The sequence below is a fragment of the Nonomuraea sp. KM90 genome (assembly GCF_052246675.1).
Classification (GTDB): domain Bacteria; phylum Actinomycetota; class Actinomycetes; order Streptosporangiales; family Streptosporangiaceae; genus Nonomuraea.
This window is the reverse complement of sequence record NZ_JBQQCB010000066.1, coordinates 1-57,258: the sequence shown is the minus strand read 5'-3', so window position 1 is coordinate 57,258 and position 57,258 is coordinate 1. Positions and strand designations below refer to the sequence as shown.

Sequence of the window (57,258 nt, the reverse complement as noted above, 5' to 3'; positions counted from 1 at the left end):
GCCATGACGATGACCTGCGGCCGATTGCGCCGGTCGAGGTTCTGCGCCATGGCGTACGCGAACGCGGGCAAGGTCACCAGCGCGGTCTCCTTGGTCAGCGCCGCGAGCGCGAAGGCCGCGGCGGCGCCCATGGCGGCGCCGATGGTCCGGCGCGGTGAGTAGGCCAGCACGAACGCCAGCAGCAGCCAGGGGGTGACCAGGTTGTCGAGAAAGGTCCAGCGCGTGTAGGTGACCGCGACCGGGCTGAGCGCGAGGAGCAGGACGGCCGCCGCCGATCCGGCGCGGGTCAGGCCGATCCGCCGGCCGAGGGCGAACAGCAGCGCGCAGGAGAAGAGCTTGGCGATCAGCATGCACTCGTTGCCGAAGTCGATGGCGCTGTCGTAGCGGTTGAAGCCGTTGGTCAAGATCGACCACAGCGCCATCTGGAGCCAGCCCGCCGGGGTGTGGTCGTAGAAGTAGGAGTAGGGGGACAGCGCGCCCTCGTACTGCACGGACCAGGCCTGGGAGAGGTAGGTGCCGGGATCGTCCACCCAACGGGGATAGGTGGACATTCCCCAGACGTGCACCACACCGGCGACGGCCAGCATCGGGGTCAGGAGCAGCAGGCTGAGCCGGTGCAATCCCAGCCAGGTCCGGGCGAGGTACCGGAGGCGATGGCGGGCCGAGACCCGCTTGCGGATCTCGCCCGTGGTGTCGAGCGCGATCGTCATGTCGGCACCAGCATGTGATCGCCGGAATCCTCGTCGATGTGCCGCCGGTCGAGGTGACTGCCTTGATGCGTCGTCTTGACCCAGTCAGTCCTGCCGCGCACGTGCCTGAGGATCGCCCATAGCGCGGCGTACGACAGCGCCAACTGGTACGGGTAGGCGCCGAGGACCAGGCCGGCGTAGTCGCGCAGCCTGACCCGCTCCTCGAAGGTCCGGCCGAACTGCGCCAGCAGCTGGACGTCGAGCAGCGAGTTGAGCAGTGTGATCGCCAGGGGGAGGGTCGCCACCAGGGTGATGGCCACCGGCGCCTTGTGCGACAGCGCCAGCAGCAGCGCGACCGGTGCCAGTACGGCGACGAACGCCTGGAAGAACTGGAAGCCGAGGACGTACACGGCGAGCACGCGCTGCGTCCGGGTCGGCAGCTGGAGCCATTCGCCCGTCAGGAAGACCTGGATGAAGCCCTGCATCCAGCGCACGCGCTGGCGTACCAGTGCGGGCAGGCTCTCGGGCGTCTCCTCCCTGGTCACCATCTCGTCGATGTAGACCACGTCGACGGGGTAGCGCAGCACCGACGCGGCGATACCGATCTTGCAGTCCTCGGTGAGACAGTTCTCGTCCCAGTAACGCCCGTAGCGTACCTTGAGCTCCTCCAGGAGCTGGCGGCGGAAGAAGACCGTGTTACCCCCGAGCGGCATCACGCCGATCCGGGCCTGCATCTTGAGCCGGGACTGGAACCACTTGAAGTACTCCAGGCAGTTGGCCGCCCGCCACCAGGCGCTGGTGTGGGCGTGCCACCAGCCGCGACCGGCTCCGGCCTGCAGCCGGCAGCCGAAGTTCATCAGCTGCACTCCGCACTGCACGATGCCCGCCCGGGTCCGGCGGAAGCGGTGGTCGACCACCCGCAAGAGGCCGGGGTGGAACAGATCTTCGGCGTCGGCCACGCCCACCCACTCGAACGCGATGCCCTCGCGCTCGAGCGTGCGCATGGCGGCGTTGAGCGCGATGGGCTTGTTGTGGAGGTCGGTGTCCGGCGGATATTCGCAGACCATGATCCGGTCCGGGTGCTCGCGGGCCTTGGCGGCGGCGATCGCCGCGGTGCCGGGATCGTCGGGAGGGTCGACGATCGCGATCACCCTGTAGTCGGGGTGGTCCAAGGTCGCCAGGCGCTCCAGAGTGTGGCCCGCCACGGCCTCCTCGAACCGCATCGGGACCAGGATCACTCCGGGCAGGCGCGGTTCGTCCGGGTCGCCGTACCGGTGCGGGTCGTTGTGCTCCGGCCACCACCACTTGTACAGCTGGAAGATCAGCGTGGTCCCTGCGACCAGCAGCATGAACAGGGAGACGCCGAGCAGGAAGTAGTCCACGAAGACGGCCGCGGCCAGCACCAGCAGGACGCTGGCCAGGGCGCCGAGAAGGACCCGGGGGTGCGCCAGGCCGCTGCTTCGAAGCGGCGAGAACGACCAGTACTTGTCGGAGGAGAAGTTCACGACGGCGCCGGCCACCACGAGCCCCCAGTAGGCGGCGGCGGTGCCGGTCACCGGCGCCAGGAACGGGAAGGCCACCATGTTGAGGACCGCGCTGGCCCCGCGGGCGATCTGGAAGCGCCGCCATCGTGTCCCCAGGCTCAATGCCGAACCCGAGATGCGGGGATGCCAGGTCAGCAGGTAGTTGGCGGCGAAGCTGGCCTGCAGGGTGATCGCGAACTGCAGGACGTTGGCGACGGCCGGTGTCAGGCCCAGCCGCATGAAGGTCGCCAGGAGGACGTGGCCCAGTATCGCCACGGAAACACCGACGAGGACGAACAGCCAATGCTCGCGACGTAAGGGGAAACGCACGTTGAGGGCTCTCTCTGGGCCGCTGGCTTCCGGAACCGTCCCCGGCTACCCCTTCCCGTATCGCTCTAGGCCTTTACCGCGGAAATGACCAGAAGTCAGGCATGACAACCGCCGCGATCCGTGGGGGCAGCCGGGCGAGGCTCGTCCATCGGGCCGGAGCCGCCGTGCCGCGCCGGCCCCGGGACGCAGCTCGCGGAGCGGGTGGTAGGGCGATCGGCGTTGTCCCTGCTGGGGCTCGTACGGCACGCGGCCGAGTCCGAGCGCTTCTGGTTCCGCCGGGTGATGGCGGGGCAGGAGCCCTCGCCCCTGTTCTCGTCTCCGACCGCTCCCGGCGGCGCGTTCGAGGTGGCGGGTGCGGACGCGCGGATGGTCGCCCGGGCGTGGCAGGCGTGGCGGGCACGCGACATAACGGCCATGCGGACATGCTGCGGGAGCAGATCGATGGAGCGTAGGACTCTGACCGACCTGATCGCAGGTAGGTTCCCCGCCGCGCGACCCGCGCGGCGGGAAACCGCTAGCCGGAGCCGAGCGAGCCGACCGTCACCCGCCACTCGCGCAGCCGGCGATCCTTGGTGACCTGCAGCTGCGTGTAGGGGTCCTGGTCGACGAGTGCCTGCGCCGCGGTCTCGTCCTCCGCCTGGAGGACGATCATGCCGGCCGTCAGGTCCGTGTAGGGGCCGGCCGCGACGAGGCTGCCCTGCTCGTGGAGCTTGTTCAGGTGGGCGAGATGGTCCTCGCGGTGCTCCGCTCTCAGCGGGGTGTCGTTGTAGCCGTAGGTCACGACGAACAGTGCCATGTGGGGATACTCCCTTTCGTTTCTAGCGTCGGGTGATCGGTCCCAGCCCGTAAACCCGGCGCGCGTTGGCGGCGAAGACGGCGTGCTGGTCGGCGGGCGGGAGGTGGGCGAGCGCGTCCTTCCACGCGCCGACCAGCCGCGGCATGGTGGTCCAGAGCTTCTCGACCGGGAAGTTGGTGCCGAACATGGCCCGGCCGGCGCCGAACCAGCCGATCACCTGGTCGGCGACCAAGGAGATGACCTCGGGATCCACCCGGTGGACGAAGGTGCCCTGCCCGGTGAGCTTGACCACGATGTTCGGCCGCTCGGCCAGCGCGGCCATCCCCGCCCGCCACGGCTCCAGGTACTCCTGGCCGATGAGCATGCCCGCGTGCACGAGGACGAAGGTGACGTCCGGGAAGGCCGCCGCCAGGTCGACCGCATCCGGCATCTGCTCGGGAAAGACCTGCAGCTCGAACAGCCAGCCGCGGTCGGCGAGCGCGCCGATGTTCTTACGGAAGACCGGGTCCCTCATGCGGTCGGGGGCGGTGGCGAACCGGAACTCCGGGCGCTCGTGCCAGTGCAGTTGCTGCCGGATCCCCCGGATCAGCGGTGTGAGCGCGGCCTGCCGTCGCATGGTCTCCGGAGCGTCCTCGTCGAACATGTCGGCCGCTCCGATGACGGCCATCGGCCACCCCGACTCCTGATGAACCTCGTGGAGCCAGCGCACCTCGTCCACCACCCGGTCGAGCGGCCAGTTCGTCTGCACGTAGACCGACTCACGGATGTCCGAGGCCGTGGCTTCGGCGATGTACTCGCCGATCAGGTAGTCCCGCCTGATCGCCTCGTAGGGCCCGAAGATCCGCGGCACCATCGGGCCGGACAGCCACGGCAGGTCCCCGGTCCGCCAGACGTGATGGTGCGAGTCGACGATGTCGCCGGTGTAGCGGCTCGCCTCCGACATGACGATCACTCCCTGCCCAAGGTCTGTACCTGCTCGTACGCCGTCCGCAGGTCACGTACGCCCGCGAGCGCGTCCACACTGCCGAGCACGGCCGCCATGCCGCGGGTGACCGGCCGGTACGCCGGGTCGCAGGCGAGCGGCGTCCACCACAGCAACCGGTGGCCCAGCAGCGACAACCGCCGTACGGCCGCCTGCATGGGCCGGCAGTCGCCCCGTTCCAGGCCGTCCGAGAGCACGATCACCAGGGCGCCGCGCGCCACGGTGACATGGCGGGCGTTGCCGAGGAACTCCTGGAGCGAGGCGCCGATCCGCGTCCCGCCCTCCGCGTCCAGGACGACCTCGCTCAGCGAGCCGACGGCCGTGTCGACATCGCGGGCCCGCAGCGGCCCGGTGACACGGGTCAGCCGGGTGCCGAAGGTGAACACCTCCACGCGGTCGAGGCGGCCGACCACGGCGTGGGCGAAACGCAGGTAGTGGGCGCTGTGCCGCTTCATCGACCCGGACACGTCGATGAGCAGCAGCACCCGGCGCTGCCGCCGCGGACGGTTCCGCCGCCGCAACGTCACGATCTCGCCCTGGCTGCGCCAGGACTCGCGGCAGATCCTGGCGACGTCGATCCACGGACCTCGCCGGGCGGGCCGGCGGCGGCGCGACCGGACCGTCGGCACCGCGCCGCGCAGTTCCCGCCGCAGCAGTGAGAGCACTGCCCGGTCGTCGTCGCTCGCCGGGCCGAACACCGGGCGCCTGTCGCGCTCCGAGGAGCCGGCCTCGAGGCCCGCCTCCCCGCCGAACGCCGCCGTGAAGGGAGCCTCGTCCCCCTTCCCGCGCGGCACGGGGGTCTCCTCGTCGGGGGATTCCTGATCGCGGGCGGGCCGTGTCGCGACCTCCCCGAACCAGCGCTCGAACGTGGGGGAGTACACCTCCAGGTCCTCGCGGGAGACGGTGAGCGTGCTCGCCCCGATCCAGTAGAGGTGCGTGGCGTCGCGCGGGCCGACGGCCTCGATCGCCTGGAGGAAGACCCGCTGCTTGGCCACCGGCACGCGCAGGCCCTGATCGTTCAGGTCCCGCAGGAACCCGTGCACGTGATCGCCGATGCGCGCGACGAGGGACCGCTCAGTCACGGAACACCTCCGCGGCATGACGGCTGAGGAGGGCCAGGTCCTCCTCGTGCTTGACGAGCAGCCCCGCGGACCGGCGCATCGCCTCCGGCCAGCTCGAACCCTCGCGGGTCAGCGCCTGCACGCCGCGGGCCCAGGAGGTCGACTCCGCGATGCCCGGCCGCTTCAGCAGGGCCAGTCCGCGGATCCGGTGCACGGCGGCCACGAGGCGGGCCGCGCTCCTCTCGTCCAGGCCGGGCGCCTGCGCCTGGATGATCGCCCGCTCGCGTTCGGCGTCGGGGAAGGGGATCCAGTGGTACAGGCACCGCCGCTTGAGCGCGTCGTGCAGTTCGCGGGTCCGGTTCGAGGTGAGGATGACGAACGGGACGCTCGCCGCCCTGATGGTGCCGATCTCCGGGATGGTGATCTGGAACTCGCCTAGGAACTCCAGCAGGAACGCCTCGAACTCGCTGTCCGCACGATCGATCTCGTCGATCAGCAGCACCGCGCCGGATGCCGCCCGCAACGACCGCAGCAGCGGGCGCTGCAGCAGGAACTCCTCGCGGTACAGGTCGCCGACGCCGCGCCCCTCCACCTCGGCGGCCCGCAGGGACAGCAGCTGCTTCGGGTAGTCCCACTCGTACAGGGCCTGGGAGGCGTCCAGCCCCTCGTAGCACTGCAGCCGGATCAGCTCGCGGTCGAGGACCCGGGCCAGGACATTCGCGATCTCCGTCTTGCCGACCCCCGGCTCACCCTCCAGCAGCAGCGGAAGCCCGAGCACGTCCGCCAGGCCGACGGCGGTGAGCAGGCCCTCGTCGGCCAGGTAACCCTCCGCGCCCAGCCGGCTGCCCAGCGCGCCCCGATCAACCGGCACGGCCGGCCCGCAGCTCGTCGAGTCCGCGCAGCACCTTCTCCGGAGTGAACGGCATGCTCGTCAGCCGTACGCCGACCGCGTCGTACACCGCGTTGGCGATCGCGGGGATCGGCGCGTTCGCCGTCATCTCGCCGATCCCCTTGGCCCCGAACGGCCCGTTGGCGGCGGGCCGTTCGAGGAACACGCTGGTCTGCTCCGGGATGTCGGCCGGCCCGGGCATCAGGTACTCGACGAAATCGACAGGGCCGTGCTCGCGCGACCGCGGATAGTACGGCTCGGTCGACTCGAACAGCGCATGCGACAGGCCCATCCAGGCGCCGCCCTCGACCTGCTGCGTCGCGAGGGCCGGGTTGAGCGCCCGGCCGATCTCGTACGTGTTGTAGAGCCGTAGCACCTCGATGACACCGGTCTCGTCGTCGACCTCGACCTCGGCCACCGTGCACGCGTGCGCCTGGCAGGAGTCCGGGTCCATCTCGCCGGTCTCCGGCACCGGTGTGCTCGGCTCCTTGAGGAAGATGCCCCGGCCGGAGATGGTCCGGCCCTGCCGGAAGTGCGCGGCGAGCGCGACGTCGCTGATGTGGATCTTCATCTCCGACGATCCCTTGAGACGGACGAAGCCCGTGCCGTCGGTCTCCAGATCGTCCGCGTCGACCTCCAGTTCGTCGGCGGCGACCTGGAGCATGACATCCCTCGCCTCGCGCGCCGCCATGATCACGGCGTTGCCGATGCGGTGGGTGCCGCGGCTGGCGAACGTTCCCATGCAGTGCGGGCCGGTGTCCGTGTCGGCGGTGTCGACGATGATGTTCTCGATCGGGATGCCGAGCGTCTCCGCCGCGCACTGGGCGATGACCGTCCGCAGCCCCTGGCCGAGATCCACCGAGGAGAGCGTGACGACGAACCCGCCCATGGTGGTGGCGTGGACGAGTGCCTGAGAGGGGTCGCCGCCGAGGTTCATCCCGGTCGGGTAGTTGACCGCCGCGTACCCGCGCCCGTGCCGTGACGCCATCGCTCAGCCCTCCGTTCGCTCGGTCGACGACATCGCCCGGTACTCCGGCGGGAGGTCGTGCCCCACCAGGTCGGCGGCGCTCTGGATCACCTCGACCAGCGCCGTGCCGGTCGCGATCTTGCGATGCGCCTTCATGTCGCCGTCCCGGTAGGCGTTCTTGAGCCGCAACCGCAGCGGGTCCATGGCCAGCTCCCGGGCGACGTGGTCCATGTGCGACTCCAGCGCGAAGTCGCCGATCGTGACGCCGAACCCGCGCATGGCGCTGGAGGGGGTCCGGTTCGTGTAGACGCAGTAGGCGTCGACGTGGACGTTCGGGATCGTGTACGGGCCGGGCATGTGCGCCGCCGCCTTGGTGGTGCCGTACGGGCTGTGCCGGGAGTACGCGCCCGCGTCCACGTAGAGCGTGATCTTGCGGGCGACGATCCGGCCGTCGTCCATGACGCCGTCCTTGATGGAGATGCGCTCGGCCGCGCGCGTGGACGACACCTGCATCTCCTCGGCGCGGCTGTAGACGTATTTGGCGGGCCGGCCGGTGAGCATGGCGGCTATGCAGGCGAGGGGCTCGACGATGACGTCCACCTTGCCGCCGAAGCCGCCCCCGACGGTGCCCCCGACGACGCGCAGGCCGGTGGGCGGGACGCCGAGGATGAGCGCGGTGTTGTCGAGGGTGAAGTAGGCGGCCTGGGTGTTGGTGTGGATCCGCAGCCGGCCGTCGCCCTGGGGGACGACGATGCAGCCGGTCGGCTCGATCGGCGCGTGTTCGATCGGCGAGGAGCTGTAACTGCCCTCGATGATGCGGTCCGCCTCCGCGAAGCCCCGCTCGACGTCGCCGAAGCGGACCCGGCGGCAATGGTGGCCCTCGTACACGAAGTGGTTGGTGCCCGCCTGCTTGATGATCGGCGCGCCGTCGGCCAGCGCCTCCTCGACGTCGAGAACGGTGGGCAGGTCGGTGTAATCGACCACGACCCGGGCGGCGCCCTCGCGGGCGGCGTCCTCGGTCTCGGCGACCACGGCGACGATCGGCTCGCCGCGATAGAGGACCCGGTCCTCGGCCAGCACCGGCTCGTCGTCGGGCCCCACACCGATCAGGCGCAGCACGACGTACCAGTTGCTCGGCACGTCCTCGTGGGTGATCACGCGGAGCACGCCGGGCACGTCGAGGGCGCCGGAGACGTCGACCCGGTTGATGAGGGCGTGGTGCCGCGTGGACCGGTGGATCTTGACGTGCGTCATTTCCGGCGGAGCCATGTCCTCGAAGAAGACCGTGCGGCCGGTGACGTGACCGCGGGCGTCGGAGCGCTGGACCGCCGAACCGATGACGGAGAAGTCGCCCGCCCGCTCGCCCTTGAAGTACGCGCTGTCGATCGGCGTGATGCGCGCCATCAGACGTCGGCCTTCGCGGGAGCCGGCGCGGGTTCCGGCGCGGCGCCGCGCCGGCGCTCCGCGGCGGTGAGGACGGCGGCGATGATCGGCTCGTATCCGGTGCAGCGGCAGACGTTGCCGCAGATCGCCTCGGTGACATCCTGGCGGCTAGGATCCGGGTTCCGGTCGAGTAATGCCGTGGCGGACATGATCATCCCGGGGGTGCAGAACCCGCACTGCGTCGCGAAGAGGTCGACGAACGCCTGCTGCACGTCACTGAGCCGCTCGCCGTCGGCCAGGCCCTCGATCGTCTCCACGGTGGAGCCGTCGACCGTCACGACGGGGACCAGGCACGAGACCACGGGCCGGCCGTCCAGCAGCACCGTGCAGCTGCCGCAGCCCCCTTGCGCGCAGCCGCGCTTGGCCCCCATCAGCCCGAACGTCTCGCGCAGGGCGTTCAGCAACGTCGTCGACGGCCGGGCGATCAGCTCCCGCTCGGTGCCGTTCAGCTTGAGGGTGACGATGGTCGAGGGCATACGATCCCCTTTCAGGCCCCGAGCAGGGCACGACGCAGGTGGACGGGGTAGACCCGAGCGCGGTACCAGGCGGAGGCGTAGGCGTCGTCGAACGGCTCGATGGCGTCCGCTCGGGCCGCCTGGGCGACGACCTCGGCGGTCAGCGGCGCGCCCAGCAGCACGCGCTCGGCGCCGACCGCCCGCACCAGGCGGCGCGCGAGACCGCCGAGCACGAGACGGACGTCGCCGACCAGGCCATCCTCGATCGTGATCCGGGCCGCCACCGTGACGATGGATCCCGAGTTGAGCCGCCGGCGGCTCGCCTTGTGGAACCGGAACGTGTCCTTCGCCGGAGCGGTGAACCGGACACAGGTCACCAGCTCACCCGCGGGCAGGCCGTCCGTGACGATCCGCTCCAGCGGTTCGCGGCGCGCGCCGTCGGCGCCGAGCACGTCCAGCTCCGCGTCCAGGGCGAGCAGCGCCGCCGCCAGGTCGCCGTACGGCTGCGGCACGAAGAGGTTGCCGGCCACGGTGGCGAGGCTGCGGACCGGCGGGGAGGCGATCGAGCGCACGCAGCGGGACAGGTAGCTCAACCGGGCGTCGTCCTCGATGTCCGCGAGCGTGGTGGCCGCCCCGAGGGCCACGGTGGCGCCGTCGACGTCGATGCCGCGCAGTCCGGCCCTGCGCAGGCTGACCAGCCGCACGTCGCCGCCGGCTGCGTCGTTCAGCCGGGCCATCAGATGGGTGCCGCCGCCCAGGGGGATGGCCCCTGTCTGAAGGTCCGTACGAGCCGCCTCAGGACTGTCCGGCATCTGAACCGATATCAGCATCTAGGCTCCAATTATCGATATCGATAATTGGAGCCTAGATGGCATGATCTAAGAGTCAAGGGGCACTTTGGCCCTCGAAGCCGCAGGAGGCCTGTTGCCGGAACCCACGGGGAGCCCGTCCACCGTCCCGCGCTCCGCACGACCGACCCTGAGCCGGCAGATCCGCGACGGTCTGCTGCGACGGATCGTCGCCGGCGAGCTCGGTGAGGGCGACCGGCTGATCGAGACGAAGATCGCCGCCGAGTTCGGCACCAGCCAGGCCCCGGTCCGGGAGGCGCTGCGGCAGCTCGAGGGCCTCGGCCTCATCGAGGGCCAGCCCCGTCACGGCAGCCGGGTGCTTCCCTTCGCCGAGCAGACGATCCGCGAGGCGTACATCCTGCGGGCGGCGCTCGAGGAGACCGCGACGCGGCTCGCGATGCTGGCCGGGACCCTGCCCTTCGACCGCCTGGGGGAGGCGGTCGAGGAGATGTACCGCCGCGCCCGGGACAACGACGTGCCCGGCATCGGCCTGGCCAGCGCCCGGTTCCACCGGCACGTCGTACAGGCCGGCGGCAACGGGCTGCTGACCCGCGCCTGGGAGGCGCTGCAGATCGAGGCGCGCACGGCCATCGCCCTGATGGTCACCAGGCCGGAGCTCGAGCGGGTCGCCGACGAGCACCGCGAGCTGCTGGACGTGATGCGCGCCGGGGACGTCGAGACGGCCTGCCGGCACGCCCGCGACCACCAGTGGGCCTACGCCGACACACCGCACGACCCGTACGGGACGCCGAGGACGCCTCCACCGGCTTGACCTCCCTGCTACGGCCGGGGGCCATCGCCAAGTTCCTCCCCGCCGCCCCCTGAACGCCCTCGGCGGCCCGGAGCTGGACGGGCTGCGAGAGCCGGGCGCGGAGCTGCCGCACCGGGTGGGCAACCAGAGATCTTGGTTCCGTATAGGCTGCCCGGAAGCCGACAGCCACCGCATCCACGCCAGCCGGGACCATCGCCATGAACGCCGACAAGCACGGCCTCGCGCAGACTCCGGAACGCGCAGCCGCGCTCATGCGCGCCTCCCTGGCGGGGTTGTCGGTCGGAGACGCGTTCGGCGACCAGTTCTTCCTGCATGCCAATCGCCATCTCACCGCCGCGGACCTTCCCGCACCGCCGTGGGAGTGGAGCGACGACACCGAGATGGCCTGCTCGGTCGTCAGCTGCCTGCATCGTCACGGACGCATCGACCAGGACACTCTCGCGACCTCCTTCGCCACCCGCATGGACACCGGCCGTCGCTACGGCGCCGGAGCCTTCGGACTCCTCGAACGCATCCGCGACGGACACCCGTGGCGGGTCGCCTCGGTCGAGTCCTTCGGCGGCAACGGCTCCTTCGGCAACGGCGCCGCCATGCGCGTCGCCCCCCTGGGCGCCTACTACAGCGGCGACCCGGCCCGCGCCGCCGCCGAGGCCACCCGCCAAGCCGAGATCACCCACACCCACACCGAAGGGATCGCCGGCGCGATCGCCGTAGCAGTCGCAGCCTCCCTCGCCGCCACCGGCACCGCGGAGAACATGATCGAGGCAGCGCTCGATCACGTTCCCGGAACCTACGTCCGACGAGGACTCCTACGCGCTCGCCGCCTCAGGAAGGCGACACCGGAGCAAGCGGCGCAGGTCCTGGGCAACGGATCGCGAGTCACCGCCCAGGACACCGTGCCGTTCGCGCTCTGGGCAGCCACCCGCCACCTGGACGACTATCCGGCCGGAGTCCGGGCCTGCGTCACGGTCGGCGGCGACATGGACACCACCGCCGCGATCGTCGGCGGCGTCATCGCCGCCAGCACCGGGATCGGCGGCATCCCGCCAGAGTGGCTCGACTCCCGCGAACCGCTTCCGGGATGGCTGGAGGACGGCCCGGCAGCCTGACGTCGGCGGGTTGTCGAGCGTCGTGGCGGCAAGGCTCCGTGAGCGGCTGCCACCCCCTGCGGATCACCTGAGCGCGGGCCATCAACCGATCGGTGGATGCCGGAGATCGCGCAGGCAGGGGAATCTCGGAACATGACAGACATCATCGAGATCAACGACCTGAGCAAGACCTATGGTGGACCGCGTTTCAGCGGTCCACCGCAGGTAGCGGACGAAGTCCGCACCTCCGGAGCCGGCAAGGCGGTGGACGGCGTCTCCCTGAGGGTGGCGCGTGGCGAGATCTTCGGGATCGCCGGTCCGAACGGGGCGGGCAAGACCACGCTCGTGGAGTGCATGTCAGGGCTGCGGCGGCCGGACGGCGGCACGCTGCGGGTGCTGGGGCTGGACCCGCAGAAAGACCGGCGGGAGCTCCTCCAGCGCATCGGCGCGCAGCTGCAGGAGGCGGCCCTGCCCGACGCGATCAAGGTGGGAGAGGCGTTACGGATGTACGCCTCCTTCTACGACAAGCCGGCCGACTGGCGGGCGCTCATGAGCGAATGGGGGCTGGCGGACCGGAAGGGGGAGCGGTTCGCGAACCTGTCCGGCGGGTGGAAGCAGCGGTTGTTCATCGCGCTGGCCCTGGTCGGCAACCCGGAGGTGGTGTTCCTCGACGAGCTGACCACCGGGCTGGACCCGGCCGCCCGCCGTACCACGTGGGGGCAGATCCGCGAAATGCGCGATCGCGGGGTCACCGTCGTGCTGGTCACCCACTTCATGGACGAGGCCGAGGCGCTGTGCGACCGTCTCGCGGTCATCTGCCGCGGCCGCGTCGTCGCCGAGGGCAGCCCGCGCGAGCTGATCGCGCAGGCGGGTTCCGACTCGCTGGAGAACGCGTACTTCGCTCTGACCGAAGGAGAACTGGCATGAAGGGCAGCACGCAGGTCATCGGGGTCGAACTCAAGCTGATCATGCGCGACCCCATGTCGGCCTTCTTCGCGCTCGCATTCCCGGTGATCATGCTCTGGGTCAAGCTGCGCAGCGGCAACAAGCCCCTGCCGGGCGGGGTGCTCGCCATCGACGCCACGGTGCCGATGCTGACCGCCTTCGTCATCGGCCTGGCCGCGCTGGTCGTCCTGCCGGCCACGCTGGCCCACTACCGGGATCGCCGCGTGCTCAAGCGGCTGCGCGTCACGCCCGCCTCGCCGGTGATGCTGTTCGGAGCGCAGTGGGCGGCGCACATGCTGCTGGCCGTGCTCGGATCGGTGCTGGTGATCCTCATCGGCCTGGTCGCGTACGGGCTGACGGGACCGGCCAGCGTTCCCGTCGTCCTGCTGGCGTGGCTGCTCGGCGCGCTCAGCCTCGGCTCCATCGGGCTCCTGCTCGGCGCGATCGCCCCGAGCGGCCGCGCGGCGACCGTGATCGGGCTGGGCGTGTTCTTCCCGATGGTGTTCATGTCCGGCGCCGTGATCCCCCGCGAGAGCATGTCGGGCTCGATGCGCGCGATCGGCGACCTGACCCCGATGGCGCCGGTGGTCCAGGCGATCCGCGAGGGCTGGTCCGCCGGCACGACGTCCCCGCTTACGCTGGGCATCATGGTCGCGATTTCGGTCATCGCCGGGGGCATCGCGCTGAGGGCGTTCCGGTGGTAGCCGTCTCGCGCTGGGACCGGGCCCAGGCCGCGCTGCCGTACGCGCTGGTCCTGCTCCCCGCGCTCTTCTCCCTGGTGCGGGAGTGGCGGGTGGAGGTGCTGGCCCTGGCGTTGTTCGCGGCGGCCTGGCACTGGCTGGTGGTGGCCTCGGGCCGGATCGCGCGGCCCGTGGTGCTCGTCGTCTACTTCGCCGTGCTGCTCGCCGTCGTCGGGGTGCTGGTCAGGTTCGACTCGGTCTTCACAGTCACGGGGATCGGGGCGTTCATCCAGTGCTTCGTGCTGCTGCCCGGGTGGTGGGCGTACGGGGGCGTGGCCGTGACGGTCGGCGTGCTGATCTCGTCCCGGCCCCGGCCGCCGGTCGAGATGATCTCCTCTTTCCTCGTCGGGGTGCTGGTCGCCTCCACGGTGGGGCTGATCGTCAAGACCATCTCCGACCAGAACGACGAGCGCAAGAAGATGATCGTGGAGCTGAGGGAGACCGGCGCCAAGCTGGCCGCGCTCGCCGAGGAGAACGCGAACCTGCAGGCCCAGCTGCTGACCCAGGCCCGGGAGGCCGGGGTCCTGGAGGAACGACAGCGGATGGCCAGAGAGATCCACGACACGATCGCGCAGGGCCTGACCGGCATCGTCACCCAGCTCGAAGCCGTCGACACGGAGACCGGCTCACCCGCCGTACGCTCCCGCCTGGACCAGGTACGCACCCTGGCCAGGGACAGCCTGACGGAGGCCCGCCGCTCGGTGCAGGCGTTGCGCCCCTCGCCGCTGCAGCACGAAGCCCAACTGGCCACCGCGCTGGAGGAGGTCGCGGCGAAATGGTCGCTGAGCACCGGCGTGCCCGCCTCCGTGTCGGTCACCGGCGATCCGCGGCCGCTGCACGTGGAGGTGGAGACCGCCCTGTTACGGGTGGCGCAGGAGGCGCTGGCCAACGTCGCCAAGCACGCCTCCGCCGGGCGTGTCGGGCTGACGCTCTCGTACATGGAGGATGTGGTGGCGCTGGACGTACGCGACGACGGCCGCGGCTTCACCCCCGGGCCGGGTGAGGGAGGCTTCGGCCTCATCGCGATGCGCCAGCGGATCATCCGCCTGGCCGGCGACTTCGCCGTCGAGTCCGCCCCCGGCCAGGGCACGGGAATCTCGGCCACCGTCCCCGCCATCCCCACCGACCCCAGCCCCGACCGCAGCCCCGACCGCATCTCCGACCGCAGCCCCGATCGCAGCCCCGATCCCAGCCCCGATCGCAGCCCCGCCCCTGACTCTGGACCGTGAGCCGATGCCGCCGATTCGTTTGATCATCGTGGACGATCACCCGGTCGTCCGGGACGGCCTGCGCGGGATCTTCGCCGCCGACGACGCCTTCGAAGTCGTCGGCGAGGCGGCCGACGGCCCCGAGGCGCTCGTCGTGGCCCTCCGCACGGGCCCGGACGTCGTCCTCCTGGACCTCCGGATGCCGAAGATGAGCGGTGCCGAGGTGATCCGCAGGCTGCGTGCGCAGACCCCCGGCATCCATGTGCTGGTCCTGACCACGTTCGGCGACGACGCCGACGTCCTGCCCGCGATCGAGCAAGGAGCCACCGGCTACCTGCTCAAGGACACCCCGGGCGCTGACCTGCGCCGCGCGGTGCGGGCGGCGGCCCGCGGCGAGACGGTCCTGTCCCCTGCGGTGGCCGGCGTGCTACGGCAGGGAGCACGGGCGCCGGAGGCCGGGCCCACGCTGACGCTGAGCCCGCGCGAGCTCGAAGTGCTCAGGCTCATCGCGCGCGGCGCCACCAACCGGGAGGTCGCCGGGAAACTGTTCATCACCGAGGCGACGGTGAAGACGCACCTCCTGCACGTCTTCGCCAAGCTCGAGGTGAACGACCGGGCCGCGGCGGTGTCGGCGGCGTACGAGGCCGGCCTGCTCAAACCGGCCACCGAGAGCTCTTGATGCGGCTGCGCGCCGGTCTGCTCCACGGCCGGGCGGTGGCCGTGTCCGCCGCCCGTGACCACAGGGGCCGCGGAACGACGGGACGGCCGTTCGCCGCGCTATCCGGCGGGGCGCAGGTAGACGGGGAACTGCTGGTGACCGTTGCTGATGAGGGTGGGCACCGGCCGCAACGAGTCTGCCGGCGCCGCCAGCGCCATCTCGGGGAAGCGCCCGAAGAGCTGACGCAGGGCCTCGGCGACTTCGAGCCGGGCGAGCGGGGCTCCGAGGCAGTAGTGCACGCCGTAGCCGAACGCCAGATGATCCTTGACCTTGCGGGTGACGTCGAAGGTGTCCGCGTCGGGCCCGTGCCAGTCCGGGTGACGGTTCGCGGCCCCGTACGCGGCGAGGATGGGATCTCCCGACGGGATGACCTGCCCGTCCGGGAGCTTGATGTCGGTCACGGCGAAGCGCAGCGGCAGGTATTTGATGGCGGGCTCGTGGCGAAGGGTCTCCTCCACCACGTCCTCCCAGGTCGCCTGGCCGGTCCGGACGAGGTCGAGCTGGCCGGGGGACGTCAGCATCGCGAAGACGGCCTGGTCGATGACGTTGACGGTCGTCTCGTACCCGGCGTTGATCATCAGGATCATCGTGTCGCGCAGCTCGTCGTCGGTGAAGCCGCCGCCGTCCGACTCCTCGTCGCGGGCCGCGATGAGCAGGGAGGTCATGTCGTCGCCGGGGTCGGCGCGCTTGGTGGCGATCAACTGGTCGGTGCGCTCGAAGAGCCGCGCGGCGTTGGCCTGGGCCTCCTCGGGCGTGAGCGTGCTGTCGAAGACGCGGTCGACGATCTGCCGGAAATCGTGGCGCTGGTCCTCCGGCACGCCCATCAGGTGGCCGATCACGGCGATGGGCAGCGGGTAGGCCAGCCGCTCGCGCAGGTCCACCGCCTGACCTGCGGGCACCGCGGCAAGGTCGTCGATCAAGCCGGTGACCAGGGATTCGACGATCGGCTTCAGCTTGGCGATGCGGCGCGCGCCGAAGACGGGGGCCACCATCCGCCGTAATCTGCGGTGGTCGGCGCCGTACGCGGTGAGCATGCTCCGCACCTCGATCCACAGGGCGAGCGGCCAGGTGCCGGTCGTCCGCTGGAAGTCCGGATAGTGAGCGCGGCCGTCCTTGGACACATCGGGGCTGGTGAGCATGGTCTTGAGGAGTGCCGGGTCGGAGACCGCCCAGGCACACAGCCCGAGGACGTCCACGGGGGTGGCCGAGCCACGGGCCCGCAGGGCCCGGTACTCGGCGTGCCGGTCGGCACCGGTCGGATCGATCACGAACGGCAGGGGCTGGGACATGTGTCTTCTCCTTCAGGTCGCAGCAGCGAAGCGGAGGGAACCGAGGGCTCACGGGCACGCTGGAACGGTCCGGCCCGACACGGCGGCCGGAGGCGAAATGGCGGGTCTGTCTTGGGCGACCGAACTCATCGGTGGCCCCATCGGCTGCCCGGTCGCCGGTGTCGGCCGTACCGGTGCAGGCGTGATCGCGCGTCAGGCTGCGATCACGTTGAGGCGCTGCGCGCTTTCTCCCGCCCGGGTGGCGTCTTCAGCGTGCCGGAATGGTTGAGCCGCGATTCCAACGGTGCTCCTCGCCGTGTTACGGATACACCCACTTGACCGGACAGCCCGGCCGATGCGTGACAGAAAGCCCGATGTGAAGTACGTCTCACCTGAGCCGCCCATTGAACGGGACGGCCCAAGTGACCGCTTTCAGTGATGGCCTGGAGGGCCCGAGCCGGGTGGCCGTTGGCCTTCGTCAGGGGCGGCGGCCGGTGAAGCAGAGGAACGCCGTCTGGGGGTCGGCGCCTGCCGGAGGCGTGATCTCCGGCTGGAAGGCGTTGGTCGCCTGGAGGCCGGCGTAGTGGTGGCGCAGGGCGTCGTGGGTGCGTACGACGGCCTCCGGGTCCAGGGCCTCGTCGCCGCCGACGGCGCGGGCCAGGTCCCAGGTGTGGACGAGCAGTTCCAGCGCCCCCACCACGTCGACCGCCCGCTCCACGGGCACGGGGCCGAGCGGGCTGAACGGGAGCGGGGTGGCGGCCAGGCCGGGGTCGGTGAGGAGGGCCCGCAGCCCGGCTCTGGCCTCGGCGTACGCGGCCGCGAGGTCGGCGCCGGGCTCGACCTTCGGGGCGTCGCCCATGCCGGACACGCCCACCCCGTGCGAGGGCTGCGGCGGGGTCCGGCGAACGACCGCGATGATGCCGCGGTGCCCGTTGACGACATGGGCGACGACGTCCCGGGCCGTCCATCCCGCGCAAGGGCTGACGCGATCCCAGCGGTCGGCGGGGGTGGCCTCGATCCGGGCCTGGAAGGCGCCCGCGAGCAGGTCGAACCGGTCGGCGATCTCAGACATGGGTGGTCCAATCTTGGCTGTCGCCAGGGTGATGGCGGGCGGCGTGGTGCCGCGTCCGGGGGGACCACTATATGTAGGAAAATTCCTACATGTCATGTCGATCTAGAGGTGGTCGGCCGTCACCCCACGTGACAGCGTGAGATGTGCCGCGAGTGCCTGCCGCAGGGCGAGCAGACCGGCGGAGGCGGGGGAGGCGCCCCATGACAGGGGGGCGCGGGCGTGCCGCGCCAGCATCCGGGCCCACGACCGATGCGGGAACAGCTCCACATCGGGTTCGCACGGGGTGAAGGCCACCGGCCGACCGCCGTCGGCACGTCCCACGGCGGGTGGGGTGAAGGCGACGGGCCGCTGCCCGCCGGCGCTCTCGCCTGCCGGATGACGAGCCGCTGACGCCACGGATGCCCGTCGTGCCGGTCGGCGGCGCGGATCGGGGCTCCTCCCGCTCCCGGCCCGGTCGTTCGCGCCCAGGCCGGCGAGCTGGAGGCTGACGTAGGTGCCGGACCCGGCCCGGCGCTCGACGAAGCCCTCGGCCGCGAGCCGGTCGAACGCTTCCACCACGGTCGAGCGGGAGACGCCGAGAGAGCCGGCCAGCGTACGGGTGGACGGCAGGCGGCTGCCCGGCTCGAACTGCCCGTTCATGATGGCCGCCCGGAACCCTTGGTGCAGCCGCCAGCGCAGGGGCCTGCCGCTCTCCTGGGCGAGCGGAATGATCGCGGGCGGGAGGTTCACAGAGGGGCGCGGCACGATACTGGACTGCTCCACTTCGCATAGGCGGACCTGTCGGGACAACCACTTTGAGCGTACGGTCTCGCCCATGAGGTTCGCTCTGGACGATCAGATCGCCGCACAACCGGACATGGTCGCGAACGCGCTCACCGCCGACCCGCCCCGCCTGGACGGAGGCAGGCCGATCATCTTCACGGGCATCGGCACCTCGCTGCACGCGGCGCGCATCGCCGCCGCGTGGGCGTGGCACGTCTCCGGCGGCCGTAGCCGAGCGGTGGCGGTCGATGCGCACGACCTGGCCCTGCGCTTCCCGATCGCCGCCGAGGACCAGGTCGTGGTGATCAGCCACCGCGGCTACAAGCGGTATCCGCGCGCCGTGCTCGGCAAGGCGCGCGCGGCGGGCGCCACCACGATCGCGGTCGTGGGGACGGACGCGCCCGATCAGCAGGCCGACGTCGTCGCGCGTACGTGCCCCGACGAGACGGCCGGCACCTTCACCGTTTCCTACCTGTCGTCGCTGGCCGTCCTGGGCGGGATGGTCGCCGGTCTGGAGGGGCCGTACCGGGAGCGGTTCGCGGCCGCGCTGCGGACCGTGCCGCAGGCGCTGAAGGCGACTCTGGCGGAGCCCGCCCCGGTTCGGGCCGCCGAGGGCTGCGCCGCCGGCGAGCCGCTGCTGCTGGTCGGCTTCGATCTCGACGCGATCACCGCGGCCGAGGCCGCGCTCAAGATCAAGGAGGGGGCTCGCCTGTGGGCGGAGGCGATGTCCACGGAATTCTCCTTGCACGGCACCCCCGCCGCCTTCCGCGCTGGAATGAACGTCATCAGCATCACCCCGGGCACTGACGACCAAGGACGGACGAACACGCTGCGGGCGCTGCTGGCCGAGCTGGGGGCGACCGTGTGGACCAGCGGCGAGGACGACGAAGAGCTGAGGTTCGCACCGGTTGACCCGTTGATGCGGCCTTTCACGTCGATCGTGCCGTTGCAGCGGCTCACCGCGGAGCTCGCCCGGCTACGTGGCACCGATCCCGACACGCTCCACGGCGGGGTGGAGCCGTGGCTGTCGGCCATGACCGGACTGGAGTTGTGACATGCCTCCCGCACCGCCTGTCCCGGAACCCTTCGCGCTGCCCGGGGAGCCGTACCGGCCGCGCAGGACCGAGTGGCTCGGCGTCACCGAGCACGCGGGCTGGCGGCTGAAGCTCATCGCCATCACGGCCGTCGGCGCGCTTCCTGACGATGCCGAGATCAAGGCCGCGCTCGGGGCGGCCGAGCGAGAGGTGCCACAGCCCGCGCGGGCCGGCGCGCGGCCGGGCGTCGGATTCCTGATCGTGCACCGTGGCGCCGAGGCGCTGTGGGTGCTCGTGTGCTGGTGGGAGGGCGACATCCTGTACGAGAGGCTGTGGCGGGCCGATCCCGGCACGACGGAGCTGCGGCCCGTACCCCCGGAGGGGCCTACGGCCTGCGTCTGGGAGCTGCAGGCCATCGACCACGAACGGCGAGCCTGGATCAGGTACGTGCTGGAGCACCCTGCCGCTCCGGACCTCGCCGGGTATCTCACATCGGGCCCCGCCGGAGGGGAGCCGGCGCCGTGACCACCCGACGCGTCGCCGTCGTGCAGGCCGCGCCCCGCCTGTTCGACCTGCCCGAGACGCTGCGCCGCTCCGAGGACCTCCTGGCGCGGGCGGCCGCAGGGGGAGCGCACCTCGTGGTGTTCCCGGAGGCGTTCATCGGTGGCTACCCCAAGGGCTCCACCTTCGGCGCGACTGTCGGACGGCGCGACGACGAGGGACGCGCGTTGTTCGCCCGGTATCGCAGGTCAGCGATCGAGATCCCGGGCGAGGCGTTCGAGCGGATGAGCGCCGCCGTGGCGGCCCGGCAGGCCCATGTGGTCGTCGGCGTCATCGAACGGTACGGCCGTACGTTGTACTGCTCGGCGCTGTTGTTCGCGCCGGACGGCACGCTGCTGGCTCGTCACCGCAAGCTGGTGCCCACGGGAACCGAGCGCGTGATCTGGGGGCGCGGCGACGCCAGCGACGTCGTCGTCGCGGACACCGACGTCGGACGCATCGGCCTGGCGATCTGCTGGGAGAGCTACATGCCGCTCTACCGGACCGCCCTCTACCAGCGGGACGTGCAGATCTATTGCGCGCCGACAGTGGACGATCGCGACGTGTGGACGTCGACCATGCGGCACATCGCCGTCGAGGGCCGTTGCTTCGTGCTCTCGGCCAACCAGTTCGCCGGCCGGGACGACTATCCGGGCGACTTCCCCGCGGCCGACCCGGCCGCCGCGGCCGCGGCCACCATCCAAGGGGGCAGTTGCGTCGTGGATCCCTTCGGACACGTGCTCGCCGGGCCGTCCTTCGGCAAGCAGGACGTGCTCATCGCCGACATCGACCTCGCCGTGCTCGACGGCGCTTATCTCGACCTGGATGTCGTCGGCCACTACGCGCGCCCCGACATCTTCCGGTTCCGCACCGCTCGGCCCGAGTCGCAGGAGCGGCACGATCACTCGTAGGCAGCGCGCTCAGCGGGACATGGGGTCGGCGGCGATGAGGGCTTCCAGGGGGAGCAGGGCGGAGCCCGTGGCCACGGCGTCGCCGCCGAACCTGGCGACCAGCAGCTCGAACTGGCCGCCGGGGCGCGCCAGGCTGTGCCTCCTGGTCGCCTCGGTGATGCGCTCGCCCAGGGACTCCATCAGCCGGAGCCCGACCCAGCCGCCGATGACGATGCGTTGCGGCCCGGTCAGGTTGACCAGCCCGCCCAGCGCGGCGCCGAGGCAGTCGACGACGTCGCCGACGATCTCGCCCGCGACCGGGTCGCCGGCGTGCGCGTCGGCGATGAGCTTGCCGACGGCGCCCCAGCCGGTGCCCTCGAAGACGCCGCCCCTGGCCCGCCACGCGGACAGGATCGCGTCGGAGCCGAGGTACGCCTCCACGCACCCGCGGTTGCCGCACCGGCACACCCGGCCCCCGCGTTCGATCACCGTGTGCCCCCACTCCCCGGCGCTGGAGTGAGCGCCGGACAGCAGCTGCCCGTCGCTGACGATCCCCAGCCCGACCCCCCGGCCGAGCAGGGCGATCAGGGCGTGCGCGGCCCCGCGGGCGTTGCCGAACCAGTGTTCGGCCCTGGCCTGCATCTTGGCGCCGTTCTCCGCGAGGACGGGGACGTGCCCGACGTCGCACAGCGCCGAGACGGGGACGGGCGGCCAGCCCAGGCTCTGGGCGTAGAGGGTCTGGCCGCCGTCGGGGGCGGTCTCGACGACGCCGGGCAGGCCGAGCCCGACGCCGAGCAGGGTCGGCCAGCGGTTGGCGTTGCGCTCGCGCAGCGCGACGAGGGCCTCCTGGAGGTCCGCGCCGATCCGCTCCGGCTCCTCCTCCTTGGCGCCGCCGCGGAACTCCCGGTCGATCCGGTTCACCGCCAGGTCGAACATCTCCACGGCCACGCCCCGCTCGCCGATGTCGGCGCCGATGGTGATCGCGCTCTCGGCGCGCGGGCCGATGAGCGTGATGGGCCGCCCGCCGCGCGAGGAGATCGAGCCGCGCTCCTCCACGAGCCCCGCGGTGATCAGGTCGGTGACGAGATTGGCCGCGGAGGCCGCGGACAGGCCCGTCTCCTGGGCGATGGCGGCCCGGGTGGTCTCCTGCGCGAGGATCACGTGCTTGAGGGCCAGCGCCCGGTTGCGCTGCCGGAGGGTCGTCACGGTGGACGCCTCGGGCAAGGAGAGATGGGGCCGACCACCACGGGGTTCGACGCTCATGATCCCCCGATCCTAGCAATCAGCCGTCCGCGCCCGGGCCGGGCCGAGGCCGCTGATCAGGTGCGCGTCACCGGGCCACCGCCTGCCGGTAGGTCTCGTCGGTGTGGAGGAGGTTGCGGTGGGTGTCCTCGGCGGTGATGACGCCGCCGTCCAGGACGAGGACCCGGTCGGCGGCGTCCAGGAGGGCGGGGCTGCTGGTGATCACGATCATGGTGCGGTTCCGGCGCAGCCGGGCGAGGTTGCGGGCGATGAGCTGTTCGGTGACCGCGTCCACCGCCGTCGTCGGGTCGTGCAGGACCAGGATGTCGGGGTCGGCGGCCAGGGCGCGGGCCAGGGACAGCCGCTGGCGCTGCCCGCCGGAGAGGTTCCCGCCGCGGTCGCGGACCTCGTGGTCGAGCCCCTCGCGGTGGAGGGCGACGACGTCGGTCAGCATGGACGCCTCGACGGCCTCGGCGATCATGCGGCCGGCGCCCGCCGGGTCGATGTTCGTGCGGAGGGTGCCCGCGAAGATCTCCCCGTCGTACGGGTTCACCAGCAGGTGCTCGCGGACCGCCCCGATCGACAGGTCCTTCAGCTCCCGCCCGCTGACCCGCACCACGCCCTCGTACGCGCCGGGCGGGACGTGCACGGCCAGGATCGACACGAGATCGGCCGCCGCCCCCGGCTGGTAGGCGGCGACCGCCACGAACTCCCCGGCGGGCACGTGGAGCTTCAGCTCGCGCAGCGACCCGTACCGGACGCCGTCGACCTCGAGGTCCCCGCCCGCCGACGGTCGTTCCCGCCCCGGGGTCATCACCGGCGGCGCGGCCAGGACCAGCGCCATCCGCTCGGCCGACGCGCGCGCCATCATCACGTATTTCGGCATCTCCGAGAACAGCCGGAGCGGTTCCATGATGAACTGCGCCAGCCCCACGGCCATGACCAGCTCCCCGACGGTGATCCGGCCGCCCAGTGCCAGCCCGCCCGCCGTCAGGGTCACGGCGATGGCGAGGATCGCATTGAGCGCCAGCGCGGTGCCCGCGTACGCGCCGTTCACCTTGGCGACGGTGATCGCCTGGTTCTTCGCCTCCGTGCTGACCTTCCGGTACGACAGGAACGCCGCGTGCGTGCCGCCGAAGCCGTGCAGCGGGCGCAGGCCGGAGATCAGGTCGGCCACCTTCGCGCCCGCCCGCGCCACCCGGGCCTGCTGCTCGCGGGTCCCGGTGCCGATCCACCTGGACATGACGCTGAGGATCGACAGGATCGCGATGGTGCCCACGATCACCAGCACGCCGAGCCGGACGTCGGCCAGGCCCAGCGCGACCGCCGTGATCAGCACCGCCACCAGCGAGCTGACCAGCAGCGGCACCACCTCGATGATGTCGGCGGTCTGGTCGGCGTCCTCGGTGGCGATGGTCAGGACCTCGCCGGACTTGAGATCGACGTCCCTGGCCACCGGCTGCAGCCCGCAGTCCGCGACCCGCACCCGCCAGCGGTGCGCCTCGGTGGTGTTGGCCTTCTGCAGGATGCGCATCCCGAACCGCCACGACAGCGACACGGTCGTGATGATCACGGCCAGCGCCGCGATCGACAGCCCGAGCGAGCCGAGGCTGCGCTCCCGCAACGTGTGCTCGACGATCAGGCCGAGCGCGATGGGGAAGGCGGTCTCGCCCGCCTGGTACAGGCCCATGAGGACGGTGCCCCCGGCCATGGCGCCCTTGTTGCGGCGCAGCGCGGTCCACAGGATGTCGGACCCCGTGCGGGGCCCGCGCTCGTCAGGAGTGCTCATCGAGGTGCCGGGCAATCGCTTCGGGGGTCCGCAGGGCGAACAGGTCGCGAACGGTGATCAGGGGGCCGTACTCGCGGCGGAGCAGCCCGATCAGCCGCACCGCCAGCATGGAGTGCCCGCCGAGGGACATGAAGTCGCTCACCGCGCTCACCTCGTCGTCGTCCAGGTCCAGCGCCTCGGCGAAGAACTCGCACACCGCGGTCTCGGTCCCGGTCGCCGGGCCGCGGCCGGCCGACGTGGTCAGCGCGCCCAGCGGCTTGGCCGCCGGCAGCGCCTTGGTGTCGGCCTTCCCGTTCACGGTCAGCGGGATGGCGTCGACCTGGGCGTAGTGCGTGGGGCGCAGGAAGTCCGGCAGCCCGGCGCCCACCTCGGCGGCGACCGTCGCCAGGTCGGAGCCGCCCAGCACGAGGTACGCGGCCAGCCGGAACGCGCCGTCGACCTGCGGATCGGGCTGGGCTACCGCGGCGGCGAAGCGCACCGCCGGGTGCGCCGTGAACGCGGCCTCCACCTCGCCCGGCTCGACCCGGTGCCCCCGGATCTTGACCTGCTGGTCGGTGCGGCCCAGGTACGTCAGGTTCCCGTCGGGCCGCCGGAGCACGAGGTCCCCGGTGCGGTACATGCGCTCGCCTGGCTCGCCGAACGGGCACGCGACGAAGCGGTGCGCGGTCTGGCCGGTCTGGCCGAGGTAGCCGCGGGCGATGCCGATGCCCGACACGTACAGCTCGCCGGGCACGCCGTCCGGCACGGGCCGCAGCCACGGGTCGAGCACGTACACGTCGGTGTTGTCGATCGGCACGCCCACGACCGGGTCCCCGCACTCGAAGGTGCCGACGCCGAGGGTGTTGATGGTGTATTCGGTGGGTCCGTACAGGTTGTAGCCGATAGTCCCCTCGGTCGCGGCGAGCCGGTGCCACAACGCCGGGGTGACCGCCTCACCGCCCAGCAGCACCAGCGCGGGCCGCCGCGCGGGGTCGTCGAGCAGCCCCTCGGCCACCAGCTGCTGCGCGTAGGTGGGGGTCACGTTGATGACGTCGATCCCGTGCTCGAGGCAGTACGCGACCAGGCGCGGCGCGTCCCGGCGCAACTCCTCGTCGCAGATGTGCACCTCGTGGCCGTCGGCCAGCCACAGCAGCTCCTCCCACGACATGTCGAACGCGAACGACACGGTGTGCGCGATCCGGAAGACCCGGTGGCCGTGCTCCGCCAGCACCGGCTCGAAGATCCGGCGCTGGTGGTTGATCAGCATGTTGGTGAGCCCGGCGTACTCGGTCACCACGCCCTTGGGCCGGCCGGTCGATCCGGAGGTGTAGATCGTGTACGCGGGGTACCGCAGGCGGTCCGGGTCGTCGGGCGCGAACGTCACGAACGGCTCGGCCGCGGGCAGGGGGCGGTCCAGCTCGATCAGGTCGCCGGTCAGCCGGGGGGAGACGGCGCTCACGGTGAGGATCACGTCCGGGCGGGCGTCCGCCACGATCGCGGCGATCCGCTCGTCGGGGTGGTCCAGCTCCAGCGGCACGTACGCGGCCCCGACCCGCAGCACGGCGAACAGCGCCACGATCGAGTCCAGCGAACGCGGGATCGCCAGCCCCACGGTCGTCTCGGGACCGATGCCGCGCCCGGCGAGCACCCCCGCCACCGCCCGGCTGCGCTCCTGGAGCTCGGCGAACGTCATGGTCCGGCCGTGGGCGACGAGCGCGACCCGCCCCGGGCTGCGGTCCGCCGCCCGGTCGAACCGGTCGACCACGGTGTCGGTGCCGATGTCCGTGCAGCTGCTCGGCGCGGGGTCCGGCCCGAATCCTGGCAGCGCGCCCACCGGCCCCTCCGTCCGGGCCAGGTCGTCGAGCAGGCGCAGGTAGCCGTCCAGGAGACGGCGGGCGCGCTCGGTGTCGCCGTCGCGGTACTCCAGCTTGACCGTGAACCGGTCGCCGGGCGTGACGACCCAGGTGAACGGGTAGTGCGTGGAGTCGTCGGCCCGCACCGAGGTGATGCCGTGCCGGGCGTTCAGCTCGGCGAACGTGTCCTGGTCCAGGAAGTTCTGCAGCACGAACAGGTTGTCGAACAGGGTGTCGTGCCCGCTGCTCCGCTGGATCTCGCCGAGCCCCAGGTGCTCGTGCTCCATCGCCGCGACCCTGGCCGCCTGCACCGCCGACAGGTACTCCCGCACCGTGTCCGCCGGCCGGGCCCGCGTCCACATGGGCACGGTGTTGAGCAGCACGCCGACGATGCCGGACAGGCCCTCGCCCTCCCGGCCCGAGACGGTCACCCCGAACACGGCGTCGCTCCGGCCCGTGTGCGCGCCCAGCAGCAGGCCGAACGCGCCGGTCAGCACCGAGTTCAGCGTGACGCCGTGCGTCCTGGCCGCCTCCCGCAGCAGCTCCGACTGTTCGGCGCTCAGCGTGTGCACGAGCGCGCGCGGCAGCTCGTCCGGCAGCGACGGCGACGGTCCGGCGAGCAGCGTGGGGCCCGGCAGGCCGGTCAGGTGCTCCGCCCAGAAGCGCTCGGACGCGGACGGGTCCGCGGCGTCGAGGGCGCGGGCGTAGTCCTCGAAACTCGGCGTGGCCGGGGCCGGGTCCAGCGGCTCGCCCGCGACGGCGGCCTCGTAGGCGCCGAACAGGTCGCGCAGCACGATCTCGCGTGACCAGCCGTCCCACAGCAGCAGGTGGTAGCTCAGCAGCAGGCCGTCGTGGCCGCCGGGCAGGCGCACCACGGTCAGCCGGAGCAGCGGCGGCTCGTCCGGGTCGAAGCCCGTGTCGCGGTCCCGGGCGAGCAGGGCTTCGACCTCCGCGTCCGTCCCCGGCACGACCGTGCGGACCTCGACCGGCCGGCTCGCCGCGAGCACCTGGACCGGGTTGCCGTCGGCGTCGGTGCTGAAACCGGCGCCCACGACCGGGTGCCGCGCGATCACGTACGCCATCGCCTCGGCCAGGGCGCCGGTGTCGAGCCGCCGGTCGAAGGTGAAGTAGCTCTGGGCGACATAGTGTCCGGCCGGGCCCGTCAGCTGGGCCTGGAAGAACAGGCCCCTCTGGAGCGGGGTCACCGGCGCCGTCCGCTCGGCCGTCGCGGAGGCGTCCGCGATCCGCTCCAGCGCGCGCAGCCAGTGCCCGGTGAGCTCGTCGGGGATGCCGTCGGCGAGCGTGAAGGCCGCGCGCAGGCTTCCGGTGGCCGCGTCGATCCACGCGTTGACCTCGACGGCGTACGGGCTGCTCCGGTCGCCGCCGGTGATGTGCAGGGCTTGGGACTCGCTGCCCTGGCCGAGGTAGTTGAGCAGCACCTGCGGGCGCGCGGTCAGCAGCGGGGCCGTCTGCGGGTCGAGGTATCGGAGCCGGCCGTAGGCGACGTGCCCGCGCTCGTCCGGCTGGCGCGCGGCGACCTCGCGCGCCGCCGCGACGGGGTCGGTGTGCGGGGTGAGCCGTACGGGGGCGATGGAGGTGAACCAGCCGACGGTCCGGGTGTAGTCGTGGTGTCCGAGCACCGGGACCCGGCCGTGCCGCTCCAGCTCGATCGCGAGATCGGCGGGCGACGGCTGGATGTGCGTCAGCGCGGTCCGGAGCGCGCCGCACAGCAACTCGGTGAGACCGACGCCGAGCGCGGCGGGCGCGGTACGCGTCACCTGGGCGGTCACCTCCGGCGCGAGCTCCACGACGGTCTCGCGCAGCCCCTCGACCACCGGCAGCAGGACGGGCGCCGCGAGCGTGGTGAGCCAGTGCCCGAGGTCGTCGATCAGGCCGGCGGAGCGGGCCGCCAGCGCGTCGGCGTACTCGGCGTACGGCGTGGTCGGCGGCGCCGGCACCGCGCCCCGCAGGGCGGTGGCCAGGTCGTCCAGCAGGATCAGCCAGGACACCGAGTCGACCGCGAGGTGGTGCACGGCGATCACCAGGGTCCGGCTCGCCGCCACCCACGAGAACGCGATCACCTGCCCGGCCTCGGGGTCGAGCCGTCCGGCGGCCTCGTTCGCCGCGATCGTGGCGTCGGCCGTGTCCGCCCGGGCGACGGTGACCTCGCGGGCGGGCTCGGTGCTCAGTGCCCACACGCCGTGCTCGACGCGCAGCCGCAGCCGGAGGATCGGGTGGGCGGCCACGACCGCGTTCGCGGCCCGCACGGCGTCGTCGAAGCCGGTGCCGTCAGGCGCCACCAGCGCCCTGGCCTGGGCGAACCGGGCGAGGGAGCCGCCCAGCTCCCGCTGGCGCAGGATGATCGGCGTCGGCGTCAGCGGGCCGTCGCCGGGGCGGGCGGGTGCGGGCGCCGTGGCGCGGGGCGTGCGGGTCCCCAGGTGCTCTGCAAGTGCGTGCGGCGTCCTGAGCAGGAACACGCCCCGCGGGGCGATCGGCAGGCCGAGCGCCCGCGCCCGGTTGACTACGGTGATGGCGACGATGCTGTCGCCCCCGGCCCTGAAGAAGTCGGTGTCGCCGTTCACCTCGGTGCCGGGCAGCGCTCCGGCGAAGACACCGACCAGCGCGGCGAGCGGGGATTCACCCGGAGGCATCGGGGCGCCGTCCGTGGCGTGTGGGGATCGGCCCGGGGGCACCGGCGTGCCGTCCGTGGCGTGTGGGGATCGGCCCGGGGGCACCGGCGTGCCGTCCGTGGCGAGCGGGGGCTCGACCGCGGGTACCGGGGTGTCGCCCCGCGCGGCGCGCTCGATCAGGGCCTTGCGGTCCAGCTTGCCGTTGACCGTCAGCGGCAGGGCGTCGATCGGCAGCACCCGGCCCGGCACCATGTGCACGGGCAGCTTCGCCGACAGCTGGCCGGCGAGGTCGCCGGGCACCCCGCCCACGACGTGCGCGACCAGGTGGTCGCCGCTGTCCGCCACGGTGACGGCCGCGTCGGTCACGCCGTCGAGCTCCCGGATCGCGGCCTCCACCTCGCCGAGCTCGATGCGGAAGCCCTTGAGCTGCACCTGGTCGTCGGACCGGCCGACGAACCGCAGCTCGCCGCCGAGCGTACGGCGGGCGAGGTCGCCCGTGTGGTACATGCGGGAGCCGTCCCCCGCGAACGGGTTCGCCACGAACCGGCTCGCGGTGAGCCCCGGCCTGCCCAGGTAGCCCAGCGCGACCTGGTCGCCGGCGACGTAGATGGCGCCCACCCGGCCCGGCGGCACCGGCCGGAGCCGGTCGTCGAGCAGGTAGGTGACCAGGCCGGGGATCGGGCCGCCGATCGGGCCACCGATCGGGCCGTCGCCGTCGCCGGGGGCGAAGTCCCCGTCGGTCAGCACCCGGTGGGTGACGTGGACGGTGGTCTCGGTGATGCCGTACATGTTGACCAGCTCCGGCGAGCGGGTGCCGTGCCGCTCGACCCAGCCGCGCAGCCGCCCGAGGTCGAGCGCCTCGCCGCCGAAGACGATCCGGCGCAGCGCGGTGACCGGCTCGCCGGCGTGCCGGTCGGCCTCCATGAACTGGTAGAACGCCGACGGGGTCTGGTTGAGCACGGTCACGCCGCGCTCGCGGACCAGCCGGTGGAAGTCGACGGGGGAGCGGGTCAGCCCGTACTCGGGCACCAGCAGCTCACCGCCGTGCGCCAGCGCGCCCCACAGCTCCCACACCGCGAAGTCGAAGGAGGCGGAGTGGAACTGGACCCACACGTCGTCCGGGCCGAAGCCCATGTCGGGCCGGGTGTTCGCGAGCAGCCTCACCACGCTGGAGTGCGGGACGACGACGCCCTTGGGCCGGCCGGTCGATCCGGAGGTGTAGATGACGTACGCCGGGTCGTGCCAGGTGACCTCGGGCGCGGTGGCGTCCACCGGCGACGCGTCCTCCTGCACGAGCACGCGGGCCGACGGGCCCGCCAGCTCCGTGAAGCGGGCCTGCTGCTCCCGGTTCACGAGCACGACCCGCGGGGCGCTGTCGGCGAGGATGTACTCCAGCCGCTCGTCCGGGTACGCCGGGTCCAGCGGCACGTACGCGCCCCCCGCGGTGACGATCGCGACCAGCGCGACGACCTGCTCGAGAGAGCGCGGGACGGCGACCGCCACCCGCTCGCCCGGTCCGACCCCGGCCGCGCGCAACGCCGAGGCCAGCCGGTCCTTCGCCTCCGCCAGCTCACCGTAGGTCAGTGACCGGGTGCCGCCGTCGAGAGCGCACTGGGTGACGGCGGTGGCGGCCGGGTCGCGCTTCGCCGCGGCGTCGAACAGCGCGCCCAGGGTGGTCGGGGCGATCGGCGCGGGCGGCCGGGAGCCGTCGGGCACCAGGTCGCCGACCAGGTCGCCGGGCCGGGTGAGCAGGCCCGTCAGGGCCCGGCCGAACCCGTGCAGGATCGCCCGCGCGTCGCTCTCCCGCAGCAGCTCGCTGTCGTGGATCAGGTTGAAGCGCGGGCGGCCGTCGGGCGCGCGCTCCACCACCAGCGTCAAGGGGTAGTGCGGGGCGCCCTCGTTCACGATTCCGGTGATGACGAGCTCGTCGCCGGGCCCGCGCAGGCTGCTCAGGTCGGTGGCGACGTCGAACACCACCAGGGTGTCGAACAGCGGGCCGCCGCCGGCCTGACGGCCGATCGCGGTCAGCGAGACGTGCTGGTGCGGCAGGACCGCGCTCTGGTGCTCCCGCACCGAGGCGAGCAGCTCGCGCGCCGTGGTGGCGCCGGTCCATCGGGCGCGTACGGGGATCGTGTTGATGAGCAGGCCCACCATGTCCTCGATGCCGGGCACGTCGGCGTCCCGCCCCGACACCGTGGAGCCGAACACCACGTCCGCGCGGTGCAGGATGCCGCCCAGCGTCGCCGCCCACGCGCTGTGCACGGCGGCGCTGAGCGGCACGCCCGCCGCCCGGGCGGCCTCGTCGACGTCGGCGCCCGGCTCCAGCGCGGTCTCGGCGAACCGGCCGGACGGGGTGTGCCCTTCGGCGACCAGCGAGGGGCCGGGCAGACCGGCGAGCTGGTCGCGCCACACCCGCTCGCTCGCCTCGTCGTCGCGTCCGGCGAGCCGGCGCACGTGGTCGGGGAAGCCGCCGCGCGGGTGCACGGTGCCCGGCGCGTGATACTCGGCCAGCAGCGCACGCAGCATCGCGGGCACCGACCAGCCGTCGGCGACGATGTGGTGCACGGTCTGCACCAGCACGCTCCGGCCGGACCCCCGGCGGATGAGGGTGTAGCGCATCAGCGGGCCGGTGGCCAGGTCGAATCCGGCGCGGCGGTCCCGCTCGGCGTGGTCGCGGATCTCGGCGTCGGTGATGCCGGGGCGGTCCAGCGTGGTGAACGGGGCCCGCACGCCGCTCTCCAGCACCGACACCACCCGGCCGTCGGCGAGGGCCACGAACCGCGCGGCCAGGTTCGGGTAGAGGGCGAGCAGCCGGGTGGCCGCCGTGGCCAGCCGGTCGGCGTCCACCTCGCCCTCCAGCGTCAGCAGCTGCTGCTCGACGTAGCTGCCCGCCGAGTCGTCGTCGAAGACCGAGTGGAAGTACAGGCCCTCCTGCAGCGGGGTCAGCGGCAGGATGTCGCGCAGCGCGGGGCCGTCCAGGGCGTCCACGTCGGCCTGCGTGAGGGGCAGCGGGGCGAAGTCGCTGGGGGAGTGGCCACCCTGGTCGAGCGCGGCCAGCCCGGCCAGGGCCGTGGCGAAATAGTCGCCGATCGTCGCGATGTCCGCGTCGGTGAACATCCCGTCCGGCCACGAGATGGCGGTGACCAGCTCGTACGCGCCGGTCGGGCCGGGTTCGGCGATCGCGTTGAACTCCAGGGCGCGCGGCAGGCGCATCCCCGGGTCGCGCCGCTCGCCCAGCTGCCCCGTGGCGCCGGCGAGCTGCCAGTCCCCGGCCGCCCCCGCGTCGAAGCGGCCCAGGTAGTTGAACAACACCTGCGGGGCGGGCGCGCCGAACCCGGCGTCGGCCAGGTAGCGCAGCGCGCCGTAGGACACGCCGTGGTCCGGCACCCGGGCCAGGTCCTCCTTGACCGCCTTGAGCGCGGCGGACAGGTACGCGGGGTCGGTGAAGTCGGCGGCCGCCCCCGGGTCCACGGTCACCGGGAACAGGGTGGTGAACCAGCCCACGGTCCGCGAAAGGTCCGGCTCGAAGCCGGCGGCGCCCGCGACGAACCGTCCCTCGCGGCCGTGGCCCTCCAGCTCGATGTGCGCGTACGTCTGGTCCTGCCCCAGGTCGCGGCGCCACCGGGCGAGGGTGACGGCGAGCGCGGTCAGCAGCACGTCGTTGACGCCCGCGTGGAACCTCGCGGGAACCTCCCCCAGCAGCGCGGCCGTGACCTCGGGGCCCACCGGGACGACCCGTACCCTCTCACGGGCGACGGTGTCGGCCTCGGACAGCGGGCGCCTGCCCACCGGTCCGTCCGCGCCCGGCAGGGGACGCCGGTAGTAGCCGGGGTCGGCGCCGGACGCCGCCCGCTCCAGCAACTGCGTCCAGCGCCGGAACGACGTGCCCACCGGCGGCAGCTCGATCGGCGCGCCGGAGGTGAGCTGCCGCCACGCCGTGGCCAGGTCGTCCATCAGGATGCGCCAGGACACGCCGTCGATCACCACGTGGTGGACGACCACGACCAGCTGCCGTGCCCGGCGCCGCCAGACCGCGCGGAGCAGCACGCCGTGGTCCGGGTCCAGGCCGGCGGTGGCGAGCGCGACGCACTCGTCCACCGGCCGGTCGCTCTCCTGCCACCCCGCGACGGCACGGTCCGCCGCCGGGACCTCGAAGCCCCAGCGCTCGCCCCGCACCAGCCGGGCCCGCAGCATGTCGTGCCGCCCGACCAGGGCGGAGAGCATCGCGTCGAGGGCGTCGCCGGTCAGGTCCGCCGGGGTGTTCAGCACCACCGACTGCACGAAGCCGTCGATGGCGTCCGTGGTCTCGCCGAGCCACCGCACGATGGGCGACCCCGTGACGGGACCGGTCGCGACGTCCGCACGGTCGACGGGGGCGACCTCGTCCCGGCTCACCACCGCCGCCAGCGCCCCCACGGTCGCGCTGGTGAAGATCTCCGTCGCCCGGACGTGCAGGCCCGCGTCGCGCAGCGCGCCCAGCAGCGAGATCGCCAGCAGGCTGTCCCCGCCGAACCGGAAGAAGTTCTGGTCGACACCGACCGCCTCCAGTCCCAGCACCGACGCGACCGCCGCGCACACCACGCGCTCGTTCTCGGTGGCGGGCGGGACGAGCGCGGCCGGCTCGGCGGCCGGCTCCGGCAGCGCGTTCCGGTCCAGCTTGCCGTTCTCGGTGAGCGGGAACTCCTTCAGCACGACGACGTGCGCGGGCACCATGTAGTCGACCATGTGCTTGTCGGCCCACGCCCTGACCTCCTCCGCCCGCAGGTCCTCGCGCCCGGCCACCGGGATCACGTACCCCACCAGGTACGTGCCGCCCGCCGCGTGCTCCTTCGCGACGACGCAGGAATGGCGTACCCCCGGGTGCTCGGCGAGGCCGACCTCGACGTCCTCGAGCTCCAGCCGCATCCCGCGGATCTTGATCTGGTTGTCGGCCCGGCCGAGGAAGTCCAGCGATCCGTCCGGGGCGAACCGCGCGAGGTCACCGGTCCGGTACAGCCGGGAGCCGTCCGTGGCGAAGGGGTTCGCCACGAACCGGGACGCCGTCAGGCCGGGCGCGTTGACGTAGCCGCGCCCCAGGAGGAACCCGCCCACGTACAGCTCGCCGCCGACGCCGATCGGGACCGGGCGCAGCTCGTCGTCCAGCACGTACAGGGCGGTGTTGGGGTTGGCCTTGCCGATGGAGGTCGACAGGCGTTCCGCCGCGCCCCGGTAGATGACGTGCGAGACGCCGATCGTCGTCTCGGCCGGGCCGTAGCCGTGGTAGAGGGGGATGCCGAGGCGGGCGCGGAAGCGTTCGTACAGGTCGGGGGTCAGCACCTCGCCGCCGCACCACACGTGCCGCAGGCTGTCCAGCTGCCCCGAGTCGCCCGCGATCTCCAGCAGCACGTCCAGCATGGACGACACCAGGTACGTGAAGGTGACGCGCTGCTCGGCGATCACGCTCAGCAGGTGGTGCGGGTCGCGTTCGCCGCCGGGCCGCAGGACCACCAGCCGGCCGCCGCACACCAGCGGCAGGAAGATCTCGTTGACGGAGATGTCGAACGACAGCGGCGCCTTGAACAGCGAGGCGTCGTCGTGGCCGAAGTGCAGGATCTCGCCGACCTGCCACAGCAGGCGCTCGCTGATCGCCTCGTGCCGGATCATCGCGCCCTTGGGCCGCCCGGTCGAACCGGAGGTGAAGATCACGTACGCCAGGGCCGGTCCGGGGACGGCGACCTCGGGCGGCTCGGCGGGGTAGGAGCCGAAGCGCCAGTCGCCGAGGTCCACGGCCACGGCTTCGGGCTCGCCCGCCGCGTGCTCGCCGGAGTCGTTGAGCTGGGCCACCAGCCGGGCGTCGTCGATGACGACCGCCCGCCGCGCGGCGGGCCACCGCGGATCGAGCGGCACGAACGCGCCCCCGGCCATGAGCACGCCCAGCAGCCCGATCACCATCTCGGCGGAGCGGTCCAGCGAGATGCCGACGGTCTGCTCGGCGGTGAGCCCGCGGTCGATGAGGTGATGGGCCAGCTGGCCGGCCAGCCCGGCCGCCTCGCGGTAGGTCAGCGACCGGTGCCGGTCGACGATGGCGACGGCGTCCGGCCTGGCCCGCGCCTGCTCGCGGAACATCTCCACGATGGTGGGCCGGACCCGGTCGGCCCGGGTGTCGTTCCACCCGGCCAGGGTCTCGAGCCGGGCCGCCACGCTCGACGGGCCGATGGTCCCGACGGGCCGCTCCGGGAAGTCGGCCAGGTCGTCCAGCGCGAGCTGCGCGTCGCTCAGCACGACGCCCTCGGGGACGGTGATGCTCCGGCCGTCCGCCCCGACCTCCCAGCCGGCTGTCCCACGCCCGCCGTGGCCGGCCCAGCCGAGGACGTCGGCGAACGGCGTGCCGGGGGTGAGGTCGAGGCCGTGCGGGCTCCGGCCCGTCGCCCAGTACGCCAGTCCGATGGCGCACGCTCCGGCGAGAGTCCGGTCGGAATGTTCGCCGGCCCGCCGGCGCAGGCCGGCCAGGTGCGCGGCGGAAAGCGACACGCGCCGGGTTCTCGGTTCCGTCATCGAATGATCAGCCGTCCCTTCAAGCGAAGTCAGGATCCCTGACTGCCGTCTCGCCACGCCCGCCACAGACGCGCGTACCGGTCGCCCAGAGCCACCAGTTCCTCGTGCGTTCCCTGCTCCACCACGCGCCCGGCGTCCAGCACGGCGATCCGGTCCGCCGCCATCGCCTGGGTCAGCCGGTGCGCCACGAACAGGGAGGTACGGCCCCGGCACGCGGCCAGCACGGCCCGTTCCAGCTCGGCGGCGCCCTGGCTGCCCGCTTCGGCCGTCGATTCGTCCAGCACCACCACCGGTGCCCGGCCCAGCACCAGCCGGGCCAGGGCGATCTGGGCGACCTTGGTGCCGTCCAGGCGCTCACCGCCCTCGCCGACCACCGTGTCCAGCCCGTCGGGCAGCGTCTCGACCCACGTGCCGGCGCCGACCGTGCGCAACGCGTCCATCAGCTCGGCGTCCGTCGCCTCCGGCGCGGCCAGCCGCAGGTCGTCGGCGAGCGGGCCGGAGAACACGTGCGTCTCCTGCGTCAGGATGCTCGTCAGCACCCGGGCCCCGGCCTCGTCCAGATCGGCGAGGTCGGTCGACCCGATGCGCACCGACCCGGCCTGCGGGGTGCCGATGCCCGCGATCAGCGCCGCCAGGGTCGACTTGCCGGCGCCCGTCGCCCCCACCAGTGCCAGCGAACCGCCCGCCGGGATGACCAGGTCGACGTCGTCGAGGACCGGCCGCTCGGAGCCGGGATAGCTGAAGGTCAGCCCCGCCACCGTCACCGGGTACGGCCCGCTGTCCGCCCGCGCGACGGCCGCACCGCCCACCAGGCGCTCCTCCGTGGCCTCTCCCAGCACCCCGACCAGCCGGGTCAGGCTGGCCCCCGACTTCTGCGCCTCGTCGAAGGTGAACATGATGGCGCCCAGCGGGGTGAACAGCCGGTGGAACAGCAGCGGGGCCACCGCGGCCTCGCCCAGGGAGACGGCGCCGGCCTCCAGCAGCACGTACCCGACCACGATGATCAGGACCAGCCCGATGAACTCGGCGCGGTTCTCCCGGCCGACGAACCGGCCGAAGAGCCGGAACACCTCGATGCCGAGCTCGCGCACCCGCCACGACTCGGCGGCGACCTTCTCGCGGAAGACCTGCTCCAGGCGGTACGCCCGGACGGTGCCGATCCCGTTCAGCCCGCTGATCAGCGCCTGCGCGCGGTCGGCCTGGGCCTCCCGCTGCCGCCGGTAGAGCGGCGCGGACCGGGGCAGATACCAGCGCAGGGCCAGCGCGTACGCGGGCAGCGCCCCGGCACCCGCCAGCCCGAGCCGCCAGTCCAGCCCGAACATGCCCGCCGTCGCGATGACGACCAGCACTCCCGCCGAGAACACCGTGGGGACGGCCGCCCGGATGCCCCTGGACACCACGGCCACGTCGTCGCCGACCCTGGACAGCACGTCACCGCGGCCGACCTGCTCGATCCGCGCGCTCGGCAGCCCCAGCACCGCCCGGACGGCGCCCTCCCGCAGCCGCGCGAGCAGCTCCGCGCCCAGCCGCCCGATCAGGTACGCCGACGCGGCGGCGGCCGCCGCACCGAGCAGCGCGGCGGTCACCATCAGCACCCCGATCGTGACCAGGATGGAGTGCGGCTCGCCCGCGACCACCCCGTCGACCACCTGACCGAGCAGGAACACCGGCAGCACCTGGAGCGCCGCCCCCGCCACCGTGGTGAGGACGGTGGCGGCCGTCAGCCAGGGCGCGTCGCGGCAGTGCGCGGCGACCCATCGGGTGGCCTCGCGTCCGGTCGCCGTGCGCAGGACGGCCGAGGCCACGCCCGTGTCGGTGCTGCTCACATCAGGACCGCGGCGGGCCGGGGACGGGACACGCTGACCCGCATCGCTAGCCGACCGACTTGACGAGCTCGTCGATCGCGTACGGCAGGGACAGCAGGGTGCCCTGCGACATGGCCGCGCCGATCGCCGGGCCCTCGCTGTCCAGCAGGTACGACACCTTGCCGTTCTTGACCGCGGGCAGGTTGGCGAACAGCTCGAACTTCTTCAGCGCGTCCTGGTCAGCCTGGTCGGCGATGACGAAGATGCGGTCGACGTCGATCAGGTCGATGCGCTCGGGGGACAGCACGGTGTAGAAGCTGCCGCCCGCGATCTTGTCGATCTCCGTCGTGCCCTTGAAGCCGATCCCCGTCACCATCCGCCCGCGCACGTCGGTGGTGGTGAACGGGGCGACCGAGTTCTTGTACCAGGACACCGCGACGGCGGTCTGCTCGGCGAACTCCGGGTGCGCCGCACGGGCCGCGTCGAGCTTGGCCTGGATGTCCTGCACCATCTTGGCGCCCTCATCGGCCTTGCCGAGCGCCTTCGCGATGTGCAGCGCGTTGTCCTGCCAGGGCGCGCTGAACGGCTCCTTCTCGCCCTTGGTGCGCCCCACCGTCGGGGCGATCTTGGAGAGCCGGTCGTAGGCGGCCTGGTCGATCTCGGAGTAGACCGCGATGATCAGGTCCGGCCGCAGGGCCGCGATCTTCTCGTAGTTCGGGCCGGAGTCCCCGTTGGTCATGATGACCTCGGGGCGGGTGTCGCCCCACTTGTCCTTCACCCAGGGCCACTGGGTGTTGATGTCGGGGGTCTTGCCCGGCGGGTTCGGGTACTGGTCGACCATGCCGACCGGCTTCACGCCGAACGCCAGGATGGCCTGGTCGTCGGTGTAGCCGACGGAGACGACCCGCTGCGGGGCCTTGGTGATCTGGGTGGAGCCGAACGCGTGCTCCACGGTGACCGGGAACGCGCCGCCCGCGGCGGGCGCGGTGGTGCCGGCGCTCGTCGGAGCGTCCGCCGGGGCGGATCCGCACCCCGAGAGGAGGCCGGCGCCGAGGGTGGCTGCGGACAGAGCCACGGTCAACCGCCGTAAGGTCCGCACAACATTCGTTCGCTGGAGGAGCATCCGCAGTCCCTTGTCGAGTCGTGCCCAAGCGTCGTCAGGCCCACTTTACTTAGGTTAGCCTATCCTTCATATCCCTCTTCTGAGGTTCGTCCGTACCAGCAGGTAGACGAGGAAGGGGCCGCCGATCGCGGCGGTGATCACGCCGACCGGGAGGGTGAACGGCAGCGCCGTACGCGCCACCAGGTCCGCGCCGATCAACAGCAGCGCGCCCACCAGCCCGGAGGCCACCAGCGGCGGCGTCGCGTACCGCGTCAGGCGCATCGCCACCTGCGGCGCGACCAGCGCCACGAACGGGACCGGCCCGGCCGCGCTCACCGCCACCCCGGCCAGCAGCACCGCGCACAGCAGCAGGACCGCCCGCACCATCGAGTAGCGGACGCCCAGGCTCGCCGCGACCTGGTCGCCGAAGTGCATCGGCCTGAGGTGGAACGCCACGAGCGACACCACGGCCAGGAGGGCGAGCGCGCACCACAGCGCCACCCAGACCTCGCCCCACGACCGGTTGTCCAGCGAGCCGACCAGCCACGCCTGGGCCCGGGCCACGTCCCGGATGTCGGCCCTGGCCAGCAGCCAGACGGTGATCGCCTCCATCACGGCGCTCACCGAGATGCCGATGAGGATGAGCCGGAGACCGTCGATCCCGCGCCGCCAGGCCAGGAAGTAGACCAGCAGACCCGTGCCGAGACCGCCCGCGAGCGCCGCCGCGGACAGCCCCACGGAGCTGACGATCGCCGCGGCGGCCCCGCCCGACACCGTCACCAGGAACACGGCGACCGCGCTCGCGCCCCCGGTGATCCCGAGAACGTCCGGGCTGGCCAGCGGGTTGCGCGCGATGGACTGCGTGATCGCCCCGGACACCCCGAGCGCGACCCCCACGACGAGACCGGCCAGGGCGCGCGGCATCCGCAGATCCATGATCACGAACTCGTCGACCCGCTCCCCCCGGCCGAGGATCGTGGCGATCACCTGGGGCAGGCCGATGGGGAAGTCCCCGGCGCCGATGGACAGGCAGAACACCAGGAAGGCCGCCGCCGCCAGCAGCAGCGTGACCAGCACCATCCAGGGCCGCCACACGAACGACGCGTTCCCGAGCCGCACGCCCGGCACCACCGTCCGCCGCACCGCCGGCCCGGTCATGTCTTCCTGAACTTCCCGCGCCACACCAGCGCCGCGAAGAAGGGCGCGCCGGTGAGGGCGACGACGACTCCCGCCTGCAGCTCGCCCGGCCGGATCACCACGCGTCCCACGATGTCGCAGGCCAGCAGGACGACCGCGCCGAGCAGGCCCGCGTACGGCACCAGCCAGCGATAGTCCGGCCCGGTGAGGTACCGGGCGACGTGGGCCACCATGAGCCCGAGGAACGCGATGGGGCCGCACGCCGCCGTCGCCGCGCCCGCCAGCACGGTGATGGCGGCGATGCCGGCGGTCCGGCTCAGCGCGGTGTTCACCCCCAGGCCCCGCGCCACGTCGTCACCCAGGTTGAGCAGGTTGAGGGCGGGCAGCGTGCTCAGCGCCAGCACCAGCCCGGCCGCGACGAACACGGTCACCGGCCAGATGACGTCGAATCCCACACCGGCCACGGACGCCTCGTTCCAGAACCGGAGCGCGTTCAGCGACGCCTGGTCCGACAGCGCGACCGCCGTGGTCATCGCCGCCAGGAACACCGTGATCCCCTGCCCGACCAGCGCCAGCGTCAGAGGGCTGCCCGCCACCCGGCCGATGCTCGCCAGCCCGAACACCACGACACCGGCCGCCGCCGCCCCGAGGAAGGCGAACCACACGTACTGGTACGGATTGCTCAGCCCGAACAGCAGGATCGCCGACACCACGGCGAACGAGGCGCCGGAGTTCACCCCGAGTAACCCCGTGTCCGCGATCGGGTTGCGGGTGAACCCCTGGATCAGCGCCCCGCCGACCCCCAGGGCGACGCCCGCCACGATCGCGAGCACGGTCCTGGGCACCCGCACGGTCTGCACGATGAGCGTGATCTCGGTCAGCCGCTGGTCGGAGCCCGCCGCCGCGAACAACCCGTGCCACACCTCCAGAGGGCTCAGCGCGCGCGCCCCGACGGCCAGCGACGCCGCCCCCACGACCGCGAGGACCACCACCAGCACGCCGACGCCGGCCACCCGCCGGCCGCGGGACCGCTCACCATTTCGATCACTCAATTTAGGTAAAGCTATCCTTAATTGCCGGTCGGCGGTAGGGACGGATGGGGACTTGCGCATGGAGAGCACCTTCGCGAAGTTCGGGCTTCCCGGTGAACCCGGTACAGAGGAGTTCTGGGCGGCGGCGGGGGGACCCGCGTCGGTACCCGCCGGGGGCGGCTGGCTGACGCTGTTCCTGTGGCGCGGGTCCCCGGCGAGCATCGGCTTCGAGAGCTGGTCCGAGCCGGTGCCGCTGCGCCGGTGGGGTGACACGGACTGCTGGTACGCCGAGGTGGCCATGCCCGCGCGGCTGCGCGTGACCTACCAGCTCCGCACGGCCGACGGGGCGCACGCCGACCCGCTCAACCCGGTGGGCGCGGGCGGCGACCGGTCCATCGCCGCGACCCCGGACGTCCCCGCCCAGCCGCACTGGCCCGCCGTCGGCGCCGCCGACGTGCTGCCCCTCCCGCGCACCCGCCTGCGCTGGACCAGCGAACGGCTCGGCGGGCGGCGCACCGTGCGCGTCCACCCGGCGGGCGGCGGCGGGCCGATGGTCCTGCTGCTCGACGGGGACGACTGGCTGTACCTGCACCCGGCCATGATGGCGTTCGACTCGGCCGTCGCCTGCGGCGACCTGCCTCCTGTCACGCTCGTCTTCCTGCCTGCCCGGGCGAGGGACGCCGAGTTCGGCTGCCGGCCCGAGCTGTGGGAGGCGATCCGGGACGAGCTGCTGCCGCTGGTGGCCGGGAGCGGCGTGCCCGCCGAGCCGGACCGGCTTGTGGTCGCCGGGCAGAGTCTCGGCGGGCTGAGCGCGATGTACGCGGCACTGGAGTTCCCCGAGCTGGTGTCCGGCATCGCCTGCCAGTCGGCGTCGTTCTGGTGGGCGCCCGGCGCCACCGACCTGGCCGACCCCATGGGCGGCCCGGCCGGCGGCGCCGTCGCCGCGCGGTTGCGGGACCGGCCCGACCTGTCCGGCCTGCGGGCCGCGTTCGACGTGGGGGAGCACGAGACGCGGATGCTCCCGCACTGCGAGCTGGTCGAGACGCTGGCCGAACGGGCCGGGGCGACCGTGCGGGTCTCGCGGTCGCCCTCGGGCCACGATCGAGCGGGCTGGCGGCACGCCCTGCTCAGGGACGTCTCCTGGGTGCTCGACCGGCCGGCGGCGCCGGCGACGGGGTCGGTCATGGGCGACCGGTGAGGTAGCCGCCCATCGTGCGGAACACCTCGGTGGCGGGCAGGTCCGCGCCGTCCTCCGTACGCACGCGCTCGATCACCAGCCCGTGGCTGCGGCCGCGGCGGGCCTCGGCCCCCGCCACGATGACCACGCCGTCACCCTCCCGGATGAAAACCCGGCCGGGGGTGCCGCCGTAGACGCCCTTGGAGACCGAGGCCTTCAGCACCCGGATGCGCTCGCCGTTGTGGTAGGTGAAGGCGTTGGGATACGGGTCGGACTGGGCGCGGACCAGGCGGGCGATGTCCTCGGCGGGCCAGGTCCAGTCGATGTTGCTGTCCTCGATCGACCGCTTGTGGAAGAAGCTGGCCTTCGACCGGTCCTGCGGGGTCCAGGAGGTCCGGCCGGAGTCGATGAGGTCGAGCGCCTCGGTGACGATCGGCGCGATCAGGTCGACCGTGCGGTGGAAGAGGTCGGTGGCGGTGTCCTCGGGCCCGACGGGCACCGCGCGCTGCACCACGATGTCCCCGGCGTCCAGCTCCTCGTCCATCATGTGCGCGGTGACCCCCACCTCCTTCTCGCCGTTGATCAGCGCCCAGATCAGCGGGGAGAAGCCGGCGTAGGCGGGCAGCAACGAGTCGTGCACGTTGAGGGTGCCGTGGCGGGGGAGGTTGAAGATCTCCGGCGGGATCCAGGTCCGCCAGTTGTTCGCGACGATGAGATCCGGCTCGGCCTCCTTGAGCCGGGCCATCAGTTCCTCGTCGTCCGGCCTGTTGCGCAGGAGCACCGGCACATCGTGGGCCTCGGCCAGCTCGGCCACCGAGTCGTTCCAGATCCTCTCGTAGGCGTGGTCGCTCCTGGGGTGGGTCACCACCAGCACGACCTCGTGCGTGGAGTCCAGCAGTGCCTGGAGCGTGCGATGGCCCCAGGTTTGGTAGCCGAACATCACGACCCGCATGGTGCCTCCTTGTCGGTGGGGCCTGATTAAGTTAGGCTCACCTTAATAAGGGGAGCCTAACCTAAATTAAGCGATGTCTCCACCCCTGATCCAGCCGGCGGAAGGCCTCTATGTCCTCAGCGGAGCAGCACGTCCACGACCTCGTAGGCATCGGTTTCGGACCGTCCAACCTCGCCCTGGCGATCGCGCTTCGGGAACGCCAGGAACGAACAGGCGACCAGGCCGACGCCGTGTTCCTGGAGAAACAGCCCGCCTTCGGATGGCACCGGGGCATGCTGCTCGAAGGCACGACCATGCAGGTGTCCTTTTTGAAGGACCTGGTCACCATGCGAAATCCGACGAGCGAATTCAGCTTTCTCTGCTATCTCCGGGACCGGGGCCGGCTGCTCGACTTCATCAACCACAAAACCATGTTTCCGTCCCGGATCGAATTTCACGACTATCTCGAATGGGCCGCCGCCCGCTTCACCGAGCAGGTGGAGTACGCCTCCGAGGTCGTCGCGGTCACCCCCGTCGAGGTGGACGGGACGATCGAGTTCCTGGACGTGGTCGTCCGGCAGGGCGACGGCACGCTGGTCACCCGCCGGGGCCGCAACCTGGTCCTGGCCGCCGGGCTCGAACCGGTCCTGCCGGACGGAACGGTGAGCGACGAGCGGGTCTGGCACAGCGGGGAATTACTCGACAAGCTGCCCGGGACGCGCGCCCCGCGCAGGTTCGTGGTGGTCGGGGCGGGGCAGAGCGCGGCCGAGGTGACCGACCACCTGCACGCCGCTTTCCCCGGGGCCGAAGTCTGCGCCGTCTTCACCAAGTACGGATACACCCCCGCGGACGACAGCTCCTTCGCCAACCGCATCTTCGACCCGGCGGCGGTCGACCACTTCTACGCCGCGCCCGACGAGGTGAAGGCGCGGCTGCGCGCCTACCACGCCTCCACCAACTACTCCGTCGTGGACCTGGAGCTCATCGACGAGCTCTACCGCCGCCACTACCAGGAAAGGGTGCAGGGCAAGGAACGGCTGCGCATCTTCAACGCCTCCCGGCTCGCCGACGTCGAGCGGGACGAGACCGGCCTGCGGGTCACGGTGGAGTTCCTGCCCACCGGCGAGCGCACCCTGCTGGAGGCCGACGTCATGGTCTACGCGACCGGCTACCGGCCGGCCGACCCGCTCACCCTGCTGGGCACGACCGGCAGGCTCTGCGACCGGCTCCCCGGCGGCGGTGTCCGCCTGGGACGCGACTACCGGATCGTCACCTCCCAGGCGATGCGCTGCGGCATCTACGTCCAGGGCGCGAGCGAGCACACCCACGGCCTCACCTCGACCCTGCTGTCCAACACCGCGGTCCGGGCGGGTGAGATCGCCGAGTCGGTGGCCGAACGGCTCCGGAGGGGCAGCTCGTACGCGCTGTCGCACTGACCCGCCGGCCGCGCGCCGTCGGCGGGCTCAGGCGACCTTGGCGGAGCCGGCCGTCCAGGTGTTGCACGCGCCCGGCTTGCCCGCCGTGTAGCCCTTCTCGAGCCAGTAGAGCCGGTTGGCGGTCTTGCCGTGGAACCTGTTCTTCCAGAACTCCGGCACCTTGACGACGGGCTTCCAGTCCTTGACCTGGCGTCCCAGGGCCTTCGCCGACACGGCCTGGAAGCAGTCGATCTGCAGGTAGTACCGGCGGTTGTGCTCGTTCATCATGGACTCGGACCGGTCGTTCTCCAGCCCCCACCAGGCCTCGCCGATGCCGGTCTGCCCGGTCACGACCGAGCTCCAGGTCCTGGTGATGGACGTGAACACCGCCAGGTCGCTCTTGGCCCTGATCCAGTCGTCGGCCAGCCGGACCTTGATCTGCACGGCGCAGATCTCGGAGAAGGAGCGGGAGACGTCCATCCCGGTGGAGCAGGACTGCTTGTCGTCGGCGTCCTTGAACACCACCTCCACCGGGCGGAAGTCCTTGATCGCCGGCTTCCACGCCTTGTTCAGGCAGCCGACGAGCCCGGTGACGTACTTCTGGGTGGACGCCTTGCTCGTGCCCTTGGTCAGCTTGCAGGAGACCTTGGGCAGCTTGGCCGCCTTGTAGACCTCGTTGTGGGTCAGCTCGGGGGCGCCCTTGACCGGCTCGGCGGAGGCGGAGGCGGAGGCAGGGGCAGAGACGAGCGCCAGGCCGACGGCGGCCCCGGCTAATGCGCGAATGATCATAAGCGTGGATCCTAGCCATCCCCGGAAGATCCGGGCGTACGGCGTCTCCGGCCGCGCGCCGTGACCTAACTCACCCTCCCCGAGGGGCCCATGGGCGTCACATTTCCCCGGCCGATGTCGTCAATGGCATGGGAGTCGAAACGAGGAGGGCACAATGCGCTCGTGGGTGATGAGACGTCGGTCGTTCCGGTTCAGCCATTGGTCATTCATGTTCGCCGAAGTGGCAATCTGGTCTTTCGTCGTCCTGGTGCTGACCGGAGCATTTCTCATGGTCTTCTACGACCCCGGCATGTCTCCGGTGCTCTACCGGGGCGTGTACACGCCGCTGCGTGACATCCCGGTCAGCGAGGCCTACAACTCCACCATGTACCTGAGCCTGGAGGTGCGCGGCGGCCTGTTCGTCCGGCAGGTGCACCACTGGTCGGCGCTGGTGTTCGTGGCCGCGGTCGCACTCCAGTTGTTGCGCATGTTCGTCACCGGCGCCTTCCGCCGCCCGCGCATGCTGCAGTGGCTGATCTGGGTGGCGCTGCTGCCGCTGGGCATGTTCGCGGGGGAGACCGGCAACGTTCTGCCCGACGACCTGCTGTCCGGCGGGAGCCTGTGGCTGATCCAGTCGGTTCTGCTGGCGATCCCCGTGGTGGGCTCGTACGCGGTGCAGCTGTTGTTCGGCGCCGAATTCCCCGGGGACACCGTCATCCCGGTGATGTACTGGGTGCACGTGCTGCTGTTCCCGGTCGCCATCGCGGCGCTCCTCGGCGCCCGCGAATGGCTGGTGCGGCGCAACGGCCACTCGCGCTTCGCCGGGTCGGTGCCGGGGCGGCGGGGTGCGCGCCCCCTGATGGCGGGCGCGACGATCGGGGTGCTCGTCATTCTCGGGGTGGGCTTCCAGATCGCGCCGATCTGGTTGTACGGCCCGGCGGGCCCGGGCCAGATCTCGGCGGGGTCGGTGCCCGACTGGTACATGGGCTTCCTCGACGGCGCTCTGCGGATCATGCCGGGGTGGGAGCTGACCGTCGCGGGATACACGCTCAGCCTCGCGGTCCTGGTGCCCGCGCTCGTGGTGCCGGGCGCCTTCTTCACCGTCCTGGCCGGCTACCCCTTGGGGGAGCGCTTCGTCCTCCAGCGCCTGGCCCGGCGGGACGCGCTCGGCCGGCCCAAGAGCAGCAGCCGCCTGGCCAAGGAGGGGACCATGCTCGCGGTGCCCGCCGTGCTCGACCGGCCGCGCGACGTCGCGGTGCGGACGGGTGTCGCGGCGGCCGGCGTCACCTTCTACGGGCTGCTGTGGGCCGCCGCGTCCAACGACCAGCTGGCGCACCAGATGCAGCTCTCGGTGGAGGCCGTGACGATCTTCTTCAGGTTCGCCGTGGTCATCGGCCCGTTCATCGCCTACTGGGTGACCCACCGGCTCTGCCTGGGCCTGCAACTGCAGGAGCGGCACAGCAGGGAGCACGGGCCGGAGAGCGGAGTGATCGTCCGGACCGCGCAGGGCGGGTTCCACGAGCGGCCCATGCAGGTGGACCGGGAGCGGCGGCCGGCCCTCACCGCGTCGGCCGACTGACCGCCTCAGGGCAGGCCCAGCAGGGCGCAGGTCTCCGCGTGCAGCCGGGTGCCGGGTTCGGCGAGCTCCAGCGGCGCGTCGAAGTGGTTGCGCCCGGCCTGCTCGTACGCGGTCACCCGGCAGCCGCGCGCCCGCAGGTGCGCGGCGAACTCGGCCGACTGCCGCTTGAACTCGTCCGTCTCATGTTCCCCCCAGGCGACGACCACGGGGCAGCGAGCGCCCGAAAGGAACATCGGGCTGCAGTCACGGACCTCGCCGGGGTCGATGCCGACGACCTCGTTCACGTACGTGTGCCGCACCGGGGCCAGATCGTAGATCCCGCTGAGCAGCACCGCCCCGGCGATGGGCGCGGGCGGCAGACCCCACCGCCGCCAGGGCGTGGCCAGCAACATGGCGGCCAGATGCGCCCCCGCGGACGACCCGGAGACCACGATCCGATCCGGGTCGATCCGGTGGTCGGCCGCGTGCCGCCACAACCAGGCGAAGGCGTCGCGCACCTGGTCGACGATCTCGGCGAGCCGGGCACGCGGGGCCAGTGTGTAGTCGGTCGTGGCGTAGACGCCGCCCGCCCCGACGACGGCCGGCGCCGGGAACGTGCTGTCCTCCTTGGACAGCTGCTGCCAGTATCCGCCGTGGATGAAGAACAGCGCCGGGTGACCCTCCGCGCGGTCCCCCGCCGGGCCGTAGACGTCCAGCAGGTCGTCCGGCCCCGGCCCGAAACGCAGGTCGCGGTGGGCCACCCCGGCCAGCTCGGCCCGGGCGCGCCGGCTGTGCTCGGCGTAGTCGTCGAGGTACGGCTGCAGATCGCCCACCAGGCTGCTCGGCGAGTACTGGACGTCCAGCTGCTCCTGGTCGAACCGCCCGTAGACGGGGCCCGTCATGGCAGCAGCCGTTCGACGGTCTCCTCGCGGGCTCTCCTCAGGAAGTCGGCGAAGTCACTGCCACCGGTCCCCTTGGCCTGCTCGCCGCGCTCGAACCGCTGGATGTAGCGCCCGGTGATGCCGATGTGCAGCGCCCTGAGCCGGGCGAGGGCGGCCACGGCCGCGTTGTACGCCTCGGACAGCCGCGGCCGGGCGGCGCGGTGCCGCTCGACGTGGTCGCGCACCGAGGGACCGGCCTCCAGATCCGCGAGGAAGCGGCGGTGCGGCCCCGGCATGTACGCGCGCATGCCCGTCAGGAAGCCGGCGGTCAGCCCGTCGCGATGCGGCACGTCGAGCCCGGCGTCGAAGGCCTGGATGAGGGAGCTCTGCGCGGCGCTGCCGCCGGCCAGCACCAGAGGCTCCCGATCGACCCCCTCGAACCGCATCCCCGGCGCGGCCCAGCCCGTCAGGAACGGTCTGATCCGGTGGTAGAAGACGTGGGGGTCGCACCACCGCTCGATGTCGAGGAGCGCGTCGACCACCCGGCCGAGCACCTCCCGGACGCCGATCAGCGCCTCGGTGAGCCGGTCGTGCTCGTCGCCGGCAACGGCCTGCCGGACCCGCGCGAGGAGCGGCAGCCCGGGGGCGCCGGCCAGCTCCACCCCCACGGTCGCGAGATAGAACCACTTCTCGTCCACGCCGCCGAGGAAGGTCAGCTGGGTGTCGACGTTCGAGGTGCTCAGCGGCTCCGTCCTGTCGATGCGCCGCCAGTTGTTCAGGACGGCCGAGGCATGCGCGACGATCGGCATCCGGTCCAGCCGCCGGGCGAGCTCGTGAAGGGGACGTGCCACCGGGGCCGGGAGCGTGTGTGCGGGCTGGTCGGCGCCGCGTACGTAGCCGTTCGCGAGGAAGGTCAGCAGGAGCATGGCCCGCTCCCGCTCCCCGGGGGAATCGAGGGCGTCCGGCGTGAGCACGGGCATGGACTCGATCGCCGGGCGCAGGCGCCCGGTCATGATCAGGGCCGAGAGGTTCCGCCCGGCCCGCTCCCACGGGAGGTAGTACGGCGGCAGCGCGTCCACCGGGTCGTCGGCGGGCAGGAACCCGTGGCGCGGGTCGATGGCGTATTCGCTCAGCGGGGCGATCCCCGGTCCACGGGCGCGGGTGCGCATGGTCTCGGGCCTCAACGGACTTTCCTCCTCCTCGCCCCGCCGGTCTCGCGGCGTCCTGGCCGCTCGATGCCCCTTGATCCGCCCGCCGAAACCGGGGTCGCGCCCCGGCCTCCGGCCGTCGGACTGAGCGGCATGATGCGATCTTGCCTGATGATCGTGACCGGTGCCGCGCTGATCTCCTTGATCCTGTGGCCGGGCCGGCCGACGGCGCCGCTGCTGGCCGCGGTCGTCCTGCTGGGCCGGCTGGGGCCGCCGGCCCTGGCATGGTGCCGGATGCGGCAGCTCGCCGGGACGCGACAGCAGCTCACCGCCTCCGCTGAGTGACGCGGGCGCCCCGCTGCGCCGAGCCGGACATCTCCCCGGTGAGCCGGGCGTGGGGCGTTGTCAGCCGGTGGTCTCCTGGGCCGAGGCGTGCCGCGGGCGGACGTGGTGGCGGCCGATGGGGAGCATCAGGGGACGGCCGGAGACGGGGTCCTCGATGATGCGGCTGTCGAGGCCGAAGACGGTGCGGACGCAGTCCTCCGTGAGCACCTCGGCCGGGGCGCCGCAGGCGTGCAGGCGGCCGTCGGCGAGGGCGATGAGGTGGTCGGCGTAGCGGGCCGCCAGGTTGAGGTCGTGCAGGACCATCACGATCGTGGTGCCGCGGCCGCGGTTCAGGTCGGTCAGCAGGTCGAGGACCTCGATCTGGTGGCTGGCGTCGAGGAAGGTGGTGGGCTCGTCGAGGAGGAGCAGGTCGGTCTGCTGGGCCAGCGCCATGGCGATCCAGACCCGCTGGCGCTGGCCGCCGGACAGCTCGTCGACGGCGCGGTCGGCCAGGTCCGTCGTCCGCGTGGCCTCCAGGGCGGCCGCCACGGCGACGTCGTCCTCGTGGTTCCACCGGGAGAAGATCCCCTGGTGGGGGTGGCGGCCCCGGCCGACGAGATCGAGCACGGTGATGCCCTCCGGCGCGACCGGCGACTGGGGCAGCAGCCCGAGCGTGCGGGCCAGCTTCTTGGCGGGCATGCGGTGCACCTCCTTGCCGTCCAGCACCACCCGGCCCGCGCGCGGCGCGAGCAGCCGCGACAGGGAACGCAGCAGCGTCGACTTCCCGCAGGCGTTCGCGCCGACGATGACGGTGATCTCCCCGGGCGGCACGACCAGGTCGAGGGACTCGACGACGACGCGGTCGCCGTACCCGAGCGTGAGCCCCTCGGCCGCGAGGGAGTGGGACGTGGTCATAGGGAGCCTCCGGCCCGGTGCGAGCGGATGATCAGATAGACGAGGTACGGCGCCCCGAGCACGCCGGTGACGACGCCCACCGGGTAGCGGACGTCGAAGGCGAACTGCCCGGCGAAGTCGGCGACGAGGACCAGGAGGGCGCCGACCAGCCCGGCGGGCACGAGCAGCGAGGTGCCCGGGCCCACGAGCCGGGCCGCGATGGGGCCGGACAGGAACGCCACGAACGCGATCGGCCCGGCCGCCGCCGTGGCGAACGCGATCAGCCCGACGGCGGCGACGATCACCGTGATGCGGGTGCGTTCGACGCGGACCCCGAGCGCCGCGCCGGTGTCGTCGCCGAGCTGCATCGCCGACAGGTCGCGCGCCCGGGCCAGCAGGACCGGGGTGAGGACGACCAGGGCGACGAGGGCGGGCAGGGTCTGGTCCCAGGTCGTGCCGTTGAGGCTGCCGGTCAGCCAGCGCGTGGCCTCCTGGAGGTCCCATTCGGCGGCCCGGGACAGCACGTACGCGGTGATGCTGTCGAGGATCGCGGAGATCCCGATGCCGATCAGGATGAGCCGCGTGCCGACGACGCCGTCCCGGAAGGCGAGGGTGTACACGAGCAGGGCGACGACGAGGGCGGAGACGATGGCGAAGACCGACACCTGCGTCCCGCCGAGAGAAAGAGACACGATCGCGACGGCCGCCGCGGCGCTCGCGCCCGAGCTGATGCCGATCACGTCGGGGCTGGCCAGCGGGTTGCGGAGCATCGTCTGGAAGGTGACGCCGGCCAGGCCGAAGCTGAAGCCCGCGACCACGGCGAGGACGGCCCGCGGCAGCCGGAGCCGCCCGACCGTGAAGGTCGCCCCCGGCACCCGCTCGCCGAGGATGACGCGGACCACGTCCTCGGGCGGGTAGAACGTCTGCCCGGCCATCAGGGTCACGGCGAACGCGGCGACGGCGAGCACGGCCAGCGTCAGGACGACGAGGCGGCGGCGCGCGGCGCGCCGGCGCCGGCCGCGGGTGACCGCCCGGACCACGGTCGGGGCGACGGTCGAGGCGACCGCCTGGACGCCTGTCTGGACGGCTGTCTGGACGGCTGTCTGGACGGCGGGCGGCCGGCCGGCGGCAGGGGCGCTCACAGCTCACGGACCTTCTGACGGCGGACGATGTGGATGAAGAACGGGGCCCCGATCAGCGCCGTCACGATGCCCACCTCGATGTCCGAGGGCCTGGCCACCACGCGGCCGACGACGTCGGCGGCGGTGAGCAGCGACGCGCCGACCAGGGCGGAGAACGGCAGCATCCAGCGGTGGTCCACGCCGACGAGCAGGCGGCACGCGTGCGGGACGACGAGCCCGACGAAGGCGATCGGCCCGGCGACGGCCGTGGCGGCGCCGCACAGCACGACGGCGCCGAGCGCGGCCGTGCCCCGGATGACGGCGACCCGCTCGCCGAGCCCGGCCGCGATCTCGTCGCCCAGGGCGAGCGAGTTCAGCGCCCGCGCGGACAGGAGGCAGATGGCGAAGCCGACGGCGAGGAACGGCAGGACCTGCCCGATGCGCTCGTAGGAGGCGCCGCCGACGCCGCCGATCTGCCAGAGCCGGAAGCTGCCGGCGATGTCGTTGCGGGGCAGGACGACGGCGCTGACGAGGGACGCGAAGGCCGCCGACGTGGCGGCGCCGGCCAGCGCCAGCTTGAGCGGCGTGGCCCCGCCGCGCCCGAGGGAGCCGACGGTGTACACGAAGGCGGCCGAGACGGCGGCCCCCGCCATCGCGACCCAGATGTACCCGGTCGGCGACGTGAGCCCGAGGAACGCGACCGCGGTGACGACGGAGAGCGAGGCGCCCATGTTGACGCCCAGGATCCCCGGGTCGGCCAGCGGGTTGCGGGTCACGCCCTGCATGACGCCGCCGGCCAGGCCGAGCGCCGCACCGATGACCACGGCGAGCAGGGTGCGCGGGATCCGCTTGGTGACCGCCGCCTGTTCGAGGGAGCCGTCCGTACCGCCGAGGGCCGCCCAGACGTCGGACCAGGCGACGTCGCGCGACCCCAGGGCGACGGAGGCCACCATGATCACGGCCAGGACCAGCACCGCGACGAGCAGCCACAGGACCCGGACACGCGCCGGACGCCGCACGAGGGCGGCGTCCGGCGCGCGGTCGGTGTCGGCCATGCGTTCGGCCGTGCGTTCGGGCGTGCGGTCTGGCGGGGGTGCGGGCGGGGGAGCGGGCAGGGTCACTTGACCTTGTCCGCGGCCTCGGCGAGCGCCTTGACGTAGTCCTCCAGCACCCACGAGATCGACAGCGGGGTCGGGTTCGCGGCGGTGCCCAGCGGCTTGCTGTCGGGCAGCAGGTAGACCGAGCCGCGCTCGACGGCGGGGATCTTCGACAGCAGCGGGTCCTTGCGGATCTTCGCGAGCAGCTCGCCCTTCTCGTCGCCGTACCCGGTGATGATGTCGACGTCGTCGAACACGTCGATCTGCTCGGCGCTGCGGCTCAGGGCGAACTTCTCCGTGCCCTTGGACGCCTCCGCGATGCTGCCCGGGATCGTCAGCCCGAGATCCTCGAAGAACAGCGTGCGGGTGTCGTGCGTCGTGTAGAAGCCGATCTCGCTCACGTCGTTGGGGTCGACGTGCGTCATGAACATCGCCGACTTGCCCTTGAGCTGCGGGTACTTGTCGACGACCGCCTTGATGTCGGCCTCGATGTCGCCGATGAGCTTGTCGCCCTCGGCGGCCAGGCCGATGGCCTTGCTGTTCAGCCGGATGATCTCGCGCCACGGGGTCGCCCAGGCGGCGTCCGGGTAGGCCACCACGGGCGCGATGTCGCTCAGGGTGTCGTAGTCCTGCTGGGTCAGGCCCGAGTAGGCGGCCAGGATGACGTCCGGCTTGGTGTCGGCGACGGCCTCGAAGTCGATGCCGTCGGTCTCGTCGAAGAGTACGGGCTTGCCGGCCTTGAGCTCCTCCAGCCGCTCCTCGACCCAGGGCAGGAGCCCGTCGCCGTCGTCGTCGCCGAAGTTCGCGGCCGCCATGCCGACCGGGACGACGCCCAGGGCCAGCGGGGCCTCGTGGTTGGCCCAGTTCACCGTGGCCACCCGCTGCGGCTTGGCCTCGATGATGGTCGTCCCCAGCGCGTGCTCGATCGTCATGGGGAAGGCGCTCGCGCTGTTGCCGGCGCTGGTGGTGGCACTGGCGCTCGCGCCGGCGCCCGTGGTCTCGTCCTTGGTCTCCGAGGTGCCGCCACAGGCCGTGATGCCCAGCAGGACGGCCGCCACGGTGAGGATGCGAAGGCTAGGTGGACGCTTCAATCCCGTACTCCACTTCAGAATCCGCTGGTGCCCGGCCCTCGGATTAGTTAGGTAAGGCTTGCCTTTTCTATGGGCACCATAGGAGAAATGGGCGACTTGTCGCAATCAATCATTTGAGACATCGACTGTCGCGATCGGGACACGCGTGGCCTCAACGTGCCCGGAACGCCCCCGGTGTGAGCCCGGTCGTCCGGCGGAAGGCCGCGCCGAACGCGCTCGCCGAGCGGTAGCCGACCTCCTCGGCCACGGCATCGACGTCCCAGCCCCGGGTGAGCAGGCCGACCGCGTGCTGGGCGCGTACCGCCGCCACCCAGCGCGCGAAGCTGGTGCCCGTCTCCGCGTTGAAGGCCCGGCTGATCGTGCGGGCGCTCACGCCGAGGCGGGCCGCCCAGTCCGCCAGCGTCCGCTGGTCGCCCGGGTCGTCGCGCACCGCGTCGGCGATCGGGCGCAGCAGGTCGGAGGTGGGCACCTGCAGGAGCAGCTCGTGCGAGGAGGGCGTGAGCACGTCGAGCACCATCGCCTCGGTCACCGCCCGCGAGCCGGAGGGCAGCTCGGTGTCGGTGAGCCGCTCCAGCAGCAGCCGCAGCAGCGGGGTGATCTCGACGCCGACGGGCGTGGGGGAGATCGGGGTCACGGCGCCGAAGGCGAGGAAACCGGCGCGGCACCAGGTGCCGGCCGTGGCCGAACCGGAGTGCAGGGTGCCGGCGGGCATCCACAGGCCCAGGGTGGGCGTGATCGTCCAGACCCGTGCCCCCACCACGGCCGTGGACGCGCCGCGCTCGTTCCAGAGCAACTCGTGCCAGGGGTGGGAATGCTCGTTCCACGTGGTGTCGTGGACGAAGGTCTCGCTCCAGCTGAGGATCGTGTACGGCATGTCGGCCGGCCCGGCGGCCAGGGCGGGCAGCGTGCGGATCTGCCTGGTCATGGGAGGAAGAGGTCCGGCACGGGCGGCATCGCCCCAGCTTAGTACCGCCCTGACAGTCCTGGTTAGGCTCACCTAAGATCGAGTGATGAACGCTTCTGAGATCCGTACGGTGGGGACCCACGCCGAGCTCCGGGAGATCGTGAAAGAGCCGCCGCAGCCCATCTGGGACAAGGACATCGCCCGGATCGACGAGCACGCGCGCACGATCATCGCGCACTCGCCGTTCGTGCTGCTGGCGACCTCGAACTCCGACGGCACCTGCGACGTCTCACCCCGGGGGGATCCGGCCGGGTCGGTGCTGGTCCTCGACGACCACCGGCTGGCGCTGGCCGACCGGCCCGGCAACCACCGGCTCGACAGCCTCCGCAACGTGCTGGACAACCCCCACGTCGGGCTGCTGTTCATCGTGCCGGGGATGAACGAGACCCTCCGGGTGAACGGGCGCGCGACGCTCGTGTCGGACGCGCCGTTCTTCGACGACCTGGTGGTCCAGGGCAAGCGACCGCGCCTGGCGGTCCTCGTGGAGGTCGAGGAGCTGTACATGCACTGTGCGAAGGCGTTCCTGCGCTCGTCGCTGTGGAAGCCCGAGACCTGGCCGGACCGCAAGAGCCTGCCCACGCTCGGCCGGATCGCCAAGGACCAGCTGGGCCTCAAGGGGGTCTCCGCGAAGGAGCTCGACGCGGGGCTCGACCTGGACGCCGAGACGAACCGGTACTGACCTCTAGCCGGCCGCCGCCCTGGGACGCATCCGGACGGCCACGACCAGCGCGAGGACGACGACCGCGGCCATGGCCAGGAAGGCGTCGGAGTAGGCGGCGCCCTCGTGCCCGGGGAACAGCGGGTTGACGGCGCCCGCGCCGCTCTGCTGTCTCGCGGTCACCAGCGCGCCGAGCAGGGCCGGGCCGGTGCCGGCGCCGAGGAACTGGGCTCCCTGGAGAATCCCGATGCCGACGCCGACCCGGTCGCCCGGCAGCGTGCCGGCCGCGGCGCTGATGATCGGGGTCAGCACGAAGATGAAGCCGACGCCGAGCCCGAGGACCCCGATCCCCGCGGGGATCACCGACGTGCCTCCCGCGCAGGCCGACAGGAACACGGCGAACAGTCCCATGGCGGCCAGGCCCGCCAGCACCAGGGGCCGGGTGCCGACCCGGTCGGAGAGGCGGCCGATCAGCGGCGAGACGGCGGCGACGGCGACCCCGGCCGGGATCATGACCAGCGCCCCCGCCCCCGGGCCGAGCCCGTTGACGTCCACCACCAGCAGCGGGACGAGGACCAGGCCGCCGAGGTTGACGATCATGGCCAGGAACGCGATGACGACGGCCGCCCGGTAGACCGGGTCGGCGAACAGCGCGGGCGGGACGAACGGCTCCGCGACGCGGGCCGTACGCCACCCGAAGAGCGCGATCGCCACGACCGCCACCGCGAGACTGGCCCAGGACGAGGGCGCCGCCAGGCCGGAGACCTGGGCCTGGGTGATGCCGAACAGCACCAGCCCGGCGCCCAGCCCCAGCAGGATGCCGCCGGGGAGGTCGAACCGCCCCGCGCCCGACGGGGCGTCGCCCGGCAGCACGCGTGCCGCCGCGGGCAGCAGGACCAGCGCGATCGCGAGCATGATCCAGAACAGCGCGGGCCAGCCGAGGAACTGCCCGATGCCGCCGCCGACGGCCGGTCCGGCGGCGGTGCCGATGCCGGCGGACGCGGAGATGACGCCGATCCCCGCGCCCCGCCGGTCGGCCGGCATCAGCGTGGTGACGGCGATGATCGACAGCACGGGTATCGCGGCCGCGCCGACCCCCATCACGACGCGCCCGAGCACGAGCACGAGGAGGTCCGGGGCGAGCGCGCAGATCAGGCTCCCGGCGGCGTAGGCCAGCAGCGCGAAGCAGAAGAGGCGGCGCAGGCTCACCCGGTCGGAGATGCGGCCGTAGAAGGGGATGCCGACCGAGAACATCAGCAGGAATCCGGTGACGACCCAGGCGAGCTCCGCCTCCGAGGCGCCGAACTCCGTCCCGATGGCGGGGAGCATGAGGTTGACCATGTCGCTGGCGATGACCGTGGCGAGCATCGCCGGCAGGAGCACCGCCAGCAGGGCCGGTGCCGAGCCGGTCCGTGCGGTCGTGCCCGTCGTGGAAGTCATGCTGTCCGTCCTCCAGCTGTCTTGTCTGTAACCACCACGGTTACAGTTAGGGCGAAAAGAACGGCGGAGGACCGGCCTCCGCCGTCGCTCGGCCCGCGGCAGGGGCTACCGCGGCAGTGCGAGTTCGCGCTCGATGGTCAGCACCTGCTGGTGCAGGTGGGCGATGGTCGTGCGGCCGAGCCGCTCCTCCAGGGCCCGCTCCGCGTCCCGGAACTCGGACTCCAGCAGGGCCTGGATGTTGCGCCCCACCTCGCAGTCGGCGCTGGGCGGGTGGGGGTGGCGGGACAGGATCGGCCCCTCCTCGACGGCGGCGTACGCGTCGTACAGCGTGATCTCGCGGGGGCCGCGGGCGAGCGACCAGCCGCCGCCCCGGCCCTCCGTGGCCCGCACCAGGCCGGCCTCCCGCAGGCTGCCGAGGACGCGCCGCACGAGAACCGGGTTGCTCTCCAGGCTGTCCGCGATCTCCGCGGAGGTCAGCGTGCGCTCGCCCCAGCGCGCCAGCAGTGTGAGCGCGTGGATCGCGACCGCGGTCCTGCTGCTGAGGCTCACCGTGTCCCCCTTCGCCGCCGATTGAACTGTAACAAAGCTAGTTGCAGTTCGATGGGCGGTCAACCCGCCCGGCGGTCAGGTGACCTCGTTAGTGCAGGGAGACGATGCCCGAGCCGAACGCGCGCGTGTCGCGCAGCTGCTTGATCTTCCGTGCCTCCGTCGCCAGGTCGCCGGTGACGAGCGTGCTGTTCCGCTCGACCCTGTCGAGGGTGGCGGAGAAGACCTCCCGCGCCCGGGAGCTCATCGGGTGGGACGTGCCTTCTTCGGGCCGCCGGACAGCTCTGCCAGGAGGTTGAACCCGGGACGGTCCACGGAGGCCGCGGTGGCGGACAGCACGACCACGCCGGTTCCCGAGGCGCGGTGGAGCCCGAGCCAGGAGCGGAAGCCGCCCGTGCCGCCATTGTGCAGGGTGAAGCCGCTCCCGACCGTCAGGACGAGCCAGGCGGCACCGATGTGCACCCTGCCCTGGAAGGGGGCGACCGGGTCGAGCGCGGCGACGCCGGGTGCCGTGCCCTTCAGCAGCGCGTCCGTCAGCAGGGCCATGTCCCGGATGGCGGCGCGGGCGCCGCCCGCGGGCCCGAGCGCCTCGCCCGTCCACGGCTCCCGTGGCCGTCCCCGCTTGCTCCGGCCGGTCAGGGCCGTGGGGCGGAGCCGCTCCGGACCCGCGGGCACGTAGAGGCCGCCGAGCTTGAGGGGGCCGGCGATCCGGTCGCGCACCAGGCCGGCGTACGTCGTGCCGGCGGCGCGGGCGATGGCGTGGCCGAGCAGCTCGAACCCGAAGTTCGAGTATCGCGGCGCCGGCTTGCCCACCTTGGTCCCCCGCGCCTGGGCCAGGAGCTGTTCGAGGTCCTCCCCGTACGGGTTCGTCCCGTGCCGCCACAGGGCGACGGTCCGGCGTAACGGGTGCATGGCGGCGGGAAGCCGGGGCAGCCCGGATCGATGCGTGCTGAGGGCGGCCAGGCTGATCCGCGCGGCGGGGACGTCGCCGATCGGCAGCAGCTCGCCGAGGAGCGTGTCGCGGCTGATCTCGCCCCGTGCCAGCGCGTCGACGTAGAGCAGCCCGGTGATCCCCTTCGTGATCGACCCGATCTCGAAGTCCCCCTCCATCGGGGCGCCGCGG

48 protein-coding genes (1 of these 48 only partly in view) are annotated in these 57,258 nt (G+C 72.4%); 15 read left to right on the top strand and 33 right to left on the bottom strand.

All coding sequences use genetic code 11. The features are described from left to right. Window positions 1-710 carry the start of a glycosyltransferase family 39 protein gene (locus ACTWPW_RS40900; RefSeq protein WP_443171833.1) on the bottom strand. 862 nt of this gene lie to the left of the window's left edge, so 710 of the gene's 1,572 nt are visible here — the first part of the coding sequence; the start codon lies at window positions 708-710; its stop codon lies beyond the left edge, outside the window. Next, window positions 707-2,542: a glycosyltransferase gene (locus ACTWPW_RS40895; RefSeq protein ID WP_443171832.1), complete on the bottom strand. Its 1,836-nt coding sequence runs from the start codon at window positions 2,540-2,542 to the stop codon at window positions 707-709. The genes ACTWPW_RS40900 and ACTWPW_RS40895 overlap by 4 nt, the downstream gene beginning before the upstream one ends. A 120-nt stretch (window positions 2,543-2,662) precedes the next feature. On the opposite strand from ACTWPW_RS40895, the gene ACTWPW_RS40890 reads away from it, so the two are divergent. After that, on the top strand, window positions 2,663-3,118 hold the full coding sequence (locus ACTWPW_RS40890) for a mycothiol transferase (RefSeq protein WP_443171831.1): 456 nt from the start codon (window positions 2,663-2,665) through the stop codon (window positions 3,116-3,118). Here the strand turns inward: ACTWPW_RS40890 and ACTWPW_RS40885 are convergent. Genes ACTWPW_RS40885 through ACTWPW_RS40850 form a run of 8 tightly spaced genes read right to left on the bottom strand, consistent with a single transcriptional unit; the run spans window position 3,057 to window position 9,965 of the window. Further along, a complete protein-coding gene (locus ACTWPW_RS40885) occupies window positions 3,057-3,338 on the bottom strand; it encodes a YciI family protein (protein WP_443171830.1) in 282 nt (93 codons plus the stop codon). The genes ACTWPW_RS40890 and ACTWPW_RS40885 overlap by 62 nt on opposite strands. A 22-nt stretch (window positions 3,339-3,360) precedes the next feature. Continuing rightward, window positions 3,361-4,281, bottom strand: coding sequence for an amidohydrolase family protein (locus ACTWPW_RS40880; protein ID WP_443171829.1), 921 nt, complete (start codon window positions 4,279-4,281; stop codon window positions 3,361-3,363). 5 nt (window positions 4,282-4,286) lie between these two features. Beyond that, window positions 4,287-5,402, bottom strand: coding sequence for a vWA domain-containing protein (locus ACTWPW_RS40875; protein WP_375109703.1), 1,116 nt, complete (start codon window positions 5,400-5,402; stop codon window positions 4,287-4,289). Next, window positions 5,395-6,252 carry an AAA family ATPase gene (locus tag ACTWPW_RS40870; RefSeq protein WP_375109704.1) on the bottom strand — a complete coding sequence of 286 codons (858 nt, stop codon included), beginning with the start codon at window positions 6,250-6,252 and terminating at the stop codon, window positions 5,395-5,397. Before ACTWPW_RS40870 ends, ACTWPW_RS40875 begins: the two co-directional genes overlap by 8 nt. Continuing rightward, entirely contained in the window at window positions 6,242-7,258 is a 1,017-nt protein-coding gene (locus tag ACTWPW_RS40865) for a xanthine dehydrogenase family protein molybdopterin-binding subunit (RefSeq protein WP_375109705.1), read from the bottom strand. The genes ACTWPW_RS40870 and ACTWPW_RS40865 overlap by 11 nt, the downstream gene beginning before the upstream one ends. 3 nt (window positions 7,259-7,261) lie before the next feature. Then, window positions 7,262-8,641, bottom strand: coding sequence for a xanthine dehydrogenase family protein molybdopterin-binding subunit (locus tag ACTWPW_RS40860; protein WP_443171828.1), 1,380 nt, complete (start codon window positions 8,639-8,641; stop codon window positions 7,262-7,264). Further along, window positions 8,641-9,156 carry a (2Fe-2S)-binding protein gene (locus tag ACTWPW_RS40855; protein WP_443171827.1) on the bottom strand — a complete coding sequence of 172 codons (516 nt, stop codon included), beginning with the start codon at window positions 9,154-9,156 and terminating at the stop codon, window positions 8,641-8,643. The genes ACTWPW_RS40860 and ACTWPW_RS40855 overlap by 1 nt, the downstream gene beginning before the upstream one ends. An 11-nt stretch (window positions 9,157-9,167) precedes the next feature. Continuing rightward, window positions 9,168-9,965 carry an FAD binding domain-containing protein gene (locus ACTWPW_RS40850; RefSeq protein WP_375109708.1) on the bottom strand — a complete coding sequence of 266 codons (798 nt, stop codon included), beginning with the start codon at window positions 9,963-9,965 and terminating at the stop codon, window positions 9,168-9,170. 94 nt (window positions 9,966-10,059) lie between these two features. Here ACTWPW_RS40850 and ACTWPW_RS40845 point away from each other — a divergent pair, with 94 nt between their 5' ends. The 6 genes from ACTWPW_RS40845 (at window position 10,060) to ACTWPW_RS40820 (ending at window position 15,415) form a co-directional block, all read left to right on the top strand. Next, a complete protein-coding gene (locus tag ACTWPW_RS40845) occupies window positions 10,060-10,755 on the top strand; it encodes a GntR family transcriptional regulator (RefSeq protein ID WP_443171826.1) in 696 nt (231 codons plus the stop codon). Window positions 10,756-10,952: 197 nt separating this feature from the next. Further along, window positions 10,953-11,864, top strand: coding sequence for an ADP-ribosylglycohydrolase family protein (locus ACTWPW_RS40840; protein WP_443171825.1), 912 nt, complete (start codon window positions 10,953-10,955; stop codon window positions 11,862-11,864). A gap of 132 nt (window positions 11,865-11,996) precedes the next feature. Continuing rightward, window positions 11,997-12,770, top strand: a complete 774-nt coding sequence (locus ACTWPW_RS40835; protein WP_443171824.1) for an ABC transporter ATP-binding protein — start codon at window positions 11,997-11,999, stop codon at window positions 12,768-12,770. Beyond that, window positions 12,767-13,492 (top strand): ABC transporter permease, encoded by a 726-nt coding sequence (locus ACTWPW_RS40830; protein ID WP_375109712.1) that lies wholly within the window; start codon window positions 12,767-12,769, stop codon window positions 13,490-13,492. Before ACTWPW_RS40835 ends, ACTWPW_RS40830 begins: the two co-directional genes overlap by 4 nt. Further along, the gene (locus ACTWPW_RS40825; protein ID WP_443171823.1) at window positions 13,486-14,757 is read left to right on the top strand and encodes a sensor histidine kinase; all 1,272 of its coding nucleotides are present in this window, start codon (window positions 13,486-13,488) and stop codon (window positions 14,755-14,757) included. The genes ACTWPW_RS40830 and ACTWPW_RS40825 overlap by 7 nt, the downstream gene beginning before the upstream one ends. A gap of 4 nt (window positions 14,758-14,761) precedes the next feature. After that, on the top strand, window positions 14,762-15,415 hold the full coding sequence (locus tag ACTWPW_RS40820) for a response regulator (RefSeq protein ID WP_375109714.1): 654 nt from the start codon (window positions 14,762-14,764) through the stop codon (window positions 15,413-15,415). A gap of 98 nt (window positions 15,416-15,513) precedes the next feature. Here ACTWPW_RS40820 and ACTWPW_RS40815 read toward each other — a convergent pair whose 3' ends face one another. The 3 genes from ACTWPW_RS40815 to ACTWPW_RS40805 form a co-directional block, all read right to left on the bottom strand. After that, a complete protein-coding gene (locus ACTWPW_RS40815) occupies window positions 15,514-16,743 on the bottom strand; it encodes a cytochrome P450 family protein (protein WP_443171822.1) in 1,230 nt (409 codons plus the stop codon). A gap of 457 nt (window positions 16,744-17,200) precedes the next feature. Continuing rightward, a complete protein-coding gene (locus ACTWPW_RS40810) occupies window positions 17,201-17,794 on the bottom strand; it encodes a TIGR03086 family metal-binding protein (RefSeq protein WP_375109716.1) in 594 nt (197 codons plus the stop codon). Between the two features lie 102 nt (window positions 17,795-17,896). Then, window positions 17,897-18,538, bottom strand: coding sequence for a GntR family transcriptional regulator (locus ACTWPW_RS40805; protein ID WP_443171821.1), 642 nt, complete (start codon window positions 18,536-18,538; stop codon window positions 17,897-17,899). Window positions 18,539-18,608: 70 nt separating this feature from the next. Between ACTWPW_RS40805 and ACTWPW_RS40800 the strand changes: the two genes are divergently transcribed. The 3 genes from ACTWPW_RS40800 to ACTWPW_RS40790 are packed head-to-tail and all read left to right on the top strand — an operon-like array spanning window position 18,609 to window position 21,041. Next, entirely contained in the window at window positions 18,609-19,610 is a 1,002-nt protein-coding gene (locus ACTWPW_RS40800) for an SIS domain-containing protein (RefSeq protein WP_443171820.1), read from the top strand. Between the two features lies 1 nt (window position 19,611). Next, entirely contained in the window at window positions 19,612-20,115 is a 504-nt protein-coding gene (locus tag ACTWPW_RS40795) for a hypothetical protein (RefSeq protein WP_443171819.1), read from the top strand. Next, window positions 20,112-21,041 (top strand): carbon-nitrogen hydrolase family protein, encoded by a 930-nt coding sequence (locus ACTWPW_RS40790; protein ID WP_443171818.1) that lies wholly within the window; start codon window positions 20,112-20,114, stop codon window positions 21,039-21,041. The genes ACTWPW_RS40795 and ACTWPW_RS40790 overlap by 4 nt, the downstream gene beginning before the upstream one ends. A 9-nt stretch (window positions 21,042-21,050) precedes the next feature. Here ACTWPW_RS40790 and ACTWPW_RS40785 read toward each other — a convergent pair whose 3' ends face one another. From ACTWPW_RS40785 to ACTWPW_RS40755, 7 genes are all read right to left on the bottom strand, one after another. Beyond that, a complete protein-coding gene (locus ACTWPW_RS40785) occupies window positions 21,051-22,226 on the bottom strand; it encodes an ROK family protein (RefSeq protein WP_443171817.1) in 1,176 nt (391 codons plus the stop codon). Window positions 22,227-22,350: 124 nt separating this feature from the next. After that, on the bottom strand, window positions 22,351-24,051 hold the full coding sequence (locus ACTWPW_RS40780) for an ABC transporter ATP-binding protein (RefSeq protein WP_443171816.1): 1,701 nt from the start codon (window positions 24,049-24,051) through the stop codon (window positions 22,351-22,353). Continuing rightward, window positions 24,038-35,047, bottom strand: a complete 11,010-nt coding sequence (locus tag ACTWPW_RS40775) for an amino acid adenylation domain-containing protein (protein ID WP_443171815.1) — start codon at window positions 35,045-35,047, stop codon at window positions 24,038-24,040. Before ACTWPW_RS40775 ends, ACTWPW_RS40780 begins: the two co-directional genes overlap by 14 nt. Before the next feature lie 29 nt (window positions 35,048-35,076). Next, the gene (locus ACTWPW_RS40770) at window positions 35,077-36,873 is read right to left on the bottom strand and encodes an ABC transporter ATP-binding protein (RefSeq protein WP_443171814.1); all 1,797 of its coding nucleotides are present in this window, start codon (window positions 36,871-36,873) and stop codon (window positions 35,077-35,079) included. A gap of 46 nt (window positions 36,874-36,919) precedes the next feature. Beyond that, entirely contained in the window at window positions 36,920-37,927 is a 1,008-nt protein-coding gene (locus tag ACTWPW_RS40765) for an iron-siderophore ABC transporter substrate-binding protein (protein WP_375109725.1), read from the bottom strand. Window positions 37,928-38,041: 114 nt separating this feature from the next. Further along, window positions 38,042-39,112 carry a FecCD family ABC transporter permease gene (locus tag ACTWPW_RS40760; protein WP_443171813.1) on the bottom strand — a complete coding sequence of 357 codons (1,071 nt, stop codon included), beginning with the start codon at window positions 39,110-39,112 and terminating at the stop codon, window positions 38,042-38,044. Continuing rightward, complete coding sequence (locus ACTWPW_RS40755; RefSeq protein ID WP_443171812.1) at window positions 39,109-40,143, bottom strand: FecCD family ABC transporter permease; 1,035 nt, start codon at window positions 40,141-40,143, stop codon at window positions 39,109-39,111. The genes ACTWPW_RS40760 and ACTWPW_RS40755 overlap by 4 nt, the downstream gene beginning before the upstream one ends. 58 nt (window positions 40,144-40,201) lie before the next feature. Between ACTWPW_RS40755 and ACTWPW_RS40750 the strand changes: the two genes are divergently transcribed. Next, window positions 40,202-41,320 (top strand): alpha/beta hydrolase-fold protein, encoded by a 1,119-nt coding sequence (locus tag ACTWPW_RS40750; RefSeq protein WP_375109728.1) that lies wholly within the window; start codon window positions 40,202-40,204, stop codon window positions 41,318-41,320. Here ACTWPW_RS40750 and ACTWPW_RS40745 read toward each other — a convergent pair. Beyond that, window positions 41,304-42,251 (bottom strand): methionyl-tRNA formyltransferase, encoded by a 948-nt coding sequence (locus tag ACTWPW_RS40745; protein WP_443171811.1) that lies wholly within the window; start codon window positions 42,249-42,251, stop codon window positions 41,304-41,306. The genes ACTWPW_RS40750 and ACTWPW_RS40745 overlap by 17 nt on opposite strands. 110 nt (window positions 42,252-42,361) lie before the next feature. On the opposite strand from ACTWPW_RS40745, the gene ACTWPW_RS40740 reads away from it, so the two are divergent. Further along, on the top strand, window positions 42,362-43,666 hold the full coding sequence (locus ACTWPW_RS40740) for a lysine N(6)-hydroxylase/L-ornithine N(5)-oxygenase family protein (protein WP_443171810.1): 1,305 nt from the start codon (window positions 42,362-42,364) through the stop codon (window positions 43,664-43,666). A gap of 27 nt (window positions 43,667-43,693) precedes the next feature. On the opposite strand, the gene ACTWPW_RS40735 is transcribed toward ACTWPW_RS40740, so the two are convergent. After that, window positions 43,694-44,434 (bottom strand): hypothetical protein, encoded by a 741-nt coding sequence (locus tag ACTWPW_RS40735; protein WP_443171809.1) that lies wholly within the window; start codon window positions 44,432-44,434, stop codon window positions 43,694-43,696. Window positions 44,435-44,654: 220 nt separating this feature from the next. Between ACTWPW_RS40735 and ACTWPW_RS40730 the strand changes: the two genes are divergently transcribed. Beyond that, window positions 44,655-45,992: a cytochrome b gene (locus ACTWPW_RS40730; protein WP_443171808.1), complete on the top strand. Its 1,338-nt coding sequence runs from the start codon at window positions 44,655-44,657 to the stop codon at window positions 45,990-45,992. A 5-nt stretch (window positions 45,993-45,997) separates the two neighbouring features. Here ACTWPW_RS40730 and ACTWPW_RS40725 read toward each other — a convergent pair whose 3' ends face one another. Both ACTWPW_RS40725 and ACTWPW_RS40720 read right to left on the bottom strand, forming a co-directional pair. Continuing rightward, window positions 45,998-46,873: an alpha/beta hydrolase gene (locus tag ACTWPW_RS40725; protein WP_443171807.1), complete on the bottom strand. Its 876-nt coding sequence runs from the start codon at window positions 46,871-46,873 to the stop codon at window positions 45,998-46,000. Continuing rightward, window positions 46,870-48,036, bottom strand: a complete 1,167-nt coding sequence (locus ACTWPW_RS40720; protein WP_443171806.1) for a hypothetical protein — start codon at window positions 48,034-48,036, stop codon at window positions 46,870-46,872. Before ACTWPW_RS40720 ends, ACTWPW_RS40725 begins: the two co-directional genes overlap by 4 nt. Window positions 48,037-48,171: 135 nt before the next feature. Here ACTWPW_RS40720 and ACTWPW_RS40715 point away from each other — a divergent pair, with 135 nt between their 5' ends. Then, window positions 48,172-48,345 (top strand): hypothetical protein, encoded by a 174-nt coding sequence (locus ACTWPW_RS40715; protein WP_443171805.1) that lies wholly within the window; start codon window positions 48,172-48,174, stop codon window positions 48,343-48,345. A 60-nt stretch (window positions 48,346-48,405) separates the two neighbouring features. On the opposite strand, the gene ACTWPW_RS40710 is transcribed toward ACTWPW_RS40715, so the two are convergent. From ACTWPW_RS40710 to ACTWPW_RS40690, 5 genes are all read right to left on the bottom strand, one after another. After that, complete coding sequence (locus ACTWPW_RS40710) at window positions 48,406-49,239, bottom strand: ABC transporter ATP-binding protein (protein ID WP_375109736.1); 834 nt, start codon at window positions 49,237-49,239, stop codon at window positions 48,406-48,408. Further along, the gene (locus ACTWPW_RS40705) at window positions 49,236-50,258 is read right to left on the bottom strand and encodes a FecCD family ABC transporter permease (protein WP_375110213.1); all 1,023 of its coding nucleotides are present in this window, start codon (window positions 50,256-50,258) and stop codon (window positions 49,236-49,238) included. Before ACTWPW_RS40705 ends, ACTWPW_RS40710 begins: the two co-directional genes overlap by 4 nt. A gap of 98 nt (window positions 50,259-50,356) precedes the next feature. After that, the gene (locus ACTWPW_RS40700; protein WP_443171804.1) at window positions 50,357-51,394 is read right to left on the bottom strand and encodes a FecCD family ABC transporter permease; all 1,038 of its coding nucleotides are present in this window, start codon (window positions 51,392-51,394) and stop codon (window positions 50,357-50,359) included. A gap of 62 nt (window positions 51,395-51,456) precedes the next feature. Further along, entirely contained in the window at window positions 51,457-52,527 is a 1,071-nt protein-coding gene (locus ACTWPW_RS40695) for an iron-siderophore ABC transporter substrate-binding protein (RefSeq protein ID WP_375109738.1), read from the bottom strand. 151 nt (window positions 52,528-52,678) lie between these two features. Then, complete coding sequence (locus ACTWPW_RS40690; protein WP_375109739.1) at window positions 52,679-53,452, bottom strand: AraC family transcriptional regulator; 774 nt, start codon at window positions 53,450-53,452, stop codon at window positions 52,679-52,681. An 85-nt stretch (window positions 53,453-53,537) separates the two neighbouring features. Here ACTWPW_RS40690 and ACTWPW_RS40685 point away from each other — a divergent pair, with 85 nt between their 5' ends. Beyond that, entirely contained in the window at window positions 53,538-54,170 is a 633-nt protein-coding gene (locus tag ACTWPW_RS40685; RefSeq protein WP_375109740.1) for a pyridoxamine 5'-phosphate oxidase family protein, read from the top strand. Between the two features lie 3 nt (window positions 54,171-54,173). Here the strand turns inward: ACTWPW_RS40685 and ACTWPW_RS40680 are convergent, their stop codons facing one another. From ACTWPW_RS40680 to ACTWPW_RS40665, 4 genes are all read right to left on the bottom strand, one after another. After that, window positions 54,174-55,589: an MFS transporter gene (locus ACTWPW_RS40680; RefSeq protein ID WP_443171803.1), complete on the bottom strand. Its 1,416-nt coding sequence runs from the start codon at window positions 55,587-55,589 to the stop codon at window positions 54,174-54,176. A 105-nt stretch (window positions 55,590-55,694) separates the two neighbouring features. Then, entirely contained in the window at window positions 55,695-56,138 is a 444-nt protein-coding gene (locus ACTWPW_RS40675) for an Rrf2 family transcriptional regulator (RefSeq protein WP_375109742.1), read from the bottom strand. Window positions 56,139-56,226: 88 nt separating this feature from the next. Further along, window positions 56,227-56,382: a hypothetical protein gene (locus ACTWPW_RS40670; protein WP_375109743.1), complete on the bottom strand. Its 156-nt coding sequence runs from the start codon at window positions 56,380-56,382 to the stop codon at window positions 56,227-56,229. Next, on the bottom strand, window positions 56,379-57,258 hold an 880-nt coding region (locus ACTWPW_RS40665; RefSeq protein WP_443171802.1), incomplete at its 5' end, for a serine hydrolase domain-containing protein. The genes ACTWPW_RS40670 and ACTWPW_RS40665, both read right to left, overlap by 4 nt.

Excerpts from the sequence above, each read along its gene's own strand:
- ACTWPW_RS40885 (WP_443171830.1), bottom strand. The coding sequence starts at position 3,338 with ATGGCACTGTTCGTCGTGACCTACGGCTACAACGACACCCCGCTGAGA.
- ACTWPW_RS40880 (WP_443171829.1), bottom strand. The coding sequence starts at position 4,281 with ATGTCGGAGGCGAGCCGCTACACCGGCGACATCGTCGACTCGCACCAT.
- ACTWPW_RS40865 (WP_375109705.1), bottom strand. The coding sequence starts at position 7,258 with ATGGCGTCACGGCACGGGCGCGGGTACGCGGCGGTCAACTACCCGACC.
- ACTWPW_RS40860 (WP_443171828.1), bottom strand. The coding sequence starts at position 8,641 with ATGGCGCGCATCACGCCGATCGACAGCGCGTACTTCAAGGGCGAGCGG.
- ACTWPW_RS40855 (WP_443171827.1), bottom strand. The coding sequence starts at position 9,156 with ATGCCCTCGACCATCGTCACCCTCAAGCTGAACGGCACCGAGCGGGAG.
- ACTWPW_RS40850 (WP_375109708.1), bottom strand. The coding sequence starts at position 9,965 with ATGCTGATATCGGTTCAGATGCCGGACAGTCCTGAGGCGGCTCGTACG.
- ACTWPW_RS40840 (WP_443171825.1), top strand. The coding sequence starts at position 10,953 with ATGAACGCCGACAAGCACGGCCTCGCGCAGACTCCGGAACGCGCAGCC.
- ACTWPW_RS40835 (WP_443171824.1), top strand. The coding sequence starts at position 11,997 with ATGACAGACATCATCGAGATCAACGACCTGAGCAAGACCTATGGTGGA.
- ACTWPW_RS40830 (WP_375109712.1), top strand. The coding sequence starts at position 12,767 with ATGAAGGGCAGCACGCAGGTCATCGGGGTCGAACTCAAGCTGATCATG.
- ACTWPW_RS40820 (WP_375109714.1), top strand. The coding sequence starts at position 14,762 with ATGCCGCCGATTCGTTTGATCATCGTGGACGATCACCCGGTCGTCCGG.
- ACTWPW_RS40815 (WP_443171822.1), bottom strand. The coding sequence starts at position 16,743 with ATGTCCCAGCCCCTGCCGTTCGTGATCGATCCGACCGGTGCCGACCGG.
- ACTWPW_RS40810 (WP_375109716.1), bottom strand. The coding sequence starts at position 17,794 with ATGTCTGAGATCGCCGACCGGTTCGACCTGCTCGCGGGCGCCTTCCAG.
- ACTWPW_RS40800 (WP_443171820.1), top strand. The coding sequence starts at position 18,609 with ATGAGGTTCGCTCTGGACGATCAGATCGCCGCACAACCGGACATGGTC.
- ACTWPW_RS40795 (WP_443171819.1), top strand. The coding sequence starts at position 19,612 with ATGCCTCCCGCACCGCCTGTCCCGGAACCCTTCGCGCTGCCCGGGGAG.
- ACTWPW_RS40780 (WP_443171816.1), bottom strand. The coding sequence starts at position 24,051 with ATGAGCACTCCTGACGAGCGCGGGCCCCGCACGGGGTCCGACATCCTG.
- ACTWPW_RS40775 (WP_443171815.1), bottom strand. The coding sequence starts at position 35,047 with ATGACGGAACCGAGAACCCGGCGCGTGTCGCTTTCCGCCGCGCACCTG.
- ACTWPW_RS40760 (WP_443171813.1), bottom strand. The coding sequence starts at position 39,112 with ATGACCGGGCCGGCGGTGCGGCGGACGGTGGTGCCGGGCGTGCGGCTC.
- ACTWPW_RS40750 (WP_375109728.1), top strand. The coding sequence starts at position 40,202 with ATGGAGAGCACCTTCGCGAAGTTCGGGCTTCCCGGTGAACCCGGTACA.
- ACTWPW_RS40745 (WP_443171811.1), bottom strand. The coding sequence starts at position 42,251 with ATGCGGGTCGTGATGTTCGGCTACCAAACCTGGGGCCATCGCACGCTC.
- ACTWPW_RS40740 (WP_443171810.1), top strand. The coding sequence starts at position 42,362 with ATGTCCTCAGCGGAGCAGCACGTCCACGACCTCGTAGGCATCGGTTTC.
- ACTWPW_RS40735 (WP_443171809.1), bottom strand. The coding sequence starts at position 44,434 with ATGATCATTCGCGCATTAGCCGGGGCCGCCGTCGGCCTGGCGCTCGTC.
- ACTWPW_RS40725 (WP_443171807.1), bottom strand. The coding sequence starts at position 46,873 with ATGACGGGCCCCGTCTACGGGCGGTTCGACCAGGAGCAGCTGGACGTC.
- ACTWPW_RS40715 (WP_443171805.1), top strand. The coding sequence starts at position 48,172 with ATGATCGTGACCGGTGCCGCGCTGATCTCCTTGATCCTGTGGCCGGGC.
- ACTWPW_RS40710 (WP_375109736.1), bottom strand. The coding sequence starts at position 49,239 with ATGACCACGTCCCACTCCCTCGCGGCCGAGGGGCTCACGCTCGGGTAC.
- ACTWPW_RS40700 (WP_443171804.1), bottom strand. The coding sequence starts at position 51,394 with ATGGCCGACACCGACCGCGCGCCGGACGCCGCCCTCGTGCGGCGTCCG.
- ACTWPW_RS40690 (WP_375109739.1), bottom strand. The coding sequence starts at position 53,452 with ATGACCAGGCAGATCCGCACGCTGCCCGCCCTGGCCGCCGGGCCGGCC.
- ACTWPW_RS40685 (WP_375109740.1), top strand. The coding sequence starts at position 53,538 with ATGAACGCTTCTGAGATCCGTACGGTGGGGACCCACGCCGAGCTCCGG.
- ACTWPW_RS40680 (WP_443171803.1), bottom strand. The coding sequence starts at position 55,589 with ATGACTTCCACGACGGGCACGACCGCACGGACCGGCTCGGCACCGGCC.
- ACTWPW_RS40670 (WP_375109743.1), bottom strand. The coding sequence starts at position 56,382 with ATGAGCTCCCGGGCGCGGGAGGTCTTCTCCGCCACCCTCGACAGGGTC.